General features: G+C 60.1%; 51 protein-coding genes, 1 tRNA gene and 1 riboswitch (1 of these 53 running past the window's edge). Of the genes, 21 read left to right on the forward strand and 31 right to left on the reverse strand.

The features are described from left to right. The first annotated feature begins 70 nt into the window (after positions 1–70). Together dnaA and CYA_RS00010 are read left to right on the forward strand one after the other, a co-directional pair. Positions 71–1,474, forward strand: a complete 1,404-nt coding sequence (dnaA, locus tag CYA_RS00005) for a chromosomal replication initiator protein DnaA (RefSeq protein WP_011428926.1) — start codon at positions 71–73, stop codon at positions 1,472–1,474. Between the two features lie 194 nt (positions 1,475–1,668). Further along, positions 1,669–2,334 carry a hypothetical protein gene (locus tag CYA_RS00010; protein ID WP_206336916.1) on the forward strand — a complete coding sequence of 222 codons (666 nt, stop codon included), beginning with the start codon at positions 1,669–1,671 and terminating at the stop codon, positions 2,332–2,334. On the opposite strand, the gene CYA_RS00015 is transcribed toward CYA_RS00010, so the two are convergent. The 3 genes from CYA_RS00015 to CYA_RS00025 all read right to left on the reverse strand — a co-directional run bounded on the left by CYA_RS00015 (position 2,331) and on the right by CYA_RS00025 (position 6,143). Further along, positions 2,331–3,152 (reverse strand): class I SAM-dependent methyltransferase, encoded by an 822-nt coding sequence (locus tag CYA_RS00015; RefSeq protein WP_011428928.1) that lies wholly within the window; start codon positions 3,150–3,152, stop codon positions 2,331–2,333. The genes CYA_RS00010 and CYA_RS00015 overlap by 4 nt on opposite strands. 103 nt (positions 3,153–3,255) lie before the next feature. Further along, on the reverse strand, positions 3,256–5,142 hold the full coding sequence (gene ftsH, locus CYA_RS00020; RefSeq protein ID WP_011428929.1) for an ATP-dependent zinc metalloprotease FtsH: 1,887 nt from the start codon (positions 5,140–5,142) through the stop codon (positions 3,256–3,258). Positions 5,143–5,267: 125 nt separating this feature from the next. Next, positions 5,268–6,143, reverse strand: coding sequence for an SDR family NAD(P)-dependent oxidoreductase (locus tag CYA_RS00025; protein WP_011428930.1), 876 nt, complete (start codon positions 6,141–6,143; stop codon positions 5,268–5,270). Positions 6,144–6,515: 372 nt separating this feature from the next. Here CYA_RS00025 and CYA_RS00030 point away from each other — a divergent pair, with 372 nt between their 5' ends. After that, complete coding sequence (locus CYA_RS00030) at positions 6,516–7,019, forward strand: hypothetical protein (protein WP_228375381.1); 504 nt, start codon at positions 6,516–6,518, stop codon at positions 7,017–7,019. 37 nt (positions 7,020–7,056) lie between these two features. Here the strand turns inward: CYA_RS00030 and CYA_RS00035 are convergent, their stop codons facing one another. Beyond that, positions 7,057–9,606 (reverse strand): DNA gyrase/topoisomerase IV subunit A, encoded by a 2,550-nt coding sequence (locus CYA_RS00035; RefSeq protein ID WP_011428933.1) that lies wholly within the window; start codon positions 9,604–9,606, stop codon positions 7,057–7,059. A gap of 199 nt (positions 9,607–9,805) precedes the next feature. Here CYA_RS00035 and CYA_RS00040 point away from each other — a divergent pair, with 199 nt between their 5' ends. Continuing rightward, positions 9,806–11,209 carry a phosphoglucomutase/phosphomannomutase family protein gene (locus CYA_RS00040; protein WP_011428934.1) on the forward strand — a complete coding sequence of 468 codons (1,404 nt, stop codon included), beginning with the start codon at positions 9,806–9,808 and terminating at the stop codon, positions 11,207–11,209. A 58-nt stretch (positions 11,210–11,267) separates the two neighbouring features. Here CYA_RS00040 and CYA_RS00045 read toward each other — a convergent pair whose 3' ends face one another. The 7 genes from CYA_RS00045 to CYA_RS13630 form a co-directional block, all read right to left on the reverse strand. Then, positions 11,268–11,660: a VOC family protein gene (locus tag CYA_RS00045; RefSeq protein ID WP_011428935.1), complete on the reverse strand. Its 393-nt coding sequence runs from the start codon at positions 11,658–11,660 to the stop codon at positions 11,268–11,270. Between the two features lie 149 nt (positions 11,661–11,809). Next, positions 11,810–13,177: a phosphomethylpyrimidine synthase ThiC gene (gene thiC / locus CYA_RS00050; RefSeq protein ID WP_011428936.1), complete on the reverse strand. Its 1,368-nt coding sequence runs from the start codon at positions 13,175–13,177 to the stop codon at positions 11,810–11,812. A gap of 5 nt (positions 13,178–13,182) precedes the next feature. Continuing rightward, positions 13,183–13,283: riboswitch (TPP riboswitch) on the reverse strand. A 202-nt stretch (positions 13,284–13,485) separates the two neighbouring features. Continuing rightward, the gene (locus CYA_RS00055) at positions 13,486–14,253 is read right to left on the reverse strand and encodes a hypothetical protein (RefSeq protein WP_041438007.1); all 768 of its coding nucleotides are present in this window, start codon (positions 14,251–14,253) and stop codon (positions 13,486–13,488) included. Beyond that, positions 14,217–14,957, reverse strand: a complete 741-nt coding sequence (locus tag CYA_RS00060) for a DUF1995 family protein (protein WP_011428938.1) — start codon at positions 14,955–14,957, stop codon at positions 14,217–14,219. Before CYA_RS00060 ends, CYA_RS00055 begins: the two co-directional genes overlap by 37 nt. A gap of 40 nt (positions 14,958–14,997) precedes the next feature. Continuing rightward, on the reverse strand, positions 14,998–15,462 hold the full coding sequence (locus CYA_RS00065) for a GUN4 domain-containing protein (protein WP_011428939.1): 465 nt from the start codon (positions 15,460–15,462) through the stop codon (positions 14,998–15,000). A 50-nt stretch (positions 15,463–15,512) separates the two neighbouring features. Beyond that, positions 15,513–16,040, reverse strand: coding sequence for a hypothetical protein (locus tag CYA_RS00070; protein WP_011428940.1), 528 nt, complete (start codon positions 16,038–16,040; stop codon positions 15,513–15,515). A 160-nt stretch (positions 16,041–16,200) separates the two neighbouring features. Beyond that, positions 16,201–16,965 carry a GvpL/GvpF family gas vesicle protein gene (locus CYA_RS13630; protein WP_011428941.1) on the reverse strand — a complete coding sequence of 255 codons (765 nt, stop codon included), beginning with the start codon at positions 16,963–16,965 and terminating at the stop codon, positions 16,201–16,203. A gap of 200 nt (positions 16,966–17,165) precedes the next feature. Between CYA_RS13630 and CYA_RS00080 the strand changes: the two genes are divergently transcribed. Continuing rightward, positions 17,166–17,786, forward strand: a complete 621-nt coding sequence (locus CYA_RS00080) for a DUF3318 domain-containing protein (protein ID WP_011428942.1) — start codon at positions 17,166–17,168, stop codon at positions 17,784–17,786. On the opposite strand, the gene surE is transcribed toward CYA_RS00080, so the two are convergent. Further along, positions 17,769–18,500, reverse strand: coding sequence for a 5'/3'-nucleotidase SurE (gene surE, locus CYA_RS00085; RefSeq protein ID WP_011428943.1), 732 nt, complete (start codon positions 18,498–18,500; stop codon positions 17,769–17,771). The two genes, CYA_RS00080 and surE, sit on opposite strands and share 18 nt — an antisense overlap. Before the next feature lie 188 nt (positions 18,501–18,688). On the opposite strand from surE, the gene gap reads away from it, so the two are divergent. Beyond that, positions 18,689–19,720, forward strand: coding sequence for a type I glyceraldehyde-3-phosphate dehydrogenase (gap, locus tag CYA_RS00090; protein ID WP_011428944.1), 1,032 nt, complete (start codon positions 18,689–18,691; stop codon positions 19,718–19,720). On the opposite strand, the gene folK is transcribed toward gap, so the two are convergent. From folK to CYA_RS00125, 7 genes are all read right to left on the reverse strand, one after another. Further along, entirely contained in the window at positions 19,706–20,212 is a 507-nt protein-coding gene (gene folK / locus CYA_RS00095) for a 2-amino-4-hydroxy-6-hydroxymethyldihydropteridine diphosphokinase (protein ID WP_011428945.1), read from the reverse strand. The two genes, gap and folK, sit on opposite strands and share 15 nt — an antisense overlap. Positions 20,213–20,218: 6 nt before the next feature. Further along, positions 20,219–20,590 (reverse strand): dihydroneopterin aldolase, encoded by a 372-nt coding sequence (gene folB, locus CYA_RS00100; protein ID WP_011428946.1) that lies wholly within the window; start codon positions 20,588–20,590, stop codon positions 20,219–20,221. Continuing rightward, a complete protein-coding gene (gene folP / locus CYA_RS00105) occupies positions 20,577–21,446 on the reverse strand; it encodes a dihydropteroate synthase (protein WP_011428947.1) in 870 nt (289 codons plus the stop codon). The genes folB and folP overlap by 14 nt, the downstream gene beginning before the upstream one ends. 637 nt (positions 21,447–22,083) lie before the next feature. Then, complete coding sequence (gene ychF / locus CYA_RS00110; protein WP_011428949.1) at positions 22,084–23,175, reverse strand: redox-regulated ATPase YchF; 1,092 nt, start codon at positions 23,173–23,175, stop codon at positions 22,084–22,086. Between the two features lie 153 nt (positions 23,176–23,328). After that, positions 23,329–24,723 carry a 23S rRNA (uracil(1939)-C(5))-methyltransferase RlmD gene (rlmD, locus tag CYA_RS00115; RefSeq protein WP_011428950.1) on the reverse strand — a complete coding sequence of 465 codons (1,395 nt, stop codon included), beginning with the start codon at positions 24,721–24,723 and terminating at the stop codon, positions 23,329–23,331. A gap of 187 nt (positions 24,724–24,910) precedes the next feature. Beyond that, positions 24,911–26,209: an O-antigen ligase family protein gene (locus tag CYA_RS00120; protein ID WP_071813484.1), complete on the reverse strand. Its 1,299-nt coding sequence runs from the start codon at positions 26,207–26,209 to the stop codon at positions 24,911–24,913. Further along, the gene (locus tag CYA_RS00125) at positions 26,202–26,567 is read right to left on the reverse strand and encodes a 2Fe-2S iron-sulfur cluster-binding protein (protein WP_011428952.1); all 366 of its coding nucleotides are present in this window, start codon (positions 26,565–26,567) and stop codon (positions 26,202–26,204) included. The genes CYA_RS00120 and CYA_RS00125 overlap by 8 nt, the downstream gene beginning before the upstream one ends. Before the next feature lie 125 nt (positions 26,568–26,692). On the opposite strand from CYA_RS00125, the gene CYA_RS00130 reads away from it, so the two are divergent. Next, a complete protein-coding gene (locus CYA_RS00130; protein ID WP_011428953.1) occupies positions 26,693–27,145 on the forward strand; it encodes a phosphomannose isomerase type II C-terminal cupin domain in 453 nt (150 codons plus the stop codon). A 7-nt stretch (positions 27,146–27,152) separates the two neighbouring features. Here CYA_RS00130 and CYA_RS00135 read toward each other — a convergent pair whose 3' ends face one another. Next, positions 27,153–29,534, reverse strand: a complete 2,382-nt coding sequence (locus CYA_RS00135; protein WP_011428954.1) for a M48 family metalloprotease — start codon at positions 29,532–29,534, stop codon at positions 27,153–27,155. Between the two features lie 180 nt (positions 29,535–29,714). Next, a complete protein-coding gene (locus CYA_RS00140; protein WP_011428955.1) occupies positions 29,715–30,161 on the reverse strand; it encodes a Fur family transcriptional regulator in 447 nt (148 codons plus the stop codon). 326 nt (positions 30,162–30,487) lie between these two features. Here CYA_RS00140 and CYA_RS00145 point away from each other — a divergent pair, with 326 nt between their 5' ends. Together CYA_RS00145 and CYA_RS00150 are read left to right on the forward strand one after the other, a co-directional pair. Continuing rightward, a complete protein-coding gene (locus tag CYA_RS00145) occupies positions 30,488–30,868 on the forward strand; it encodes a hypothetical protein (RefSeq protein ID WP_011428956.1) in 381 nt (126 codons plus the stop codon). Between the two features lie 46 nt (positions 30,869–30,914). Further along, positions 30,915–32,189: a D-alanyl-D-alanine carboxypeptidase gene (locus CYA_RS00150; RefSeq protein WP_011428957.1), complete on the forward strand. Its 1,275-nt coding sequence runs from the start codon at positions 30,915–30,917 to the stop codon at positions 32,187–32,189. A 196-nt stretch (positions 32,190–32,385) separates the two neighbouring features. Here the strand turns inward: CYA_RS00150 and CYA_RS00155 are convergent. Next, a tRNA-Ile gene (locus CYA_RS00155) sits at positions 32,386–32,458 on the reverse strand. A gap of 183 nt (positions 32,459–32,641) precedes the next feature. Here CYA_RS00155 and CYA_RS15660 point away from each other — a divergent pair. The 4 genes from CYA_RS15660 to CYA_RS14340 all read left to right on the forward strand — a co-directional run bounded on the left by CYA_RS15660 (position 32,642) and on the right by CYA_RS14340 (position 35,488). Continuing rightward, complete coding sequence (locus CYA_RS15660) at positions 32,642–33,220, forward strand: TMEM165/GDT1 family protein (protein ID WP_346426257.1); 579 nt, start codon at positions 32,642–32,644, stop codon at positions 33,218–33,220. Positions 33,221–33,589: 369 nt separating this feature from the next. Next, positions 33,590–34,060 (forward strand): photosystem I reaction center protein subunit XI, encoded by a 471-nt coding sequence (locus CYA_RS00165; protein ID WP_011428959.1) that lies wholly within the window; start codon positions 33,590–33,592, stop codon positions 34,058–34,060. 49 nt (positions 34,061–34,109) lie between these two features. Further along, positions 34,110–34,223 carry a photosystem I reaction center subunit VIII gene (locus CYA_RS00170; protein ID WP_011428960.1) on the forward strand — a complete coding sequence of 38 codons (114 nt, stop codon included), beginning with the start codon at positions 34,110–34,112 and terminating at the stop codon, positions 34,221–34,223. Between the two features lie 333 nt (positions 34,224–34,556). Then, positions 34,557–35,488 (forward strand): IS630 family transposase gene (locus tag CYA_RS14340; RefSeq protein ID WP_148203167.1). Its coding sequence is split into 2 segments (ribosomal slippage): positions 34,557–34,893 and positions 34,893–35,488, totalling 933 coding nucleotides; the frame shifts between segments, so codons are not numbered across the junction. A 92-nt stretch (positions 35,489–35,580) separates the two neighbouring features. Here CYA_RS14340 and CYA_RS00185 read toward each other — a convergent pair. Beyond that, positions 35,581–37,047, reverse strand: coding sequence for a hypothetical protein (locus CYA_RS00185; RefSeq protein WP_011428963.1), 1,467 nt, complete (start codon positions 37,045–37,047; stop codon positions 35,581–35,583). 382 nt (positions 37,048–37,429) lie between these two features. Here CYA_RS00185 and CYA_RS00190 point away from each other — a divergent pair, with 382 nt between their 5' ends. Beyond that, positions 37,430–38,884: a BCD family MFS transporter gene (locus tag CYA_RS00190; RefSeq protein WP_011428964.1), complete on the forward strand. Its 1,455-nt coding sequence runs from the start codon at positions 37,430–37,432 to the stop codon at positions 38,882–38,884. Here CYA_RS00190 and CYA_RS00195 read toward each other — a convergent pair. Then, complete coding sequence (locus tag CYA_RS00195) at positions 38,881–39,234, reverse strand: DUF6464 family protein (RefSeq protein WP_071813485.1); 354 nt, start codon at positions 39,232–39,234, stop codon at positions 38,881–38,883. The genes CYA_RS00190 and CYA_RS00195 overlap by 4 nt on opposite strands. Before the next feature lie 349 nt (positions 39,235–39,583). On the opposite strand from CYA_RS00195, the gene CYA_RS00200 reads away from it, so the two are divergent. From CYA_RS00200 to CYA_RS00215, 4 genes are all read left to right on the forward strand, one after another. After that, positions 39,584–41,692, forward strand: coding sequence for a WD40 repeat domain-containing serine/threonine-protein kinase (locus CYA_RS00200; protein ID WP_011428966.1), 2,109 nt, complete (start codon positions 39,584–39,586; stop codon positions 41,690–41,692). A gap of 49 nt (positions 41,693–41,741) precedes the next feature. After that, positions 41,742–43,040, forward strand: a complete 1,299-nt coding sequence (locus CYA_RS00205; protein ID WP_011428967.1) for an NAD(P)/FAD-dependent oxidoreductase — start codon at positions 41,742–41,744, stop codon at positions 43,038–43,040. Between the two features lie 45 nt (positions 43,041–43,085). Next, positions 43,086–43,799: a hypothetical protein gene (locus CYA_RS00210; RefSeq protein WP_148203168.1), complete on the forward strand. Its 714-nt coding sequence runs from the start codon at positions 43,086–43,088 to the stop codon at positions 43,797–43,799. 125 nt (positions 43,800–43,924) lie between these two features. Then, the gene (locus tag CYA_RS00215; protein WP_011428969.1) at positions 43,925–44,719 is read left to right on the forward strand and encodes a glycerophosphoryl diester phosphodiesterase membrane domain-containing protein; all 795 of its coding nucleotides are present in this window, start codon (positions 43,925–43,927) and stop codon (positions 44,717–44,719) included. A 58-nt stretch (positions 44,720–44,777) separates the two neighbouring features. On the opposite strand, the gene mnmA is transcribed toward CYA_RS00215, so the two are convergent. Together mnmA and CYA_RS00225 are read right to left on the reverse strand one after the other, a co-directional pair. Beyond that, positions 44,778–45,890 carry a tRNA 2-thiouridine(34) synthase MnmA gene (gene mnmA, locus CYA_RS00220; RefSeq protein ID WP_011428970.1) on the reverse strand — a complete coding sequence of 371 codons (1,113 nt, stop codon included), beginning with the start codon at positions 45,888–45,890 and terminating at the stop codon, positions 44,778–44,780. A 98-nt stretch (positions 45,891–45,988) separates the two neighbouring features. After that, on the reverse strand, positions 45,989–46,726 hold the full coding sequence (locus CYA_RS00225) for a HEAT repeat domain-containing protein (protein ID WP_049749694.1): 738 nt from the start codon (positions 46,724–46,726) through the stop codon (positions 45,989–45,991). Positions 46,727–46,881: 155 nt separating this feature from the next. Here CYA_RS00225 and CYA_RS00230 point away from each other — a divergent pair, with 155 nt between their 5' ends. Further along, on the forward strand, positions 46,882–47,829 hold the full coding sequence (locus CYA_RS00230; RefSeq protein WP_228375382.1) for a hypothetical protein: 948 nt from the start codon (positions 46,882–46,884) through the stop codon (positions 47,827–47,829). A 183-nt stretch (positions 47,830–48,012) separates the two neighbouring features. On the opposite strand, the gene CYA_RS00235 is transcribed toward CYA_RS00230, so the two are convergent. Continuing rightward, positions 48,013–48,570, reverse strand: coding sequence for a hypothetical protein (locus CYA_RS00235; protein ID WP_011428973.1), 558 nt, complete (start codon positions 48,568–48,570; stop codon positions 48,013–48,015). Positions 48,571–48,907: 337 nt separating this feature from the next. Here CYA_RS00235 and CYA_RS00240 point away from each other — a divergent pair, with 337 nt between their 5' ends. Beyond that, the gene (locus CYA_RS00240) at positions 48,908–49,837 is read left to right on the forward strand and encodes a hypothetical protein (protein WP_011428974.1); all 930 of its coding nucleotides are present in this window, start codon (positions 48,908–48,910) and stop codon (positions 49,835–49,837) included. A gap of 54 nt (positions 49,838–49,891) precedes the next feature. Here the strand turns inward: CYA_RS00240 and CYA_RS00245 are convergent, their stop codons facing one another. The 4 genes from CYA_RS00245 to selD form a co-directional block, all read right to left on the reverse strand. Then, positions 49,892–51,004: an ABC transporter permease gene (locus CYA_RS00245; protein WP_011428975.1), complete on the reverse strand. Its 1,113-nt coding sequence runs from the start codon at positions 51,002–51,004 to the stop codon at positions 49,892–49,894. 165 nt (positions 51,005–51,169) lie between these two features. After that, entirely contained in the window at positions 51,170–51,670 is a 501-nt protein-coding gene (locus CYA_RS00250; protein WP_011428977.1) for a hypothetical protein, read from the reverse strand. A gap of 29 nt (positions 51,671–51,699) precedes the next feature. Continuing rightward, complete coding sequence (locus tag CYA_RS13890) at positions 51,700–52,647, reverse strand: IS630-like element ISSoc15 family transposase (RefSeq protein ID WP_011428978.1); 948 nt, start codon at positions 52,645–52,647, stop codon at positions 51,700–51,702. A gap of 154 nt (positions 52,648–52,801) precedes the next feature. After that, a complete protein-coding gene (gene selD / locus CYA_RS00265; protein ID WP_011428979.1) occupies positions 52,802–53,860 on the reverse strand; it encodes a selenide, water dikinase SelD in 1,059 nt (352 codons plus the stop codon). Positions 53,861–53,978: 118 nt separating this feature from the next. Between selD and CYA_RS00270 the strand changes: the two genes are divergently transcribed. Next, positions 53,979–56,630, forward strand: the 5' portion of a protein-coding gene (locus CYA_RS00270) for a DNA polymerase III subunit alpha (protein WP_011428980.1). Its footprint extends 834 nt past the window's final position; only the first 2,652 of its 3,486 coding nucleotides appear in the window; the start codon lies at positions 53,979–53,981; the stop codon falls past the right edge of the window.

Consider the following 56,630-nt stretch of genomic DNA (forward strand, 5'->3'; position numbering starts at 1 on the left):
GAGAGCAGAGGCACCGGGTTGGCGCCCCTGTCTTTGCTGGGCTTTGGCTGTGTCGCTTTGGGTGTGTGGTGTGGACATCTCCCTAGATCGACTCTGGGACGAAGCTTTGGGGCATCTACAGGTGCAGCTCAGCCGTCCAACTTTTGAGGCTTGGATCAAGACGGCGCGAGCTGAATCCTTGGTGGACAACCGCCTCACCATCTCCACTCCTAGCGAATGGGCGCGGGGCTGGCTGCAAAAGCACTACGCCTCCACCATCACCGAGGTGGTGCAGCGGGTGGCCGGAATCCCTTTGCAAGTGGAGTTTTCCGTCGCTCCCCAGGCTTTGGTCGAGGAAGAAGCTCCTTCAACGGCTGTGGCCTCAACCTCCCGCAAGGCCGGCAGTTTTCCTGCTTCCGCCCCCTTGGGGCTGGAGGTGAGCGGCAGCCTGCCCATGCGAGCCCCGGATCTCAACCCCAAGTATTCCTTCTCGCGGTTTGTGGTCGGCCCCAACAACCGCATGGCCCATGCAGCGGCTCTGGCCGTGGCCGACAAGCCTGGGCGGGCCTACAATCCCTTGTTTCTCTGCGGCGGGGTAGGGCTGGGCAAAACCCACCTGATGCAGGCCATCGGCCACTACCAACTGGAGGCGAATCCGCGGGCCAAGGTCTTTTACGTGTCCACCGAGCGCTTTACCAACGATTTAATCGATGCCATCCGGCGAGACAGCATGCAGTCTTTCCGGGAGCACTATCGAGATGTGGATATTTTATTGGTGGACGACATTCAATTTATCGAAGGCAAAGAGTACACCCAAGAGGAGTTTTTCCACACCTTCAATACGTTGCACGAGTCGGGCAAACAAATCGTGCTAGCTGCCGACCGCTCCCCTCACCTCATCCCTCGGCTGCAGGAGCGGCTCTGTTCTCGGTTTTCGATGGGCTTGATTGCGGAAATTCAGCCGCCGGACATCGAGACCCGCATGGCCATTCTCAAGAAAAAAGCCGAGTACGAGGGGATGATCCTACCGCCTGAGGTGATCGAATACATTGCTACCACCTACACCAGCAACATTCGCGAGCTGGAGGGCGCCCTCATCCGTGCCGTTGCCTACGTCTCCATTTCTGGCCTGCCGATGAGTGTGGAGACGATTCAGCCCATTCTCAACCCCCCCAGCGAGCCCAAGGAGATCACGCCCGACATGATTATTGACGTGGTCTGTGAAGAATTCGGCGTCGACCGAGAAAGCTTATTGGGATCCTCTCGCAAGCGGGACATCAGCCAGGCGCGGCAAATTGCCATGTTTTTGATGCGTCACCATACCAATCTTAGCTTGCCCAAAATTGGCGATTACTTTGGCGGGAAAGATCACACCACCGTTCTCTATAGCTGTGAAAAAGTTAGCCAGTTGCAGCGGGAAAATCTGCAATTTGAGCGGCAACTGCAAAACCTGGCCCAGCGGCTGCGAGTCATGGCCAACAGCCGAAACCGCTAGTCTTTGCCTTGCCATTGTTGAACCGTCCTTGGGGTGTCATCCTACGCTGCTGAGAGCCGCGGCGCCCGCGAGCTGGCGTGAAAGCTCCTATTGGAAGCAGCTACAGTTAAGGACGGGAGGGGCGGGGGTTGCAGGTGGTAGGGCAATCTGGCAAAGGACTTTGCTTGGGTATGCTGCTCCTTGGGGCTGGGCTGATGCCAGCATGGCCGGCCTGGGCCCATTCGACCCAAGCGGGCCGCAAGGAAGCAGATCCGCGGCCAACCGCGCTCTCAGGCGTTTTAGATCTGGGGCTGGATAGCCAAATTGTGGAGGATAGCCCCGTGTTGCGCCGCTGGCTGCAAAGTCCGCCCAATCTCCTGGAAGAAATCCGCAATACTCCCGTCTTGCCCACCCGTTTGCAGGCGGGTTTCGAGTCGGCTTCTGAGTGGCGAATCAGCCTGCAGGACTTGCGCCTGGGAGATCGCCTCACCCTCAGCGGCGACTATCGCCAATCTTCTGAGAACCCAGAAATCCGCCAGTACGGGTCAGAGGTGCGCTACTTTCTCGCCCCTATGGGCTCCCGCTTGAACCTGGCCCCCCAACTGGGCTATCGAGCCTTGGAAGAAAAAAACCGCCGCCTCAGCGGGGTGAGCTATGGGGCCTTTGTTGTTTTGGCCCTGGCTCCCGGAGCCGCCGACTTGACTGGCAGCTACACTTGGGTGGCCCCGCAGGAGCCGGAAGAAGGACAGGCCACCCTAGCGGAGATCACCGCCGCCTACGCCATTAGCCCTTCCCTTCGTCTTGCTGCCCGCTACAGCCTGCGCCACTCCACCTTGGCGCGGGAATCCAGCTTTGGCGTTGGCCTGGAGTGGATCCCCTAGAGGCGCACTGCCTGCACAAAAACCACCCAGCCGAAGCTGAGATAGCGCTCCAAGCGCAACCCCACCTGGGCAAAGTGCCAGCGCAACTGGTCTGCGGAGAAAAAGCGAAGGCCGGTCGCCTCCAGCAACTGCTGCACCCTCTGCCCCCATCCCTGCACCTGCTGGCTGTGCATCGAGACAAACACCCCTCCCGGTTTCAAAACACGGGCCACTTCCCGCAGACAGGGATCCAACGGCACCTCGTTCAGGGTGGCGCCGCTGATCACCGCCCCAAAGGCTCCAGAGGCCAGGGGAAGCTGCTCCGCCCGGGCTCGCACCAGGCTGTAGCGCTGCCAGTGGGGCTGGGCCTGCTGGGCCGCCTCCGCCAGCACTCCCGTCGCGTTGTCTAGGCCGATCACCGTCCGCTGCGGATCCCTGGCCAAGAGGAGGCGGCTCCAGTACCCCCCTGCCGTGCCCAAATCCAAGACGGGATCTGCCTCCCCCACCAGTTCCGCCAGCAATTGGCCTTCCCGCTCGCTGCCGAAACGCTCCCCCGACAACAGCGACAGCGCCCAAGGCCGCCAGAGGCGATCGTAGCCCCAGGCAAACCCGGGCAGATGGGCAATGGCCTGAGCGGGAGTGAGCGGCAAGTCCCGCGCGGCGGCCAAAAAATCCACCGCTCCAAAGGCGGTGATGGGGTAGATCTGGCCGCAACGGGGACAGTAAACCCGATCCGCCGCGGCTCCCGGCTCACGTCCCGGTGGCAGGTTCAGCCCTTCCTGACCACAGCTCAGGCAGCGGTAGAGGTGAACCGGCAAGGCAGAGAGAGAAGAGAGCATGACACAACCTGACGACAGCCGCAAAACAAAAGGGCAGTTGCCGGGCGCCGGCCCCAACAACCACCCTCCCAGGTTAATCAATCCCGCAGCGAGAGGGGATCCCTCAAGCCGTCTTCGGGCTGGGCAAGCCGATCTTCTCGGGGATGGGCACGTATTCTGCCACAATGGCCCGAAACTCGTCCCCATCTAGGGTTTCCCGTTCCACCAGGGTGTCGGCCAGGCGATCCAGCAGCGCCCGGTGCTCCAGCAGGATTTGCTTCGCTCTTTGGTAGCAGCTCTCCAGGATTTGCCGCACCTGCCGGTCGATCTTGGCGGCCACATCTTCGGAGTACTCGACGCGGTTCATCCAGCCGCCGCCCAAAAAGATTTCGTTGTTGGGCGGATCCCACATCAGGGGCCCCAGCTCGGACATGCCAAAGCGGGTCACCATTTGCCGCACCAGGTTGGTGTTTTGCTGCAGGTCGTTGCTGGCCCCCGTCGTCACTTCCGAGTAGCCAAAGACGATCTCCTCCGCCGCCCGACCGCCAAAACCGACCACCACCCGATCCAACAGCCAGGCGCGGCTGTACATGCCGGAGTCGATCTGCTCCTCGTTGGGCAGTTGCTGGGCAAAGCCGCCGGCACCTCCGGAACGGGGGATGATCGTTACCTTGTTCAAGGGATCCGCATGGGGCAAGAGGGTCATCAACAGAGCATGGCCGCACTCGTGGTAGGCGATGAGGCGCTTGCTTTTGCCGTCTAATAGCGGCGGCTTGGTCAGGCCAATGGTGATGCGGTCGATGGCGTCGTCGATGTCCTGGTTGGTGATGGCTTTGTGCTGACGGCGGGCCGCCAGGATGGCCGCCTCGTTGAGCAGGTTGGCCAGATCGGCGCCGGCAAAGCCAGGGGTGCGGCGGGCAATGGCCTCCAGGCTGACCTCTTCTGCCAGCTTCTTGTTGCGGGCATGCACGCGCAAGATCTCGTAGCGCCCCTTGAAGCTGGGCCGATCCACGGTGATCTGGCGGTCGAAGCGTCCAGGCCGTAGGAGCGCCGCATCCAGCACATCCGGGCGGTTGGTTGCGGCAATAACAATTACCCCTGAGTTGCCCTCAAACCCATCCATTTCCGTAAGCAACTGGTTCAGGGTTTGCTCGCGCTCGTCGTTGCCGCCGCCAATGCCCGCTCCCCGCTGCCGGCCCACCGCGTCGATCTCGTCGATGAAGACGATGCAGGGAGCATTCTCCTTGGCCTTCTTAAAGAGATCCCGCACCCGCGAGGCCCCCACGCCGACGAACATCTCCACGAACTCGGAGCCAGAGAGGCTGAAAAAAGGCACTCCCGCCTCGCCAGCAATGGCTTTGGCCAAGAGGGTCTTACCCGTCCCCGGCGGCCCCACCAACAGCACGCCTTTGGGGATCTTGGCCCCTACGGCAGTGAAGCGCTCCGGCTTCTTCAGGAAGGTAACCACCTCTTGCAGCTCTTCTTTGGCCTCCTCGATCCCGGCTACATCGTCAAACTTGACGCCGGTTTTGGCTTCCATCTGGAAGCGGGCCCGCGACTTGCCGAAGTTCATCGCCTGTCCAGGACCGCCTGCTCCTCCGCCAGCGCGGCGCAGGAACAAGAACAACCCCCCCAGCAGCAGCACCGGGATGACCAGGTTGCCCAAGATCGCCCAGAAGGCGCTGCCATCGCGGGTGGGCACTACAGCCACCTCGATCCCCTGCTCGGTGAGGCGATCCACCAGTTGCGGCACGGTGTTGGGCAGCAGGTTGACCCGGTAGCGGGTGGAATGCTGCGTTTGTGGGTCAACAGCCGTCACTTCGGCTACCAGGTTGTTATCGAGGAGGCGCACATCGGTAACGCGACCCTCCTCGACATAGCGCAAGAAGCGGTCATAGGTGAGGGCAGAGGCCAGAGCGGCGTGGGCAGGAGCTAGGCCGGATCCCTGCCAGAGACAAAAGCCCAGCATGAGGGCAATTAGCCAGCGCTGGGGAGATAGAGGTTTGTTCATGGGGAAGGGGAACACCTGGTTATTAAAAGTCCTTCAACAAACTTAACCTGTCGCTCCCCCAAGATACAACCCTGCCGCACGAAATGCCCGGAATTGCGCTGGGAAGGGATCCCTGCAATCGGCGACTAGGCCGATTTGGGGGATCCCAGGGCATCCAGGCCGTAGACGCGCCGCCACATTTGGTCGGCCAGAGCGGCGGGCAGCAACCGCATCAGCCCCAGCGCCAGCTTGCCGCCCGTAAAAGCGGTGTAGCGGTCGGAAGGGTGGGGATCCGTCATGGCTCTCAGGATCGGCTCCACCACCTTCTCCACCGGCCAGGCCATTTTGTGGAACGAGCTGGCCAGCTCGGCAGCCTTGTCCAAGATCGCTTTGTAGGGGCCGTTGGGATTGACAACAGCAGCAAAGGTCTCTTCGGCCACGCGGCCAAACTCGGTGGCCACCGGCCCTGGCTCGATCACGATAACCTTGATGCCAAAAGGGGCCACTTCCACCCGCAGGGCGTCGCTGAGGGCCTCCACGGCGAACTTGGTGGCGCTGTAAACCCCACTGAAAGGCATCGACATCTGGCCGGCCACGGAGCTGAGGTTGAGGATGCGGCCGCTGCCCCGCTCCCGCATTTGGGGCAAGAGGGCGCGGGTGAGGGCGTGCAGACCAAACACATTCACCTCGAACTGCCGCCGCATCGCCGCCACATCCACCTCTTCCACCGGTCCCATTTGGCCGTAGCCGGCGTTGTTCACCAGGATGTCCACCCGGCCAAAGCGATCCAGGGCCTTTTGGGCCAGCGCCTCCACCTGGGCTGTATCGGCCATGTCGGTGGGCACCACCAGCGCTTCTGTCCCCTGCTTCTCCACCAAGTCCTTGACGTTTTGTAGCAGCTCCTCCCGGCGGGCCGCCAGCACCAAGCGGGCCCCGCGTTTGGCCGCTTCCAGGGCGACGGCCTTGCCAATGCCGGCAGAAGCGCCGGTAATCAGCACCACCTGATTGGCTAGTGAAAGCATGGCTTTCCTCTCTGCAAACTTTCTTCATCCTAGAGGGACTTCCGGGATCCCTGGAAAGAGGCAGCCTCGCTCCTTGGGCTGCGGTGCTGGGCCGCTGTTTCTAACTCAAGGGGTGCTCTGCCAGATGGATGGATCCCTGCGGCCCAGAAGCTGCTCAGACGGTTTTTCGCGCCCAAATTGCAGGGGGGGTTGGGAAAAGCGGTATGATCGATGGACAACTTGCTGGGACAAACTCCCTCGCTCGAGTGTACGCCTAGTCTAATGTCCTTGCCACAGGTACGAGGTGCAGTGACCGTAAGATATTTCCGCAGGCGGGCTAGCCGAGGCCGATCTTCCTTGCCGGAGGAGCGCTGGGCTCTCGCCGAGGCCTGCTTGGATCGATTGCTCAGAGTGGCGGAAGCCAACCTAAGGGCCAATTCCGAGCTGCGCCAACAGCAGCAGGAGCAGCAACGCCAACTGGAGGCCGAGCGGCGCCACAGCGAAGCCCTGCGCGATGCCACCGCCGATTTGCGCACCAGCGTCATGGAGTTGCGAGAGGGGCAAGCCCTTTGGCAAAACCAGGTGGACGAGCTGCGTACCTGTTTGCGAGAGTTGCTCAAGGAACAGAGCGAGCTGGTGCAGATCATCGCCCAGCAGCAGCACATCCTGAAGGACTGTAAGGAAGTCATCCGCGCCATTTTGGAGCAAATGCGGGATGACCACCGGGACTTCCGCTCCGCCATCGGCATTTTGCTGGAGGAACTGCACCAAACTGTGCGCTGCCTGGTTCTTAAGTCAGGTGGCACTCTCCCTAAGCCTGTCCGCCATCCCGAAGCGCCGGATCCCGGCTCCCAGCCGCCTGATTCTGCCTCGCCTGGGGATGGCTCTCTGTCCTAGCGATCCAGACTTCTGCTTTCCCCCAAAAGCTCCAGAGCTATCCAATCCCGCCCTCCGGCAGCCACTGCGGCCAAAACAGGCGCAACTCCCTAACCTGCTCCCCCTTGACCAACAGGGATCCGCCGCCGGACCGGCCTTGCAGGGGAATTTCCTCAGGAGAGAAGGAGTGTACCCGCTCGGACTCCGCGATCACATCCACTTGCAGATGGGGGTGCGCCGCCAGATCGGGGGGAAAACCCACCAAGCCCACCAAGCCATCCCCTTTGTTGGAGAAGTGAAAGGCCGACACGCCCACTTTACCCTGCTCCAGGATGGGGATCTCGCCCAGGGGTAGCCGCTTCAAATACCCCGACCGGCTGGCCAAAACTAAGATCCCTTGCGGGGGCAGCAGCGCCATACCGACGATCTGTTCTGTGCGCCCCAAACGTAGAGCTGGGGATCCCATAGCTGCCCGACCCATCAAGGGGATCTGTTCGGCGTCCAGCCGCAGCACCCGCCCGCCGGAGGTGGCCAGGACAACGCTGTAGCCTTGGTGGCCGGGATGCCAAAGGGCCGCCCAGCCCAGCTCGTCTCCTTCTTTGAGCTTCAAGACGGCGGCTCCCCGTTGGCTGAGGCCCACCAGCTCCGCCAAGGCCACCCGCTTGATCCGCCCCTGCCGGCTGAGCACCACCAAGCTGGCCTCGCCGGGAGAGTGCTCCGCACCGCTGACGCGAACGGGATCCAACGGGAAGGCGGCAACAATCGGCTCGGGGTTGGGGAGAAGGGTGACCAGAGGCACCCCCCGCGAGGAGCCGGTGCTGAGGGGGATCCCTTCGATGGGCACGGTGAAAGCCCTGCCGCTGGCGGTGAGCACCAAGATTGCCTGCTCTGGGGTCACGCATTCCAGGCTGACCAGGGTATCTTCTCCCAATTCCCGCTGCGCCGGGTTGCTGCGGGAGCGAGGCCCAGGCAGAGGCAGGCGGCGCACGTAGCCTTTGCGGGTGAGTTGCAGCAGAAAGCGGCTGTCTTCGCCGGCTTCGCCGCCGGGGATCTGGGCCGCCTCCGCTTCCAGTTCCGAGGCCGAGAGAATCTGGGTGCGCCGGGGATCCGCAAAGGTTTTTTTCAAGTGTCGCAGCTCTTTTTTCAGGTAATTCAAGAGCTTGCGGCGATCTTGCAGCAGTCCCTGCAGCTCGGCGATGCGGGCCTGCAGCTCGGCTTGCTCTTGATAGAGGCGCTCCCGCTCCAAGGTTGTCAGGCGGCGCAGGGGCATGGCCAAGATCGTCTCCGCCTGCTGGGAGGTGCAGCCCAAGCGGGTTTGCAGCTGGGCTTTGGCCGTGGCGCTATCGGGCGCTTGCCGCAGCAGGTCGATTACCCCTTCCAGATCGGCCAGGGCCAGCACCATCCCCGCCACCTCTTCGGCTTTGCGCTGTACCTGCTGCAGTTCGGCGCGAAACATCCGCTTGAGAGTGGCCTCGCGAAATTGCAAAAAGTGCTGCAAAATCTGCTTCAAGCTGAGCTGCTGGGGTTTTCCCTCCACCAAGGCCAACAGGATCACCCCAAAGGTGCTCTGCAAGGGGGTGAGCTTGTACAACTGCTGCAAAACCGCCTGCGGGTTGGCCTCCCGCTTCAGCTCCACCACCACGCGCATGCCGCTGCGATCCGACTCATCCCGCAAATCTGCGATGCCGCTGAGACGGTCTTGGGCGACCAGCTCGGCCACCTTCTCGAGCCAGGCAGCCTTGTTCACCTGATAGGGAAACTCGCTGATGATCAGGGCGGGCCGGCGGTGGCGTCCTCTGCCCGGCTGGATCTCCTCAAAGCGGGCCACTCCCCGCAGGGTGATGGAGCCGCGGCCGGTGAGGTAGGCCTCGCGGATCCCCTGGCCATCGACAATTTGGCCGCCGGTGGGAAAGTCCGGCCCCGGGATCCAGCGCAACAGCTCCTCAGGGCTGAGATCGGGCTCGTCGATCAAAGCCAGCAGGCCGTCCACCACTTCCCCCAGGTTGTGGGGCGGGATGTTGGTGGCCATGCCCACGGCAATGCCAGCAGAGCCGTTGAGCAGCAAGATGGGCAGGCGGGCCGGCAGGACGGTGGGCTCCGCCTGGGAGCCGTCGAAATTGGGCATAAAGTCCACAATTGCTTCGGAGATCCCCTGCAGAAGGGCTGTGTGGCTCAGCTCCGCCAGCCGACACTCCGTGTAGCGCATGGCCGCCGGCGGGTCGTCGTCCACCGAGCCGAAGTTGCCGTGCCCCGCCACCAGGGGGTAGCGGCTGGAAAAGTCTTGTGCCATGCGCACCAGCGCGTCATAGACCGCCTGATCCCCGTGGGGGTGATATTTCCCCAGCACGTCCCCCACGACGCGCGCGCACTTGCGGTAGGGGCGATCCGGCGTCAGGCCCAGCTCGTGCATGGCGTAGAGGATGCGGCGATGCACCGGCTTGAGGCCATCCCGCACATCCGGCAAGGCCCGCCCCACGATCACGCTCATGGCATATTCCAGGTAGGAGCGCTGCATCTCCCCCTGCAAATCGGTTACGATTACTCGCCCTAGACGGGATCCCCCACCCGATCCAGATCCCAGTCCGTCGAGAGTCAGTTGCTGAGTCATGGCTCATTAGGAGCGGAACGCTTTCCAGGTTACTGTAGCCGTTTCTCTGGTTCTTGCGAGGTGGGATCCCATCTCATCCCATCTCACATCCCATCTCAATAGAGATAGAGAAGAAGCGAAGAAGTTGAGAGCAGACCGAACACCGAAACGCCTACCTCGTGCTATGACTTGAAGCGGCAGCATCCACCTCAACCCCCCCATGGTCGACACTCCCATCCGCTTTGGCACCGACGGCTGGCGAGCCGTGATTGCCGAGGGCTTTACTTTCCAAAACTTGGCCCTTGCCGCCCAGGCCAGCGCCCAAGTGTTGGCCCGCACCTATCCTGGGGCAGGGATCCTGATCGGCTACGACAACCGCTTTCTCTCAGAAAAATTTGCTGCCCACGCTGCCGAGGTGGTGGCGCGGCTGGGGATCCCGGTTTATCTCTCTGCCTGTGTGGCCCCGACACCGGCCTTTAGCTGGGCGGCCAAAGAGCGCGGCTGCCACGGCGCCTTGGTGATCACCGCCAGCCACAACCCGCCCCACTATTCCGGCCTCAAGGTCAAAGGCGGATTTGGCGGCTCCGTGCCGCCGGAGGTTACCGCCGCCATCGAGCAGGAGCTGCACCACCTGCAACCTCTCGCATCCAACCCAGCCCCCATCGAAACCTGGGATCCCTGGCCCGGCTACCTGGCTCAGCTCAGCCGCTTTGTGGATCTGGAGAAGCTCAAAGGATCCCCGGCCAAGATCTGGGTGGATGTCATGTTTGGCTCTGGCGCCGGGGGCCTCAGCCGCCTGTTGGGGGAGAAGGTGATCGAATTGCAGGCACGTCGGGATCCCTTGTTTGGCGGGTTCCCACCGGAGCCGCTGCCGCAAAACCTGCAGACCTCTGCCCAGATCATCGCAGCGGATCCCGCCCCGTTAAAGATGGGTCTGGTCTTCGATGGCGATGCCGACCGCATTGCTGCCCTCGATGGGCAAGGCCATTTTCTCAGCCCGCAGATCCTCATTCCCATCTTGATCGACCACTTGGCGGGGCGGCGCGGCCTGCGGGGCGAGATCGTCAAAACCATCAGCGGCTCGGAGCTATTCGTGAAGGTGGCCGAGCGCTATGGCCTGCCAGTTACGGAAACGCCGGTGGGCTTTAAGTACATCGCCGAGCGCATGCTGAGCACACCGGTGTTGCTGGGGGGAGAAGAATCGGGCGGCATCGGCTATCTGGGCCACATCCCCGAGCGGGATGCCCTCCTCTCTGCCCTGTACTTGATCGAAGCCGTCACCGAAACCGGGCAAGATCTGAGCGCCCTTTACCGAGCTTTGCAAGAACGGGAAGGGTTCACCTCAGTTTACCTACGCCGCGACCTGCACCTGGCGGATCAAGGTCAACAAACCCGGCTCTTCCAGCAGCTACAGACGGATCCCCCCCTTGAGATCCTGGGGCAAAAGGTAATCAAGCATTTCGATCGCGACGGCCACAAGTTTAGCCTTGCCGACGGCAGTTGGGTGATGATCCGGGGCAGCGGCACCGAACCTCTGCTGAGGCTCTACTCGGAAGCCAGAACCTCAGAAGAAGTGAACCGTCTTCTCGATTGGGCAGCTGGGCTGCTCAGCAAGATTGCTTAGGGCTACAGAAGGACGCCCACGGCCCCTAGCTTGCTTGTGCGCGATAGCAGTTCAGAGCTCAAGCACTTGCCTCGGCTGTCTTGGCCTTGGCTTGGTCAAAAGTGCCTGGCGGCTCGTACAGAAACTCAAACAGGTTGCCATCGGGATCCTTGCCATAGAAGGAGGCAGTGCCATCCCGATGGCTGTGAATGGCCCCTACCGGGATCCCTGCGGCTTGCAAGCGCCGATGCTGCTCCTCCAGCTCCTCCCTGCTGCTGAAGACAAAGCCAAAGTGGGGCCCTGCCGCCCGGTAGCCCGGCCCCAAGAGTGCCAGCCCATCGTCTCCGGCTTTCATATAGGCCCAGTCGGGATCCTTCCAGACGTTGACCATCCCCAACTTTTCGTAGAACTCTACTGCCTTAGAGATGTCTTCTACGCGGACGGCAACATGTCCAAGTTGCTTCAGTGCCATGCTCTTCTCTCTCCTCCACAGAGACAACCGCAAGGGTTTCTCTATAACCCAGCATAGCTTGCAGAGAGAGCCCCTCCCCACTCCCCCGAGAGCAGGGATGGAACCAAGGTCGATTCCAACTTCGTTCGAGGCCCAGGGCAAGCTAATGCCTAAGCTGTTGGCTGCTTGGCCAAGAATCGCTCCAGCTCGCTCAACGCTTCTGCGTCCATTTTGGTCTGCATGGGGCAGAACTTCGGTCCACACATCGAGCAAAACTCCGCCGTTTTGTAGATATCTGCCGGCAAGGTCTCGTCGTGATATTCTCGCGCCCGCTCTGGGTCTAAAGACAACTCAAATTGTCGGTTCCAATCAAAGTTGTAGCGGGCTCTGGACATCTCGTCATCTCGATCCCTGGCCCCAGGACGGTGGCGGGCAATATCGGCAGCGTGGGCGGCAATTTTGTAGGCAATGAGGCCGTTGCGCACATCCTCGGCATTGGGCAAGCCCAGGTGTTCTTTGGGAGTTACGTAGCAGAGCATCGCCGCCCCGTACCAGCCGGCCAAGGCCGCCCCAATGGCAGAGCTGATGTGGTCGTAGCCAGCGGCAATATCGGTTACCAGCGGCCCCAAAACGTAGAAAGGAGCCTCGTCGCATTCCTCCATTTGCTTGCGCACGTTAAACTCAATTTGATCCATCGGCACGTGCCCTGGCCCTTCCACCATCACCTGCACATCGTGCTCCCAGGCCATGCGGGTCAACTGCCCCAGGGTTTTCAACTCCGCCATCTGGGCCTCGTCAGAAGCATCGTGCAGACATCCGGGCCGCAAAGCATCGCCCAGGCTAAAAGAAACATCGTATTTCTTGAAGATCTCGATGATGTCGCGGAAGTGGGTGTAGAGCGGGTTTTGCTTGTGGTGGGCCAACATCCAACGGGCCAGGATCCCACCTCCGCGAGAGACAATTCCTGTGAGACGGTTGCGCACCAATGGCAGATATTCGATGAGGATCCCGGCATGGATGGTCATGTAGTCCACCCCTTGCTGGGCCTGCTTTTCGATGATGTGCAAGATATCTTCTGCCGAGAGTTTTTCGACATTGCCATGGACACTTTCTAGAGCTTGGTAGATGGGCACCGTGCCGATGGGCACCGGAGAAGCTTGGATAATAGCCGTGCGAATTTCGTCCAAGTCGCCGCCGCCGGTGGACAGATCCATAACGGTATCGGCGCCGTATTTAATGGCCAATTTCAGCTTTTCCAGCTCTTCGGCTAATCCAGAGGAGCTGGGGGAGGCGCCAATATTAGCATTGACTTTGCAGCGGGAGGCGATCCCGATGCACATGGGCTCTAGGTTGGTGTGATTGATATTGGCAGGGATGATCATGCGGCCCCGCGCCACTTCTGAGCGGATCAGCTCCGGCGGTAGGTTCTCTCGCCGAGCCACGTAGTCCATCTCTTCGGTAATCACGCCCTGCCGGGCAAAGTGCATTTGCGTAACATTTGCTTGCCCACGACGGCGGGCAACCCATTCGCTGCGCATGGTGTCAACTCCGGTACTCGCTTTCCTACGCTGGTATGACCCAGATCAGGTTCTGAGGATGTAATCTCAGCCTGGGGGCAGCCCCCAGACACTCCTAGCGTGTTGTGATTCTATCACCGAAATTGGAACTGGATTGGAACTTTGGGATCGATATCAGAGTAGTTTGAGACAATGCCCTGGCGCGTCGCGCCGCTGACCCTTCCAGTCTCTCCCCTCACCCCCAGTCCCTTTCCGATAGGAGCAGCGATACGAGCAGTCTGCCCTGGGGAAGGTGCTGCAGCTAGGGGGCAAAAATATCATCAGAAGCATTAGATGCTGGCGAACCCTTCAGGCAGTGGCTTTTTTCTTTCTAAAACGGGCTTATCTGCCTTCAATAACCACTGTGCCCTGGCCGAAAGCTTTTTGAAAAAGGGATCCGAGAGGATACTTTTTTCTTCTAGCTGTGGGATCCACACATGTTGCCTCTTGGGATCGCTTTGGATCTCGATTTTGCTCGAAGTGAGCAAGTGATCAGTTAATCTCGCCGAGATCTCTGACCAGTCGATTTCCTGCCCTAAGTAGAAGCTATGTTGCTCAAGAACGCAACCGATAATCTTGCTTAGGAGATCGTCCTCTACGGGTTTGAAAAAGCAGTTGTCGTGAATGTAGATTTGGTGGACAACTCTATTTCCAAGCCTCTCTTGGTCGACAACAAGAAAGTCTTTGCCTTCAAATCGGATTTCTAATTCATAGGCGACGGCATCAGTTAGCAAATATTCAGTAAAATGTTTGGAAAAATTTTCTCGGCAAAGTTTCTGAATAGGAGACTGTTCTAGGCATCTTACACGATCCGATAGTCCTTCTAAATCTGGAGAGCAGGCCAGCAATAAAACATTATCCTGATACTCTCCATAAATCTTTGAATACCAGATCGCGCCGACGTTTTTAAATGGCTCTAAAATGACTCGCAAAGACACACTTGCGCCGCTGAGAGATAGGTTGGGGTAGCTAAGCTGGGTGAGCCGTTGCCGCGACCACCAGTCTTGAAGCTGCAGGTCGATCATGGGATCCCGCCCAGCCAGCGCCGCCAGCTCCACCAGGGATCCCCTCTCTTGCTGGCCCTGAACAGCTCGGCCACTTCTTCGCCGCTGGGCCGAGCCCTAAAGGTTTTGAGGACGCTGTAGAGGCCGGGCTCTTCCTGCTGCCACACGCTCCAGGGATCCGGGTAGGCGCGAAACAGGGCTCCTTCTACCAGCGAGCGCAGGTAGTAGCTGGTCTCAAAGGTGCTCAGGAAGCGTTGCCGCAGCCGGCGCCCGGCCAACCCCACCCCCACTGCGGCGGCATCCTGAAGTTGCGGGTTGAGGAGAACGACGGGCTTGGGATCCCGGCCTTTGGCCGCCAGCCCAGAGGGATCGCCGCCGCTCACCAACTGGCAAACCCGCTCCACCTGATCCAGGCTGTAAACCGCCGGCATCACGAACAGGACACTTTGTTCTGGCGTAGGTTGGGTGCGGGCAGTCAGGCTCTGCAGTTGGATCCCGTCGGGGAGGGATCCCCATTCCCGCTGGGCCAGGGCCGCTCCGCCGGCATCGCTGAACAACACCAAAGCCGGTGGCGGCACCAACTCCAAAAATGGACGAGCCAAGACTTCCGGCTTGATGTCGGGGGCCAGGATCTCGATGAGCAAGCGGCGGTATCCCGCTTGCAGGGCCAGGCGTGTGGCCTGGATGGCCTGCTCGCAGGCTTGGGCCAGATCGCCGGGCAGGTGGGGAAATTGGGTCAGTTGCAGTTGCTCGGCCACAGTCCAATCCAACTTAGATTCAATAAGATTCAAAAGACGCTCAGCCGGATAGGTCTTCCCAAGCTCTGTGGGTAAGCAGCTCCTCCAGCACCCGCACCCCCCGCAGTTGGTTGGAAAGGGGCAGGTGGCCCTTGGGAGCGGACAGATCCCAGGTGAACTCGTCGGGATAGCGAGTCCAGTGGTAGCCTTGCTTCCAGCCAATCAGCGGCCAGAGGCGCTCCCAGTTGCGGTTGACCCCCAGCCAGAGTTGCCGCTGCACCGAGTAGCCGAAGCGATCCCCGGAGGCCGCCCGCCACAGGCCATCGATGGTGCGCAGATCCTCTGCCGGGATCCGGCTCACCTCGGAAAAGTACAGCCAGCCCCGCCGCGCCGCCCCCTCCCCCGCCGCCCGGCACAGCAGTTGCAGGCTCAGCCGATCCGCTTCCAGCCAAGCTCCCGCCGCTAACAACTCCTGCAAAGGCCGGTAGTCGATGTTCAGGGCTGAAATCAGAGGGACTGTCACCATTGCCGTTGCAAAGGGTTTCTTTCGAATTCTAGTCCCTGTCGGCCAGCCCCTCAGCTTTCGGGCGGGTACTGGGGCGGATTCCCAAAGAGGATGCGATAGCCAATATAGGCCACCCCCAACAACCCCGCCAGGATCCACAGAAAGGCCGAAAAGGGTAGGTAAGAGAAAAAGACAACATAGACCCGGCGGCTGAGCCAAGAGAGGATGAGATAGACCGCCGCCAAAATGCTGATCCCTTGCAAGGTGCGGAAAGCCGGCACCCGCGAGAGGGGCATGCGCTGCCGTGCCACCCAGATGGAGCTAAGGAAATAGTAGGGAGGCACCAGCAACAAGAACATATCCGCCTGCTTGACCACCGCCTGCCAGCCGGCCGTGTTGGTGGCATAGGCCAAGTAACCGGCCCAGAGGACAAGGCTTGCCGCTGCTAAGCCAATGTTCAAGCTGAGCAAAAAAGGCTCTTCCCACTGCCCTGGGATCCAGTGGCAGAGAACCCAAACCAACCAAGGAGCTGCAAAGAGCAGGATGGCAATCGTTAAGCCGTTGGCGTTGAGCTGGGTAAAAAATGTTTCCAGGGTCATGACGGCTGAGGGGACGGGAGGTCACTTTCAAAAATAGTAGTGTAGTCCCATCCCTCACCAGAATCCGTAAGTAATACCCTGAAAAATTACAGCCAAAACATTGCATCCTCGCTGGGTCAGGGTTTCCGGGCGCGCGAAACGGGATCCTTTTGCTAGGGCACTACTGAGTACATCTGGAGGGATCCCGCAGGGCACCCACAAAGTGATAGGGGGGCAGGGACTCGCTCCAGTCCAATTGCCAGTGGGGGTGTGCTGCTACCCAGGTTTGGGCGAGCTGGGCTGCCATTTCCCGTTCGGCAGGGGTGAGCAAGAAGTAAAGCCGCAGGACTTCTCCCGGCTGCGGATCCCCTCTTTGCACTGGCCAGGTAGAAGGCCAAAGCTGCTGCAGGGCCGCCAGCTCCTGTTCTTGCCGCTCTTGGGCCTGTCGTTGCTGGAGATAGGCTTGTTTGCGGGCCAACAGATAGGCTGTGCCGCTGGGAGCGGGTTGGGGATCCGGGGGGGGCTGGGGCGACAGTTTTCCTTTCAGGCAGTACTCGGCTCTTCCCCCGATGGCCGCGAGGGCCTGTTCGTACTCCGCCTGCTGGGCCAATAGGTGGGATCCCAGCTTTTCGGCTGAGAGAAAGCAGGTGCCAAAGCGCAGGGGCAGCAGCGGCATCTGGGCAAACAGCCGGCAGATCACCTGGTCGTGGCGCAGGGCAGAACGCAGCAGCACCTCATCCGAAGCCTGCAGCGACGCAGGATCCGGCATCGGCTCCACAGCAGCGGCAATTCGGCCTCCTGTGGGAGAAAACACCTGCAGCGGCCCGCGGATCCCTTGAGTTTGTTGAATGAAATGCCAAAGCGGCGCGTCTGGCATCGGCAAGAAGGCATAGGTGTAAAGGGGGCTGCCGGCGCTCTGTTCGCTGGGTTCCGGTAAAACTGGCATTGGCTCGGATCGAGGCGTAGACTTTTCCTCTCAGTCTAAGCAAACTTGCTGGCGCTTTTTGCCCTGGGGGGCTGCTACTGGCGACCTGAAGATGCGGTAGACTAACCTGGCAGGGTTTTTCAGGTCTGGGGTGTTCAGGGCCGCAAGGCTGCCGGGGGGTAGGTGGGATCCTCTCTCTCCGTGCCTCTACAGGTAAAACTATGACCAGCCGCTCAGACTTCAAACCCTTGGAAACCTTTCAAAAAGAAGAGATCGAACGCTTGCGGGATCTGCTTCCCGCTTCTCTCCGGGCCTTGATCCGCGTTGTCCCCCACTCGGGAGGTGAGGCCCTGTTGTTCTCCCGCCGCAAGGCCCCTTGGCAGCCGCAGGGCATCATTGCCATCGATTTTCGCCGCTGGCAAGGGATCCCGCAGCCGCAGCGGGATCTGCTGTTTTTGCGGGAGGTGGGCTGGTTCGACAACCGCAACTGGCTACAGCCGGGGTTTTACCAGTCGCTGGCCTTGCTTGGTGGCATCACCACCGTGGCAGAGCTCTCTTTGCAGCACCCGTTTTCTGCCCTGTTGGCGGGGGGCATCACGGCGCTCTCGGTGCGGCAGATCTGGCAAAACCTGAATCGGGAGAGCGCCCATTTCGATGCCGACGAGTTTGCCTTGCGCCGCGCCCAGTTCCGCGGCTACACCCGCCAAGAGGCAGCCCAACACCTAGCAGATGCCCTGGAGCAGGTTCTCAAGCTGGATCCCACCGATATCCTGACGGCACTGCGGCTGCAGCGGCTGAGAACCATCGCCCGCAACCTCACCCCCTCACCTGGGAGCTCCTGAGCACAGGTGCACCTGGGTGATGGCGATCCGACCGGAGAAGCAGATATCGGTATCGGTCTGGGGATCGCGGGCTCGCTCTGCGTAGCGCCCCTGGTAGCGAAACCACAGCGATGCCAAGCCTTCCCCCTCTGCTTCTACGGCGTAATCGAGTGGCAGCGGCTGCGTGCAGAGGGGGCAGTAAACTCGCTCCGGCAAAGGGGATCCCGGTGGCAGGTGGGGCAAGTTGACATTCCAGAAGGAGCCGGCTGGCAGGGGTTGTTCCATCAGCTCGGCCAGGATCTCCCGCGTCCACCGCTGGGCCTGCTCCCAATCGATGGGTTGGCTCCCTGCCCGATACTGGGAAATGGCGATCCCTCCGATCCCACGCAGCGCCGCCTCCCGCACCGCCGCCACCGTGCCGGACAAGTACACATCCGATCCCAGATTCCCTCCCTCGTTGATGCCAGAAAGCACCCAATCCACGGCAGGGGCGAGCTTAAACAGGGCCACCCGCACACAGTCGGCAGGGGATCCCTCGACGGCAAAGGTGCGCTCGCCGCGGGCCCAGGCGCGAAAGGGCCGCCCCGTCGTTACCTGGTGGCTACAGCCGGAAATCGGCTGGTGGGGGGCCACAATCCAGCAGTTTTCCTCGGCAACGAGAGCGCTGAGGGCCAGTCTGAGGTGTGCCAGCCCCGCCGCCTCGATGCCATCATCGTTGGTCAGCAATACCTTCATCTGAATTCCTCTACCGGCAATTCCTGGGTTAGCCTAAATCGCAAATCTCCGTTGGGATCCAAATCTGGAGATCTGAAGTGCAAAGGCAAGGCGGATCCCGTTCTTCTTCTAACCTATCCCTAAGGGGTTGGCGTCTCCTGCGCCGCAGCCCTCGACCCATGACCATGAACTGATACCGGAGGATTGCCATGACCACACGGGTAGCCATCAACGGATTTGGCCGCATTGGCCGGTCGTTTTTGCGGGCGCTGCTCTCCCAGCCGGGGCGAGGGCTGGAGGTGGTGGCGGTTAATGATCTCACCGAGCCGGAGAACTTGGCCTACTTGCTGCAATTTGACTCCGCCTACGGGCGCCTGCCCCAGACGGTGAGCGTTGTGGATGGCCACCTGCAAGTCGGCAGCCACAAGATCCGGGTTCTGGCAGAACGGGATCCGGCGCAACTGCCCTGGAAAGACCTCGGGGTTGACCTGGTGATAGAGTCCACCGGCCTGTTTACCAAGCGGGAGGGGGCGGCCAAACACCTAGAAGCCGGCGCCAAGAAAGTGATCATCTCCGCCCCTGCCAAAGGCGCCGACCTGACGGTGGTGATGAGGGTTAACGACGACCAGTACGACCCAGAGCGGCACCATATCGTCTCCAACGCCTCCTGCACCACCAACTGTCTGGCGCCGCTGGCCAAGGTCTTGCTGGATCGCTTCGGCATCGAGACGGGCTTTCTCACCACCTGCCACGCTTACACCGCCACCCAGGCCATTGTGGATCGCCCGGATCCCAAGGACTATCGCCGGGGCCGCTCGGCGGCGGTGTCGATTGTGCCTTCCACCACTGGGGCAGCTACGGCAGTTGCCGAGGTTTTGCCTGCCCTGAAAGGGAAGATGGACGGCCTGGCGCTGCGGGTGCCCACCCTAACCGGCTCGATTGTGGACTTTGTCGTGCGCACCGAGCAGCCTATCACCAAAGAGGCGGTCAACCAAGCCTTTGTGGAGGCAGCAGAAGGGCCGATGCGCGGTATCCTGGCCATTGCCCCGCCGCACATTGTCTCGGCCGATATCATCGGCGATCCCCATTCTTCGATTGTGGATCTGGAGTCGACGATGACGCTGGGGGATCGCACCGTGAAGGTGCTCTCCTGGTACGACAACGAGTACGGCTATGCCTCGCGGCTGGTGGATCTGGCGGCGAAAATGGCGGCTGCGCTAAAGAGCTCAATCCCAGCCTAGGTCAGTGCGCTCCAGCCAGGAGCTATCCAGGGCAGCCAGCGCCTCAGCTGCGGCTATGCCGGTTTCGGGGTGGCGCCAATGGGGAGCAATCTCGCACAGCGGGGCCAGGACAAAAGGGCGCTCCATCATGCGAGGGTGGGGCAGGGTTAGCTCAGGGCTCTTCAGGATCCGGTTGCCCATTGCCAGCAGATCCAAGTCCAGGGTCCTGGCCTCCCAGCGGATGCGCCGCACTCGCCCTGCCTCCTGCTCGATGGCCAGCAGCGCCCTCAGCAACTCCAGGGGCGATTGGTAAGGGGGAAAGGGATCCAACGCCACCACAGCATTGAGGTAGTCGGGCTGGCCGGGTGGCCCCCCTTGGGCGGGGCTGCGGTAGAGGCTGGAGCGAGCCACCACCTGGCCCAACCTGAGCAACTTCTGCCCAGCCGAGCGCAATTGCTGCAGCGGATCCCCTAGGTTGCTGCCCAGGGCAATGTAGGCTAGGTCGGGCTGCATCGAGGGTTAGCTATTGGAAGAACGGTGGCGGACAATCTCCACGTAGACATCGTCGAACAAACCGGGCAGGGGGGCTTGCGGCTTGTGCACCCGCACCGTCAGGGCTTCCACCTGGGGATAGCTTTGCCACAGCCGCTCAGCAATCCGGTCTGCCAACGTCTCAATCAACCGGTAGCGCTGCTGGGTCACCTCTTCCCGCACTGCCTCGTACACCTGGGCGTAGTCCACGGTGTGGGCCAAGTCATCCTCTTGGGGAACCAAGGCAAGCTGCAGCTCCACATCCACTACAAAGCGCGCCCCCAACAGGGCCTCCTCAGGACGATAGCCGTGGTGGGCATGGAAGCTAAGACCCCGCAGCACCAGCCTAGTTTGGCTCACAGTGCAGCCCTTCCCAAGCCGCTAGAGCGGAGACATGAGCAGGGACGTTGTGCGCCCGCACCAGGGTAGCGCCCCGGCTGGCGGCAAAGAGGTGCACGGCTACGCTGGCGCTATCCCGCTCTTTGGGCACAGCAATGCCGGAAAGCTGGCCAACAAAACTTTTGCGCGAGGCTCCCACCAGCACCGGGTAGCCATAGGCCACCAGCCGCGGCAGCGCTCTGAGGAGGGCAATGTTCTGCTCGGCGGTTTTGGCAAAGCCCAGGCCGGGATCCAAAACCACGCTGGGAACACCGGCTGCCAGGGCCCGTTCCGCTTGATCCTTGAGAAACCCAAAAACTTCTCCCTCCAGATCCTCGTAGTGGGTAAGCTGCTGCATGGTGCGGGGCTCTCCCCGCATGTGCATGATGATTGCCGGCACCCCCTTCTCGGCACACAGCTGCATCATCTGCGGATCGCGCAGGCCGGTGACGTCATTAATCATGTGCGCTCCAGCCGCCAGAGCTGCCGCTGCCACCTCCGTTCGGCGCGTATCGACGCTGATGAGAATGCCGGATCCTTCTAGAGCCCGAATTACAGGCAAAACCCGGTCGCACTCCACCTCTACCGGCACCGGCTCTGCCCCCGGACGGGTGGACTCGCCGCCGATATCCACAATCAAGGCCCCCGCCGCTGCCATGGCTCTGGCTGCCTGCACGGCAGCTTCCACGGATCCCCACTGGCCGCCGTCGCTGAAGCTATCGGGGGTTACATTGAGTACCCCCATCACCGCCACACCCCGCCAGGAAAGGCAGTACCCCTCCGGTGTTTGTTCTGCCCCAGGCAGGGGACGGCGAGAGAGCAAGCTGGTAACGCCCATAACTCCTGCAAGCTAATTCGCTGTCAGAGCAGCCGCCCCAGATAGGACCAGCGCGTGCCTAGCTGAATTCTAGAAGTAGGGAAGCGCAGGGGGCAGTAATCTATACAGATCCCTCGCTCCGTTTGTTTTGGGGTATTGCTAGGTGTCTCCCGTGAAGGGGAGGAGTGGCTGCGTGGCGCGGGCCGCGGTTGTGTATCTGCCTTGGTATGACCCTCAGTTGGTTGAGTGAGTGAGGGGAAACGTCACCTGAGGTCGGCAAAAAGCCATACCTAGGAGGGATCCCCTGCCAGCCTAAGGCCAAGGAGTAGCCTTAGCTCGCAGAGGAACCCCTCCCGCTTGAGCTAAAACATGATGTCGTCTTCCGAACGACCCCAGATGCACCAGATGATGGAGGCAAAAATTGCTAGGTAAACCCAGGCCATCGGCCCGTATTGCAGCAGATCCATCAATACATCCCTTAAAGTACTTGTTTATCTAGTCCAATTATTGTGATGTTTCGTTACAGCGTCAACAGTTTTCTCAGGAAAACGGTTGCGTCAAGCAGACCCCTTGGAAGCAGGGATCCCTGGCTAGATAAGTCGTTTTGCCTAGAGGCACTGCTGAGAAACCACGGCTTGGCTGAATAGGCTAGGGAGTCCTAGACATGGAAACGGAAGAGCATCACATCTCCTTCCTGAACCACGTAGTCTTTGCCCTCGCTGCGCACCAAGCCCTTTTCTCGGGCGGCACTCAGGGATCCCGCTGCCACTAGGTCCTCATATGCTATCGTTTCCGCCCGGATAAAGCCCCGCTCAAAATCCGAGTGAATGACCCCCGCTGCCTGAGGAGCAGTGGCACCGGCAGGGATTGTCCAGGCGCGGGTTTCTTTGGGGCCGGAAGTAAAGTAGGTGCGCAGGCCCAGCAGCTCGTAGGTGGCGCGGATCAAAGATTTCAGCCCCCCTTCTTTCACCCCCAGCGAGTCTAGATAAGCCTGTCGCTCTGCAGGCGGCAGCTCCACCAATTCCGCCTCCACCTGGGCTGAGACCACCACCACACGCGCCCCTTCTGCCTGGGCCACTTGCCGCACCTGCTCTACCCAGTCGTTGCCAGTGGCTAGCTCCGTTTCTGCCACGTTGGCGGCATAGATCACCTTCTTGCGGGTGAGCAGCCCTAGCCCTTTGATGGAGGCCTCCTCTTCTGGGCTGAGGGGCACCAGGCGGGCCGGCTTGCCCTCGTCCAAAGCGGCCTGCAGCTTCTCCAGGGCCTGCAGCTCTACTTGAGCCGTTTTGTCGGACTTGGCCTGTTTGCGCACCCGTTCTAAGCGCCGCTCGATCTGGGCCAGATCCGCCAGGGCCAGCTCCAGGTTAATCACGCCCATGTCTCGCACCGGATCCACGGAGCCGGCCACATGCACGATGTTCTCATCTTTGAAGCAGCGCACCACATGTACGATGGCGTCCACCTGGCGGATGTGGGAGAGAAATTGGTTGCCCAGCCCCTCGCCTTTGCTGGCGCCGGCCACCAGGCCAGCAATGTCAACAAACTCAATCTGGGCGGGGACGATTGCCGCCGAGCCGCTGATCTTGGCCAGCACCTGCAGGCGTTCATCCGGCACTGCCACCCGTCCTATGTTGGGCTCAATGGTGCAAAAAGGGAAGTTGGCCGCCTCGGCCTTGGCATTTTCGCAGAGGGCGTTAAATAGAGTCGATTTGCCCACATTGGGCAGGCCAACAATTCCAGCTCTGAGCATCGAGATCGCGGAAGAAAAACTAGGGTAATGGAAAGGGATCCGTTGCGAAACTTTAAGGTCGCTATTTTGACGTTAGCATTTGTCGCCTCTGGCTGCTGCGTTTACCAAGAGGGCGGCTCTGCGGCAAGCTGGGCAAGGTTTTTGGAGTTGCCCTCAGACCCGCTCCAAAAAGGCCACCCCCTCTACATGGCCTGTTTGGGGAAAGAAGTCGGCCGCTCGCCATTGGGTTAGGCGGTAGGATCCCTCGGCCATGAGAATTTGCAGGTCGCGCGCCAAGGTGGCAGGGTGACAGCTAATGTAGACAAGGCGCTGGGGTTGTCGCTGCTTTAGGATCTCGAGTACCTGCCGCTCGCAGCCGCGCCGCGGCGGATCCAACACCACAATATCGGCAGGAGGCAGAGTTGGCAAAACCGTTTCCACTGCGCCCTGGAAAAATTGGGCCGAGGGGATGCCGTTGAACTGGGCATTGTAGCGGGCCTGGGCCACCGCCGCCGGCAGGACTTCCACCCCTATCGCCCGTTTGGCCCGCCGGGCCAAGAGCAGGGTTAGGGTGCCGATGCCGCAGTAGGCGTCCAGGACGATCTCCTCGCCGCGCAGCTGGAGCTGATCCACTATCCAGGTAAAAAAGGCCTCCGCCTGCTCCGTGTTGACTTGAAAGAAGGAGGTGCTGTCAATCCAAAAGGAAAGACCGGCCAATTCTTCCCGCAGGGATCCCCGCCCGGCAATCACCTCCGTTTGCGGGCCAAAGATGGTGTTGGTGCGGGCCGGGTTGAGGTTGAGACAAACCCCCACCAGGTCGGGGTAGCACTGCATCCAGCGCTTGGCCCACCTTTCTAGGTGGGGCAGGTCGCGGCTGCAACTGACCAAGGTGAGGAGCACCTCGCGGGTGCGGCGACCAATGCGCAAGCCCAAGTGACGCAGATGGCCCTGGTGGCGGCTTTCGTCGTAGACGCTCCAGCCGGCCTCCTGCAGATCCCGCTTAATTTCCCGCAAGAACACATCCAGCCGCTCGTCCTGCACAGGGCACTGGTTGAGGTTCACCAGGCGGTGGCTGCCCGGTCGGTAGTAGCCCATGCGCAGCGGCTGGCCCTCTGCTTTGGCAATGGGGTAGGTGACCTTATTGCGGTAGCGCAGCGGCTGCGGGGATCCCAAAATCGGGACAGGCTCCGGCAGAGTAAGACCGCCAATTCGTTCCAGCGCATCCCTGAGGATCTGCTGCTTGGTAACCAATTGCTGAGCGTAGCTGACGTGCTGCCACTGACAGCCACCGCACTTGTCCGCCACAATGCAGGCCGGCCGCACCCGCTGCGGCGAGGGAGCTATGAGGGAGCGAATTCGCCCGACCAGATAGTTGCGCTTGATCTCAGTTATCTGAGCCACCACGCGATCCCCTGGCACCGCTTGGGCGACAAACACCACCCGACCCCGCCCGTGGCCAAGCGTATGGGCAATGCCATCGCCCTCAGGGGTTAGGTCGGTGATCTCCAGGGATAGGAGATCCCCCGGCTTGATGGGATCAGGGGCCAGAGAAGGGATTGGCTGCTCCATGGAAAAAGGTGGTTGACGTTCTCCCCAGCCCTATTCGCGCAAGCGGGACAGAGTCCTCAGGGCGGGGCCTGCGCCGCCAAAGTTTTGGTCAATCGAAATCGGGTGAGACCATCCAAAGCTAAACTCGATACGTAAGAAAATCCGGCAACCGAAACAGAGTAATCCCAGAAAACCCAAGGGAGGAACTCTATTGTGGCATTGACCGGGGTGCCTGGGGATCCGCCGGAACCCTCTTTGCCTGGCTGCAGCGGAGCTCGAGGCTGGCCCCCCAAGCTGCGCCCAAGAGCAAGGTGATCAACAGGTGAAGGCGGCCATCCAAGATCACCACATCCAAAAGCCCCGCAGCAAAAAACGCCGTCAAGGCCAGTAAAACTCCCAAGAGGATCTCGTCTTGGGAGCAACGCCAGGCTCGCCAGCCCCGCGCCAAGATCCAACCCCAAAGGGCCAAGTAGCCCAGCAGCAGAGGGATCCCGCCTTCTGCCGCCAGATGGAGGTACAAGTTGTGGCAGTGGCCCAGCAGCTCTGGCGGATCCTGGGCATTGTAGAGGGCAGGAAAGCTCTGCCAGCCCCAGCCGGTCAGGGGCCGCTCCCACACCATCTGCAGGGCAAAGCGCCAGGCATCGAGGCGGTTGGCCGTCGAGCTGAAATAGGGGGCCTGGGGGTCAAAGGTGTCTGCCAACCGGCTCCAGATCAAGGAAGGGACAACCGCCCGCCAGCCGGGCCAGTCCAAAGCAGCGGCCAAGCCGGCTAATCCCAAGCCGGCCAGGAAGGCGAGCCCCCACCAGCAGCGCCGCAGGGCCAGCCCAATCAGTAGCGCCAGCCCCCCTGCCCCCCAGCCGTTGCGGGAGGCTGTCAGCAGCAACAGCAGGGATCCTAACCCCAGCAGCGCCGCCAGCCCTGCTCTGGTGGGGTGAGATTGAGTTGCCCCCCACAGCCCCGCCGCCAAGCCCAGATGGATCACAAGATAAATGGCCAGGAGATTGGGGGAGGTGAAGGCTGCCGCCGGGCGCTCCCCACCGGCCACGCCCGTAATCCAGAGCGGCCCCAAGAAGAGATGCCCCTGCCACCCCCACAGCACTTCTCCCCAGCCCAAGAGCAGCATCAGGCCACTGCCCAGCACCAACACCTGCGCCAGGCAGCGGCGGCTGAGGGGATCCCTCAGCGCTGCAGCAAAGGCCGGCAGCATCAGGAGAAAAGGCCAGTAGTTGAACATCCCCGGCAAGCTCAGCCGCCAGTCCTCCCCCAGCAGCGCTGTCACCACCACCGCCAGGCTCAGCAGGCCCGCCAGCCAAAAGCCGGGATCCCGCCGGATTTGCTGCCAGTAGCGGCCATAGCTTTGCACCGTCCCCACCACCGCCAGCAACAGACTAGGGGCCAGGTTGACCGGGATCAGCGCCGCCGAGCCCAACAGCCAGCCCTGGAGCTGCCAAGGCCGGGGGGACGGCGGCAGGTCTTTAGAGGCAACTGAGGCAGAAAAATTACTCATCGTCGAGGGGGATCCCCGCTCGTACCCGCCCCTGGCCAAAGTAGCGGCCAAACTGCAGCTCGTACACCTCATCTTCATCTTGCGTTTCCACCCACAGCTCGGAGCGGGCATAGCCCACGCACAGCAGCCCGTAGCCCTGCTCCTTCAGCTCCCGCGAGATCCCCATTGCCTCCGGCTGGTAGAGGGATCCCTGCCGGATCCGCACCGCACAGGTGGTGCAGGCGCCGTTGCGACAGGCAAAGGGAAGCTGGATCCCTTGGGCTTCGGCAGCCTCCAGGATGTATTGGTCGGCAGGCACCTGGATGAAGTAGTGGGCGTCTTTCTGGCGGTCGTGGATGTGAACCGGGTAGGAATGCATGGAGAAGAAGGGCCTTTTCCCCCGATGAGGAGACTTCTCCATGATCCCACAAGATTTGAGTGGAGTTGGGCTACTGCCCAGCTCCATAGGATAAGCTGAAGGCAGGGCCCCCAGGAGAGCAGCCTATGCTAGAAACTCCCAATTCCCCCATGCCCTCAGTGGAAAAACTGCCAGCTACCTTCTCGGCTGAAGTTTTTAACAAGCTCATCGAGAGCAATACTGAAACTCGTCCCTGGGGCAGCTTTACGGTGCTGGACGAGGGCCCCGGCTACAAGATCAAGCGGATTGTGGTGCTGCCCAAGCATCGCCTCAGCCTGCAGATGCACTACCACCGCAGCGAACACTGGATCGTCGTGGCCGGCACCGCCAAAGTGACCTGCGGCAATGAAGAGCGGCTGATCACCACCAACCAGTCCACCTACGTGCCCCCCTGCACCAAGCACCGCCTGGAAAACCCCGGCGTCATCCCCCTGGTGATCATCGAAGTGCAAAACGGCCAGTACCTGGGCGAAGACGACATTATCCGCTTCAGCGACGACTACGCCCGCGCCGACAGCGGGCAGTCGACCTCATCCTGAGCCCGTCCTAGAAGGGGAAAACGGTCATCAGCAGCAAGGCGGCCATCAAGCCCAGCGCCACCTGCACCGCCTGTCCAAAGGCCGGATGGCTGGTCACCACTTCGCCATAGCGGCTCTGGAAGCGGGACAGATCCAGGTAGGGAGCTATCCCCCGCCGGAACCATCCCACCACCGTCCCTTCTTGACCCACCAGCCTGCCTGCCCGGCTGGCCCCAAACAGGAAGTTGCCCAGCGGCCCAAACCGAGAAACATAGCGCAAGAAAATCATCCCCGTCTCATCCTGGAACTTGAGATCGGAGCCGAAGCGATAGCCCGCATCCCCCCGCCCGATCACCCGCCCCTCTAGCTGCATCGGCAAGCCGCGCAAGGGGCTGGCGTAGGGGTTGCTCATGGCCTTCAACACCGTCAATGCCGGCGGGTTTTCCAAGCTGGGGTACATCACCGTCATCTTCAGCAGCAGGCCCAAGCTGGCTCCCGCCAGAACCAGGCCGGCAAACATGCCGTAAGACCCCGCCTGCAGAGCGGGGATCCCAAGCACCATCCCCAAGATCGCCCCCAGCCACTCGGCGTTTAACAAAACCACGTCCAGAAGAAAATTGCCGTAGAGCTGCTGGCGGTTGAGCTGCTTGCCCTGGGCCACCACGCTGGCCATGTCGAACTCCACCGGCAGATCCAGTTGTTCGGCATAGGTGCCCAGCGCCCGCACCCGCTTGCCGGTGAGGGGATGGGTGGAGTTCAGCTCCATCCACCCGGCCCAAGGGTTAAACAGATCCCACAAAAACACCCTGCCCACCTGGCTGGGATCCGCGGCCACCCGGTAGGCTGTCCCCGCCATCACCGCCGCCTTGGCATCGTAGATCCCCAAGGCCCGTGTGCCTTCCAGCAGGCGAGCGCTGCGCTGTCGGGTTTCCTCATCCTGTTGCCGCTCCCCTTCTTGCACAATGCCAAAGGCTATTTTCACCAGAGCCCGCGAGAGGGCATTGGGGTTGCCGGTGATTTCGGCGGCAAAGTGATCGGCAAAGTACTCCCGCACCCGCGACAGGTACAGCACCAAGTAGGAGCCGGCCACGTAGAAAAAGTAGGCGACCAGAGCCAAGGAACCTATGTTTTTGCCCCCTCTGCGGTCTCGGCGCGTGTCGCGCAGGTAGACGTAGAGGAGGTAGAGAATCTGCACCAACGTGGAAGCCAGGGTCATGACAGCAAAATCCCAGTGGATCACATGCCCCAGCTCGTGGGCATAGACCGTGGCCACCTCCTCATCTTCCAAGTAGGTGAACAACCCTTCGCTGACGACGATGCGGGCCGTATCCGGCAGGCTGCCATAGGTAAAAGCAGTAGGGTTTTGGTCGCGGATCAAGCCCAGCTTCGGCTGCTTCAGCTTGTACTGGCGACAGACGCGGGCGATCACCTCCGCGCTCTCTGGGCTGCGACGCCCAATTTCCGCCAAGCTCACCCACTGGGTGCTGTAGAGGCTGTGCTGGATCCAGTCCATCAACCAGGGAGACAAAAAGAAAATGAGGGCGTTGAAGGCCAGGGTGAGCAGAACGGCGGAAAGAAAAGAGCCAAAAGAGAACCCCCCTTCCAAGGTGCCGAAAACGGCCAGGGCCAACACAAACACCATGCCGAACAACAGGCTCAGGGTCACGCCGGCGGCCAGAGTGAGGTTGCCAGCAAAGCTGGCCAAAACCAGCGAGACCCCTGTCTGAGGAGCGCGGTACCGGCGTCGGGTCTGACCGGTTCTGAGATTGGAGGTGGCGGGATCCAAGTCGGCCAAGGCGCGGCTGGGGTTGAAGCAATAGCGGCTCAGCCAAACGCTCAACAGGCGCAGCTCGTGGGGATTGAGGCTTTTCAAGGGCTCTAGCCACAGGGCCGCATCCACCGACAGCATTGCCGTCGAGACAGCACCGGGGTTGCGGAACAAGGTGGGCAACAGGGGCAGCACTTCTTCCTTTTGCCCAGCGGTGAGGTTATGAAAACCCAAGACCGCCTGGCGCACCACGCTGGAGGGTTGAGGCAGGTCAGCGGTGAGCAACTGGCGGTCTTGGACAAAGCAATAGCGGCTGAGATCTGGACTGTCGGCGGGATCCCCCCTGCCCGTCGCCGCTTCCGGAGCCAGCCTCACCTGAGTTTTCCAGTTGGCCTGCTGTTGGCCGATGGGGCGGCTGTAGAGAGCCAAGCGCTTGACTTGGGGATAGCGGCTGGGAATTGCCTTCTGGAACCAGGCCGTCAGCCTCTCATGGTCGAGAGCAACGTGAGCAGGGTGGTTGATCATGATCACCAAAGCGTAATCCCCAGGACTGCTTTGGAGGGGCTGGGCCTTCACCTGAACTCTCAGACGCAGGTCTGCCAGAGCTTGCTCTAGCCACTGCGCCAATTCCTGCTCGTTCATGGCCGTCTCCCGGAGGGGGTAGGGTAAGCTGAGCTATTGCTTCAATTGCCAATGGCTTTCGACTTTACAGCGGCTATTCTGGCATTTTCTCTACCAAGGGATCCCCATCTCCCCCCAAACCCAGTACAGAACGCCCAGGGCAAGCATTTATCCAGGAGCTGAGCTGCAGAAATTGTTTGGCTACAAGATCGAGCGCTGTCCCTCCGGGCTGATGCCGATGATGGTGAGCTGGCAATCCAGCACTTTAAAGCCGTACTTTTCAGCCACCTTCTGGCTGATATTCAGGATGGCGTTGTTTTTGAACTCAATGACCTTGTTGGTCTTGATGCACACCAAATGGTGGTGGTGGTGGGGGGCCGGCTGGTTGATCTCGTAATGCTTGTGGCCTTCGGTCAGTTCCAGCTCGCGCAAAATGCCCATGCGCGCCATCAGCTTGACGGTGCGATAGATGGTGGAAAGGCTGATGTTGTGGCCTTCTTCCCGCAGCTTTTTGTGCAGCTCCTCGGCGCTCAGGTGAGTCCCCTCAGGCAAGTTTTGAAAGGTCTGGAGGATGATTTCCCGCTGCCGAGTGGCTCGCCAGCCTTTGGCATTTAGCTCCGCTTTGAAGGCTTCTTCCGTGTAGACCATGATGCCCCCCTCCGCTGTTGGGCAACGTCGCCGTAACAGTCAATAAGTTCTGTAATTGATAATAGCCTCATTTAAGATAGCGCCACTGACTTTCGGCTGCCAAAGGGATCCTGTTGCCTTCTTGAGAAGCAACGGCAGCGCCTGGGCCGGCAGAAGAAGGGGTGCGGGAAACCGGATCCCGCGTCTATTGGAAATGAGCTAGCCTACAGGGTATGCCCAGGTGGCCTTATAGTTCGAGTGAGTCTGGGCTAACATAACTCGGGAAAAGGCCCGCGGCATCCCGGCGGCGTTGCTAAGCGTAGTCAATACGGGAAGGGAAAACAAAGATGCGGTTTGAGCAGCCCAAAACCTATTCCATTTCTCTAACCGGCTGGGGCTTCTGGCTGGGATCCCTGGCCTTGGCAGCTTTGCTGACCCGTGTCGGGCTGGGGTGGCTGGTCGCCGGGTTGGTGGCTCTGTTGCTGTTCTTGCTCTCTCTGCCGGTGCTGGTGCTGCTGGCCTTTCGCTGGTGGGCGCGCCGCTGGATCGCCACGGATCGCTGCCCGGTGTGTGGGTCCGAGTCTCAGGCCATCGAGGGCAGCCGCTTCTTTTGCCCCAGTTGTGGCGAGCCGCTGTTTGTTGCCGATGGCCATTTTTATCGGCAAACGCCCCCCGGCACCATCGACGTGGAGCCGCTAGAAGAAAGCGGCTGGGAGTTGCCAAGCTGAGGGCTCCGCTCTGGGGGTGGGTTGGCGTTTTTAGAGGGCATTTTGGGTGAAAAGTGCTCCGCAACGCTATTGCCAACGACAGCGGCCGGGCTGGCGGCTGGTTGCGATCTGGGGGGGGACGCTCTCGGCGGCGTTCCTTCTGCTGAGCTCAGCTCAGGCGACGGCGCAGGGATCCCTGCAACCTCAGGTGGAGACCTACCTGGCCCAGTTGAGCGGCCGCGGCTTTGCTTCCACGGCCCAGGGGGTTTGGCTGCAGAGGGGCGACGAGGTTTTGGGGCAACATCAGGGATCCAAGGCTTTGCCGGCGGCCTCCCTGACCAAGGTGGCCACCACCCTGGCTGCTCTGCAGCAGTTTGGCCCGCACCACCGCTTTGTGACCACCTACTTGGCAACCGGTTCGCTGGGAACGGACGGAGTTTTGCAGGGCGATCTCTGGGTGCTGGGGGGGGAGGATCCCTTCTTTGTCTGGGAGGAAGCCTTCGCGGTGGGGAACGCCCTCAACGCCCAGGGGATCCGCCAGGTGCGCGGGGATCTGGTGGTGGTGGGCCGCTTCTACATGAACTTTTCCCGGGATGGGGCCCGTTCGGGATCCCTGCTGCGCCAGGGGCTGGAGGCCCGCCTCTGGCCCCCGGAAGCCCAGGCGCAATTCCAGACCTTGCCCCCCGGCACCCCCAGGCCGCAGGTGGAGATTTTGGGGTCGGTGCGAGTTGCCCAGCAGATCCCTTCGGAGGCCCAGGTCTTGCTCAGGCATGAGTCGCCTCCCCTCATTCACCTGCTCAAGCTGATGAACCTCTACAGCAACAATGCCATGGCCGAGATGCTGGCAGAGGCGGTGGGAGGAGCGGCCCAGGTTGCCCAAATAGCCCGCGCTGCAGCAGGGATCCCGGCAGAAGAGCTGCACCTGATCAACGGCTCGGGATTGGGGGTGGAAAACCGCATCTCCCCGCGGGCCAATGTAGCCATGTTGCGGGCAACCCAGGCGTTGCTGGAAGAGCGCGGCTTGTCGCTGGCGGATGCCTTTGCCGTCGTCGGCCAGGATGTGGGCGTGCTGGAGCGGCGGCTTCTGCCGGGGATCTTGATCGCCAAGTCGGGCACCCTGAGCGGCGTCAGCACCTTGGCGGGCGTGTTGCCAACTGAGCGGGGCGATATCTGGTTTGCCGTCATGAACGGCGGGGCCAACTTGGCCGACTTGCGCACCTGGCAGGGAGAGTTTCTCAGCCGGCTCCAGTCCCGCTGGGGATCCCCCGCCGCCTTGCCCGAGCGCTGGCTGCCTCGTCCCTTAGATACGAGATCCCGCAGGGAGTCGAGCCCTCGCCTTTGACGGTTTGCCTGGGAGGGGTCGCCTCAGCAGCAAAGCGCCTGGGGATGGCAAACCCTCGCAAGCCGGTTTCAATTCAGCCAGAAGCCGCAGGAGCCCCGCCCCCCAGTCCCCCCGTGTACGGGGGGATATAGGGGGGATTGAGGGGGCAGTCGGAGTCGGGTAGTTTACAGCCCTTCTCCGGAGAGGGTTGCGGCGATGGGGCGTACAGGAATCGAACCTGTGTAAGGCAAATTATGAGTTTGCTGCCTAAACCGCTCGGCCAACGCCCCTTCTTCTTCTACTTTTTACTCTAGCGCCCTTGTTCTTTCCAGAACCGGTGAAAAAGAGCCCCGCTACAGGATAAGCTGCATGTCGGTGGTTAGCGGACAGCAGAGACCATGGCATCAGCGCGTTCCTGGCAGAGGCAACTGGCTTTAGGCTTGGGGCTGACTGCCTTATCCTTGGTTCTCGGTTTGGTTTTTTGGGCCGTTGGGCAGCACTATCTCCCCTGGAACGAAGCCGCCTCTGTGGACTGGCAACCCACCGGCCAGAACCTGGCTCTGTCTCCTGCCCTGGAAGCGCAGACGGTGCCGTCCCCCCCTGAAGCGCCTTCCGCCGTCAACAACCCGCCAGAGGGATCCCCGCTACAGCTCTGGCTTGTTACCTTTTTAACCGTGTTTGTGGCGGAGATGGGCGATAAGACTCAGTTGGCCACCTTGCTCATAAGCGCCCAGTCCAAGTCTCCCTGGGCGATCTTTTTCGGCTCTGCCAGCGCCCTGGTGACCGCCAGTTTGCTCAGCGTAGCCTTAGGGGGATCCCTGGGGCAGGTGATCCCGGCAGCCTGGCTAGAATGGTTGGCTGGCCTCGGCTTCCTGGCAATCGGGAGCTATGTTCTCTGGCGAGAATGGCAAGGGAAGCGTGAGCCCTCTGGAGGAACCGAGGATGGCCTGCCAGGGAAAATTGACACTCCCACCCAGGGGATTCTTACGCAGCCCAAAATGGACTCGCAAAGGCGCTGTCAAGACGCCCCTAGACAGTCCTTTGAGGCATAACCTCAAAGTTCTGCTTACTTCGGACTTAAGTTCCTCCAGGTTAGTTATTGCCGCGCGGGTTTTGCACCGCAGTAGGTTGTTTTCCTGGAGAAGCTCTGTACTAACTATAACAAAGAAGCAACTAAAGTGGCTCAAGGGCTTTTCCGCCGCGTACTAAAGTACGGGGCTACCAAGCTATCCTTTTGTGTAGCGCGGCTCGCAGTTGCATTCTATCTTCTGGGGTGGCACGGCGTCGTTGAACCAAAGCGCGAGGGTCTGTATCTCTGTTAAGCAAGCATGAACTTTTTTAACGATCCGGATAGCGGCTGCTGAGAGGAGAACTGAGGCCCCGTAGAATGAATCCCAAAATTCCAGCCAGGATCTTCGGACATGGATTACATTCGCACCTTTAACGACGATCCCTGCGAGGGCCATCTTTCAACGCCCATCAGTGACTCTTCTCTCACCCGTCTGTTTATCAACAACCTCCCCATTAACCGGCCTGGCCTATCGCCGCTGTTGCGAGGGCTGGAGATTGGGTTGGCGCATGGCTATTTTTTGGTGGGGCCAGAAATCGTGGTGGGCCCGCTGCGCGACTATCCTGAGGCAGCCAATTTGGGCGGGCTGGTCACGGCGATGGCGATTGTGCTGCTGGGAACCGCCTGTATGTCCGCCTATGGCAGCGTTACCTTTGGAAACAAGCCGGAAACGCCGGGCGCCAATCCTCTATCTACGGCCCGTGGCTGGGGGGATCTGACAGCAGGATTTTTCTTGGGAGGTATGGGTGGCGTGTTTGCTGCCTACTTCTTGTTGGAGAACTTTGCCGGGATCGACGCCATCTTTCGAGGGTTGGTGAATTAAGGTTAATTGAGTTGTCAAACTTGTCAAGGCACTGGAGAGGAGCAAGATCATGACCGGTTCTTACGCTGCTGCTTATCTTCCTTGGATTTTCGTCCCCATTGTCGGTTGGCTGCTGCCGGCAGTAACCATGGCTGTGCTCTTTTTGTACATTGAGCGCGACTAACTGGTTCTCATCTCAATGGGTTTCGGAAGAGGGATCCCTAGCTAGACAAGGGATCCCTCCCTTTTTGGCACAGCGGCTGTTTCTGGACGCGCTGCCGTCTTGCCTGGGGCAGTACCCGACCAAGGTTGGGTCTTCTTGCTTTTGGGAAAGGGGAACTTCCAAAGGACTTTAGAGTGGAGCAGGATCCGGCGAGCTGATCCCATACCAACAAGGAAAAGGGCAGCTTGCGCAACCCCCTTTCAACTTTTAACGAGAAGAAGAAGTCGATGGCCAGCCTTACAGCCTTTTAATTTAAAATAGGGTACAGGTATTCAAGAGGAAGGAGAGAAAGGAATGCCGACTCATTCTTTGGATTTGCGGCAAAGAGTTGTAGCAGCCTATCAGGCAGGTAACACCTCCATCCGCCAGGTAGCTAAACGCTTCATGGTGACCAAAAGAACAGTACACCGCTGGGTGCGTCAGTACCAACAAACTCAAGATTTAGCCCCTAAGAAAGCAGGCACCAAGCGAGTGGGCATTTTGGAACAACATCGGCAGGAAGTGATCGCAATTATTACAGAACACCCAGACTTCTACCTGTGGCAGTATCAAGAACTGTTGCGCGAGCGCTTAGGAATCAATGTAAGCATCGTCACGATACATAATTTCTTGAAAAAGCAAGGAATGACTCTAAAAAAAAGACCTACCGCAGTGCAAAAGTCAAAGAAGAGGAGGTGCAAAGGGAACGACTAGCTTATAGTCAAGAAGTCAGGAATATTCCAGCGGAGGATTTGATTGCCATCGACCAGACGGGAGTCTGGGAGGGAATGGAGCGGGGAGTATCTCGGAGTTTACGTGGTCAACGGGCTTATCATTACCGTCAGAGATACAAGGGTGAAAAGTATACGGTTATTGGAGCTATTTCCTTGAGAGGTGTAGTTGGCTGTCGTGTCATCAAGGGTGGGATGAAGAAAGGAGACTTTTTGGAGTTTTTGAGAAGCGAGCTATGTCCGAAGCTAGATGCGAGGAAGGATTTAAATATCCACAAGAGTCGGGAAGTTGAGGAATTGATTAGGGGGACAGGAGCACGAATCCTATACCTGCCTGTGTATGCGCCGGAGTTGAATCCCATTGAGATGATGTGGTCGGTGTTGAAGCATTTTATTCGGCAGCTTTGCAGAATTGGGAAATATAGCATGGAGCAGATAGTGAAGACTTCTTTACTACTGATCAATCCATCCTCCTTCCGAAGTTGGTTTGCTAAGTGCTGCTATTGTACCCCTTGAGCCCTTAACAGGCTGTACCACCCTCAGGGGAGAACCTGAGTAAAGAGGTGGTTAAGAATCCCTCTCCATTAGGCCAGAGCCCGGAAAAGAGGCTAATCCCCCAACTCCGGATCCGGCCGCACCCGCACCTCCATTTGGCGCAACAGGCGCAGCGAGCTCTCCGGCCCGTCGATCATCTGCTGCTCGTTGATCCAGTAGGTGGCAATGCCCAGGTCTTCCAGAAATCGAATGTAGGGATCCGGCGGCGGCCCGTCGAAAACGGCGGCTTTCTGAACGGAGAAGCCCTGTTCGATCCAGGGGGTGAGGGCAAAGCGCTCGTAGTAAAATAATTGCCCCACCACCTCCTGGAGCGCCTCTGCGGCATCTTTGTGGTGCAGCAATTTCACCTCGGCCAAAAGCAGGTGTCCATCCGCCACCGCCAGAAAGTCAAACGTGTGCTGGTCTTCCCGCACCTCCAGCCCAGCCAGGCGGAACCAGCGGCGAAAGTGGTGCAAGATCTCGTTGTGGCGTTCGCTGCGCTCCAACTGACGGCGACGGCGGCGCTCTGCCATCAGCGGGTCTGTCCCGGCACAGGCAGGGATCCCGCTGCTGCGAAACTGGGGCGGCTCATCCGGATCCAAAACCACCTTGCCCCCAGCAGGGTGATGCAAGAGGGGGGGCATAGGAGGCAGGAGCTCGGCGGATCCCCACTCCACCTCCGGCTGCGCAGCCAGGGCGAGCAGATGGCGATTGAGAGGGTGCTCAGGGTGGGTGTCAAACAACAGCTTGAGTTGGGAGTGGCTGAACTGAAAATCCAGGCGAAACTGCTCCACCGAAAGGCTGCTGCGCCCCTTTTGCAGAGTCTCCTGGCCAAAGTAGAGCATCACCAGCAGAGGATAGATGGGCAGGGGGCGATGGGGCGGGATCAGCATGGCCCACATCGCGTCAGTCCAGTGGGGGAGCAAAATCTCCGCCTGTTTGCCCTTGCCCACCACCTGCAGCATTTTGGGGTGTCCCGCCTGCCAGCCACAGGGGTGGTCGTCGAAGCCACAGGTTTGCCGCCCCTGATCCACGCTCAAGGGGTAGCGCCCGTCGTAGAGGCGAAAAGGACAGAGATCCCGGTCTTCGGCCAGAAAACGCTCGTCCTGCCACAGATGGGCGGCCAAAGCATGACAACCAATGCCCTCCTGGCTGTTGCAAGCCTTAAGCCAGCGCCGTTCCGCCAATTTGCCGCCCACTTTGCTCGGCGCCAGGGGTTGGACAAGGCCGTTTTCCCCTTGGTTAAACAGGGGCCACACCAAGGGCTCCCCCGTCTCCGGCAGGGTGGGCAGCAGGGGGTGGACTTTGCTGTAAAACGGGTCGCAAATGCGCTGGGCCACCTGCTGCAGAGGCAGGCCATGAGGGGATCCCACCGCCGGCAGAAGAGATCCCGAGCCGGCCTGGGCGCGATGGTACTGGATGGCCAGGGCCACTTCTACTCCTATTGGACGCAGTTCCGGCGTCAACTGCCGGTAACGCTGCAGCAGCCGCGAGGCTTGCACAAACAGGTCGTAGCGCCGAACTGGGACTGCGTCAGCCATAGGGTTGCCGGAGAAATTCCTCGCCGACTTGAGCAAAAGCTGGCTATGGACGAGCTTCTCGGTCTCAAACAGGATCGAGATTGGGTTTGTTGTGTCTGCAAATGCTGACTTGCCGAGCGCAGCGGCAGGAAGGCCCGTTTCGCTTGGCACCAGGTCAGTTGTCAGTGTAGTAGAGAAACCCCGGCGCGGAAAGATTTTGCGACTTGCTCCCGCCAAAACCAGCGGCAACAGGCTAGCAGGGAACGATGCTCCGGCCCTAACTCGGTTACCGAGAGCCGGTGCGGCGGTTTCGCTTTCGGCAATCCCATACCTTTTCCGGGATCCCCGGCTGCCTGGGCTACCATAAAAAGCTGTAGGGCTTTTGCATGAAGCATCACAGGTCATGGCCAATATTCAGCGGGATCCTGAGGTCAACGGGTCGGCGGCCACCGCCCTTTCTTCACAGCCTCAGCCTTCGGCGCCCCCCTTGCCTTTGCTGGTTATGTTTCGCCTGGGCCTATTTCAGATGGGCTTGGGGATGATGTCGCTGCTGACGTTGGGGGTGCTCAACCGGGTCATGATCGACCCGGAGCTGCTGGCCATCCCGGCTACGGTGGTGGGGGGATCCCTGGCCATGCACCAGTTGGTGTCTCCAGCCCGCGTCTGGTTTGGGCAGCTTTCCGATGCCAAGCCTTTGTTGGGGACGCACCGCAGCGGCTATGTGCGCCTGGGATCGGTGTTGTTTGCCCTGTGCATCTTCTTGGCGGTGCAGGTGGTGTGGGGCTTGGGGCAGAGCTTTGCCAACAGCGGCTGGTCGCCGGCTACCTACGGCTGGATTGCTCTGGCTGCCTTGATGTTTGCTCTCTACGGGCTGTGTCTGAGCGCCTGCTCCACGCCCTTTGCGGCGCTGCTGGTGGATGTTTCCGATGAGCACAACCGCTCCCAGTTGGTGGGGATCGTCTGGTCGATGCTGATGGTGGGCATCGCCGGGGGGGCGATTGGCTCGGCGGTGCTGCTGCGCGGCCTGGATGCCGAGAACTTACAGAGCACGATCAACCGCCTTTTCATCATCATCCCTGCCGTGGTGATCCTGCTGGGGGTGATCGCCACCTGGGGGGTGGAAGAACGCTACTCTCGCTACGGATCCCGTTCCACCTTGGTGGGTCGGGAAGACCAGATCACCCTGGGCACGGCCATTAAGGTGCTCACCGCCAGCCGCCAAACCGTGATCTTCTTCGGCTTTTTGGCCCTGATGACCATGGGCCTGTTTATCCAGCAGCCGATTCTAGAGCCCTATGGCGGCGAGGTGTTCGGCATGACCGTATCCCAAAGTACCCAGCTCAACGCTTTCTGGAGCCTGGGCATTTTGGCGGGAATTGTGGTGACCGGATTTTTCATCGTGCCCAAGTTGGGCAAGCAGACCACCACCCGCCTGGGCTGCTTGCTGGTGGCCCTTTCTTTTGGCCTAACCATTGCCTCAGGGTTTACGGGCGAGCCGCGGCTGCTGCAACTGTGCATGATCCTGTTCGGCTTAGCTTCCGGGATCACCACCAACGGCGCCATCAGCTTGATGTTGGATTTGACAGCGGCTGAGACTGCCGGCACCTTTATTGGGGCTTGGGGCCTGGCCCAGGCGATGTCGCAGGCGCTTTCTACCCTCATTGGCGGCGCCTTGCTGGATTTGGGGCGGCTCCTCTTCCCCACTTCCTCGGTGCTGGCCTATGCCACCGTCTTTGGGGTGGAGGCGGCGGTGATGCTGCTGGCGGTGTACTTGCTGGGACGGGTGAGCGTGGCCGAGTTCCGGGAAAACACCAACCGCGCCCTGACCGAGGTGCTGGCGCTGGAGCTGGAAAGCTAACGCCCTTTGGCCGGCTCGTAGTGGCGACACCCCTGGCAGGGCCCGCTGGGGTTGACGGCGCAGCGCAACAGGGGCGAGCGGGCGTTGAAGCGGCAGGAGGGATCCCCCAGAAACTGGCCTGCTTCGGGAGGTGGGCTCACCGGGCGAATGAGGGCGCGGATGCCGCAGAGGTGATACTTGCCCTGCCGCAATTGGTAGGAATGACGCTTTTCCAAAATTAGGTAGTGCTGCTCGGCCAGTTGGATGTAGGTACCCGGATGGGGGCTGCTCTCCCAGGGGCATTCCTCCACCACCTCTCCCGAATCCGCATCGATCCACTGAATGGGCAAGGCCGGGTTGACAGAAGACATAAGGTGCCAGGGAGGCCAGCCTGGAGAACAGACCGGCAAACAATAGGATGGACGCGGTTTTGCCTGTACTCGCTCTATTTAGTGTAGAGGATTTTCCTTGGGCGGGCCGCCAATTGGGTGGGAGGGTTGAGTCCTAGGTTCTCGCGCCTGATCTAGATCTCCTTCTTCCGAAGGGAGGTCACCTCCATCTCTCCCGCCTCGAGTAGCCAGAAACCTCATCTCTTGCCGAGGGGGTTACCTTAGACCCTGTTTTCTCACTGTGGCATGATGGGTCAGAAGCAAAAATTGGTAGCCTGGCCGAGGATAGGCCACGGGTGAGCCACATCTGCCTGGAGCGACCGGAGTCCTTATGGTAGGGCAAACCTTGGCTGGCCGCTATCAGATCCTAGAAGAACTGGGATCCAGCGGGCAAACCTACCTGGCCCAAGATGGCCATTGCCCCGAACAGAGCTGGGTGGTGATCAGGCGTTGGCAACCTCGCTCTCCCAAGGGGGAAGAGCCCTCTGCTGCCCGGCAGCGATTTCAACAGGCAATGGCGCTGCGGGAACGCCTGGGATCCCATGACGCTATCCCGCGCCTGCTGGCCTATTTTGAGGAGGAAGGGGGCTTTTACTGGGTGGAAGAGTGGATCCAGGGGCAGACACTGGAACAGGCCCTGCGCCAGACCACGGAGCAAGGGCAGCTTTGGTCAGAGGTGGAGGTGCGGGCCTTTTTGCAAGATGTGTTGCAGACTCTAGCCTTTCTGCAGGGTGAGGGGGTGAGCCACGGCAATTTGCGGCCCTCTTGCTTGCTCTGCCGACAGTCCGATGGCCGTTGGATGGTATTGGGCTTGGGCCAAGCTATGGCCTCTGCCGGTTCTGGATTGGAGGCTTCCTCTGCTGGCGGCGACCTCGATGCCTTGGGCCTCCTCGCCTTGCAAGCCCTCTCAGGGATCCCGACCCACAAGCTGTTTCGCGATCCGTTGACGGGAGAGCTGCGCTGGCACGATCTGGCTCCTACCAGCGCTCCTTTCGCCGCTTTTTTGGATGGCCTGGTGGGTTGCGACCCGCGGCAGCGCTTTGCTTCGGCAGCGGCAGCTCTGGCTGCCTTGCAGGCTTTGTCTCTGGCAGAAGGTGTCTCTCCCGGCGCTGAGATCTTGCCCGACCCTGTTGCCGTCGATCCCTGGCAGGAGCCGACTACGCCGCCGCGCTCTCCCGTATCGTTGCGGGCGCGTTTCTGGATCCCACCGCTTTGGGCGGGGAGCAGCCTGGCGGCTTTGCTGGTTTTGTTCGGAGTTGCTGCCTGGCAACTGGCGGCCAACCTTAGCCGGTGGGGAGAGAAGGCAGTTGTGCCTAGGGACTCTGTCCCGCCCGCGGGAACAATGGCAAATTTGGGATCCGCTGGGCCCAACAGCTTCAGCTTCACAGAGCAGCCGCCCAATCCCTCCAAGACTGGAAGCCCTGCCCTCGACTTGGCAGATTGGGCCAAGTCCTTACGGCTCAAGGCCAAGCTGGAAGGTCCCGCCGCCATCACCGCCCTGGCCATCAGCCCGGATGGAAATCTCCTGGTTGCCGGGGGGGATGACGGCGTCATCCGCTTTTGGGATCCCCAGGCCGGCCAACTACTGCAGAGCTGGACAGGCCACGAAGGCTCGATTGAGACGCTGGCCATCAGCCCGGATGGCACCTTTTTGGTGAGTGGAGGGGCAGACAAGACGGTGCGGGTCTGGGATCTGGCTGCTCTAGGGGATCCCGCCCTGCGGTCGGGGGAGGGGGTGCCACGGCTGCAATTGCAAGGACACACCGACTTGATCAACAGCGTCGCCATCAGCCCCGATGGCCGTTGGATCGCCAGCGGCAGCGCCGACCGCACCATCCGCCTTTGGCAAGCCGAGGACGGCCAGTTGGTGCGCACCATCGACAGCGCCGCCTACCCGGTTACCCAAGGGGCAGGCATTACGGCAGTGGCCTTTGCTCCCTCTGGGTTGGCGGAAGAAGGGAGCTCGCCCTGGATCCTGGTGGCTGCCAATGGGAATCCCGCCGTCTATCTCTGGGATCCCAGGAGTGGAGCGTTGCTGAAAACCCTCGAAGCCGACTACCCCATCGAGCAGGTGCTCCTCAGCCCCGATGGCCGCCACTTGCTCGCCGCCAGCGCTTCCGGCATCTGGATCTGGAACGTGGGCACGGGATCCCGGGAGCGCACCCTGCCCCAGCCCTTATCCGGCTTGGCCACCCTTGCCCTCAGCCCCGATGGTCGCTTGCTGGCCAGCAGCACCGATCACCGCGCCCAGCAGATCAAACTCTGGGATCTGCGCAGCGGCAAAGAGTTGCGCACTCTGGGCGGCCAGACCTGGATGGTGAGCGCTCTGCTGTTCGGCCCCGATGGTCAGACCCTTCTCAGCGGCGGCGCCGATGGCGCCATTCGCATCTGGGGGCCAGAACATCCCGCCTCTGAAGCGGAGAAGGGGACTCAGCCTTGAGGAATCAAGCCAGGTAGAATACTCGACGGAGGAGGGATCCCGGCAGAGCATGGGCAGAGTAGTCATTATCGGGGCGGGGCTGGCCGGCTTGACCTGCGCCAAGGTGCTGGCCCAAGCGGGCCAAAGGGATGTTCTGGTCCTAGAGAAAAGCGACAGCCCCGGCGGGCGGGTGCGCACCGACGCGGTGGAAGACTTTCGTTTGGATCGCGGCTTTCAGGTGCTGTTTACGGCCTATCCCCAGGTGCGGCGGCATCTGGATCTGAGCCAGCTCGATCCCCGCCCCTACCGTCCGGGAGCCATGTTGGCCCAACCCGGTCGCTGCTGGCTGTTGGGAGATCCCCTGCGGGATCTGTCCAGTATCTTTCCTTCCCTGCTCAACCCCTTGGCCAGCTTTGGCGACAAGCTCAAGGTGCTGCAGTTGCGGGCAGAGCTGGCGCGGCGCACCCCGGAGCAGGTTTTCCAAGAAGGACTGGGGGGATCCGATTGTTCGGTGCGGGAGTTTCTGGAAAGGTACGGGTTCTCCGCCAAGATCTGCCAGCACTTTTTCTACCCCTTTTTCCGCGGCATTCTTTTGGATCCGGAGCTGGCCAGCAGCGCCCGCCTCTTGGCCTTCTATTTCAAGATGATGGCCGAGGGAGCCATCGTCACCCCGGCCTTGGGTATGGGAGAACTGGCCCGCCAACTGGCCGGCCACCTTGCCCCAGAGCAGATCCGCTACCAAACCCCGGTGGAGCGCATCCTGGTCCAAGAGGGAAAAGTGCGCGGGATCCGCACCGCCGACGGCGAGGAGATCCCTGCCGAGTGGGTGGTCTGCGCCACCGATGCTCCTCAAGCGCGGGCCTGGCAAGCGGAGCTCTGCCCCCACGCCGCTGTACCCATCCCCACCCAGGGACGAGCGGTGACCTGCCTTTACTTCTGCGCCCCCTTTTCCCTAACTCGCGGCCCTTATCTGTACCTCAACGCCGGCGGCCAAGGCTGGATCAACCACTGGGTGCAGCTCACCCACCTCAGCCCGGCGCTGGCTCCTGCTGGCCAGCACCTCTATTCGGTGACGGTGCTGGGAAATCCCCCTCTGGGCGATGAAGAGCTGGCCCAAGCCTGCCGGGCCGAGCTGCAGGTCTATTTTCCCAAAGCCCCCTTGAAACAGTTGCGCCTGCTGCGGGTGTATCGCATCCCTTTTGCCCAGTTTGTGCAGCCGCCTGGCTTCCAGCAGCATTTGGTTCCCACCCATAGCGGCCTGCCAGGCCTTCTCTGGGCTGGAGAGTACACTCACCAGAGCAGCATCGAGGGATCCCTGCGCAGCGGCGAACAGGCAGCGGCGTGGATTCTCCAAAAATCGGCCTTGTAGACTTTCTTAACTCTACTCCCGGAACCAAAGCTGGGATCCCGTGGTATGAAGGGGGTGGACTTAATCGCCCACAGGGATCCCTCCGCCATGCAAAACGCCACCCTTAGCCCAATCCCGCTCCTGCGGCGGTCGTTTGAGTTGGTAGGTCCCATCTACTGGCCGCTGCTGATCCTGGCCTCTCCAGGCTTTATCCTGGCCATCGTCACGGAGCTGACCCCACTTCTCGGGGACATCCTCCGACCGGCCTATGGCATTGTTGCACCGATCCTAGGCGGAGCAGCCTTGTGGCTAGTGGATCAGCACCTGAAGCGGCAAGCTCCCCTGCTGGGCAACAGCCTCAACCGAGCGGTCTCGAAGGCAGTGCCTCTAGTTCTGAGCACCCTCTTAGCAGCACTCCTCTCTTGCCTTGCCTCCATCTTTCTGATCATTCCAGGCATTTATGTAGGGGTTAAGCTGGCCCTCACACCTTGTGCCATTGCTCTAGAAAATCAAGGAACTACAGGAGGGCTGCGCTACAGTTGGAATCTCGTCAAAGGTCGTTGGTGGGGCGTGTTTTGGGCCCTTCTGGTCCTGGGCTTGATTCTTGGTTTTGCGGGTGTATTGATAGTTGGATTTGTCATAGTTGTGGCTGATGTTGGCGACTTTGGGGTGAGAATGGTTGCGGCTGCTGCTGCCACAGCCGTTATGCCCATCTTCTGGGTCTATGTGGTTCTCCTGTTCCGATCCCTGCAACGATTGAAGGGGCAAGCAGCCTCCTAGTTTCCGCTTTTGCCCCCATTGGGGATAGCAAAAAGGGTGCTCCCCGTGCCTAGCTTTGAGATGAGAAGGGATCCCTTTTTGGGATTTCGGCTCAACCCAAGATGTCCTAGGTGAGATCCCGTGGTATGAAGGGGGTGGACTGGGCTGCCCACGAGGATCCCTCTGCCATGCAAAGCGCCACCCTTAGCCCGATTCTGCTCTTGCGGCGGTCGTTTGAGTTGGTAGGTCCCATCTACTGGCCGCTGCTGATCCTGACCTCTTCTAGCCATATCGCGTTCTTCGTTGTAGGTCTGACCTCACCTTCCCTCGGGATGATCCTCTCCTTGCTCCTCCTGGCCTATGTCCTAGTCGGCGCGCCCATCTTGACAGGAGCAGCCTTTTGGCTGGTGGATCAGCACTTGAAGCAGCGAACTCCCTTGCTGGGCAATAGCTTGGATCAGGCTTTCTCTAAGGCAGTGCCTCTGATATTCGGCAGCCTCCTGGTGAATCTGATTTCCTCACTAGGGATGCAGCTGTTTGTGTTTCCCGGCATCTATTGCCGGGTAAGGCTAGCTTTCACCCTCTGCGCAATTGCCCTGGAGGACAAGGGTGCCACAGAAGGGTTGGGCTACAGTTGGAACCTGGTCAGGGGCCGTTGGTGGGGGGTGTTTTGGGCATTCCTGGTCGTGGTTTTGATCTTCGGCATCTCAATCCTGCTTTTGCCTTTTGTTGTGGCGATCTTGGGAGCTACCCTAGCTGCAGTTGTAACTGGGGGTAATACCGACATCATAGGACTTGCGCTTCTGGTTTGGGCGCCTGTGGTAGCTCTCTTAGCAGTTGTGGTCGGGTTTGCCGCTTTCACGGCAGTCACGCCTATCTTCAATGTCTACACGGTGCTCCTGTTCCGATCCCTGCAGCAGCTGCAAGCGCAAGCAGCGTAGTTTGGCTTGCCCTCACCCCCAATCCTTCCCCCCTGGCGAGAGGGAAGTTGCAGTTGGCCTAGGGAGAAGGGCGCTCCAGGATCCCTCCCCCCAGCAGGAGATCCCCGTGGTACCAGACGGCGGCTTGGCCAGGAGTGACCCCAAACTGCGGCTCGGCAAACTGCAGCTTTACCCGCTCCGGCGATTCCGGGATCAAGGTGGCCGGCACGGCGGGGGTACGGTAGCGCACCTGCACTTCTACCGCTAAGGGCTCGTCCGGCGCAGGGGTCGAGACCCAGTTCACCTGCCGCACCCAGGCCTCGGCTTGGGTGGCTTCTTCCCGTTCCCCCACCACCACGCGGTTCATGGCCGCATCGATGCGCACTACATAGAGCGGGCGGGAAGAGGCAATGCCCAGCCCCTTGCGCTGGCCAACAGTGTAGTGGTGAATGCCCTGATGGGATCCCAGCACGCGCCCCTGGGTATCGACAATTTCCCCCGGCCTTTGACCCAGGTGCTGATCCAAAAAGTTGCGCATCGAGCCGTAGGTCTCGATCAAGCACAGATCCTGGCTTTCGGGCTTATTTGCCGTAACCAAGCCGTAGCGCGCGGCAATCTGGCGGGTTTGGGCCTTGGTGTAGTTGCCCAAGGGGAAGAGGCTGTGGGCCAGGTGCTCTTGGCTGAGGTCGTAGAGAAAATAAGACTGATCCTTCTGCCGATCCACCGCCCGCAGCAGTTGATATCGCCCCAGCTCGCTGTTGAAACGTACCCGCGCGTAGTGGCCGGTGGCAATCTGAGAGATGCCCAGGGTCTCGCGGGCATAGGTTAGCAAGGGACCAAACTTCACCAGCTTGTTGCATTGCGAGCAGGGCAGCGGTGTGATCCCGTCCGCATAGCCGGCCACCAGGTAATCGACAATGTTGGCTTGGAACAGCTCGCGGCTATCCACAATATGGTGGGGGATCCCCAATTGCTCACAGATGGCGGCGGCGTCCACCAGGCCGTCGGTGCAGCACTGGCCTTTCCCCCGCATCAGCCAGAGAGTCACCCCCTCCACGGCATAGCCCTGTTCGTGGAGAATGGCCGCCACCGTGGAGCTGTCTACCCCCCCAGAGAGAGCCGCCACAATGCGAGGCCGAGAGGGGGAGCCGGCTATTTCTGGAGCAACGAGAGGATAGGGGCTGGTAGCCATCGCAGAGCAGAGGATCAGGAAAACCAAAGGCCGGCAAATCCTCGACGGAGCCCTCCGAGAACCCCGTCCCTACATCAGGCCGAACCCAGATCTTCAGCTTAGCTTGCTTCTGAATCGGCTGGCCGGGATCCCGGTTCCGGGAAGCCCCTTTGGCGCAGCCGCCGCAGCGAATCCAAAGCCGCCGCGGCAACGCTATCGTGGGGATCTTTGGCCAGATAGTTGAGGGCGGAAACGCTCTTGGGCGAAGGCAGATTTCCCAAGGCCTGGGCCAGCCGCTGCCGCACCAGCCAATCTTCCGACTGGGCAAACCGCAGGATGTGATCCAACGCCCGCAAATCCCCCAGTTCTCCCAGAGCAGCAATGGCCGCCTGCTGCAGCAGCTCTTCCGGCCCCTCCAACGCCCGCAGCAATACGTCGTAGGCTCGGGGATCCTTCAGGTTGCCCAGGGCCACGGCGGCGCTGAAGCGCACCAGCCACTCCACATCTTCATAAAAAGCACGCACCAGCGCCTCAAAAGCCCGCGGATCTTCCAAGTAGCCCAGGGCGCCTGCCGCATCGGCGCGAATGCCGTAGTCCGGGTCTTGGGTGAGAATCTCCAGCAGCTTGGGCAAACAGGCGTCCGTCTGCTTGATCCCCAAGGCAAACACGGCAAAAGAGCGCACCTGCAGGTTTTCGTCGTCGATGACCTGCAAAATCAGCGGCACCGCCTCTTCTGCCGGCACATCCCGCAATTGCGCCAAGGCCACCATGCGATCCGCAGGGCGCGGGCTGCGCAGCCGCTCGGCAATCTCCTCCAGACGAGCGGGGTTGACAGGATCCAAAGCAGAGACAGTCATGGCGTTAACAAATTTTTACAGTCTCTCTTCATTATGGCAAATTGGGCTGCGCTCAGATAGGGGCCGGCTTTGCCTACGCCGGTCGGGATCTCTATTGACAGGGGCTGAGGCTTTGATTGGAAATCCTAGCATTGTTGTCGAAAAAAGCAGCTCGATTGAGCCCCATCCCCAAGATTTTGGCTATTTTGGTGATGCGAGGCTCTCTCCCGGTGGTCTCTATGCTGAAATCTCTACCTGCTCGCCAACTGTTCTCACTTGGGATCCTCTTGTTGTCGGCAGGGGGCCTGGTCTGCTTGTCCCCTCGTTTGTCTTCTGCGTTGGCCAACGAACAAGCGGTTCCCGAAGCGGAGCTGGCGCTGCAGCCCCTCTTGCCCCCGGGATCCCGCATCCTCCGCTCCCGTCGGCTGAGCGACACAGAAGCCGAGATCTGGGTGGAGTCGCGCGGCGGCAGCAGCCCTGTAGTTATGCGGCTCAACGCCTCAGGCCGTTGGGAACAGGATATGAACGCTACTCTGGCCCGCGGAGCCAGCCAGATGCAGGCTCTTGCCCGGCAACAAACGGCGAGCCTGCCTCCAGGTTTTGGCCAGACTGCCCCCGACCAACCTCCGCCCCCGCTTGTGCCCTCCCTCTTGCAAACCACTCAAGCCGCCTCCAGCCTGATCCCACCGGTGGATCGGGAGCAGGAAACCCAGCGGGCCTTGAGTGGGGCGGGACGGGCGGATCCCTTTGTGCCCCAAAACGTGCGTGCCCCTGAGCCAACCCTTAACCTGCCACCTCTACCTCCGCCGCCGGAGCTGCCGCCGCCCGGCAATGGTGGCGAAGTGCCCGTAGCAGTGACCACGCCGCTCCCGACCCCCACTCGTGACCCGGCGGCCTTTGCCCGCAGCGTGCAGGTTTCTGGGATGATCCAGATTGGTGGCGAATCCTTTGCTTTGGTTTCCGGCCCAGGCGTCATTCCTTCTGTGGTGCAGGCCGGGCAAAACTACCAAACTGCCAGGGTGGCCGGAGTGTCGGTGCCGGAGCGACGGGTTGTGCTCTCGGAAGGAGGCGAGACCGTCGTGAAGACAATGCAAGACACCACTGTGATCGTGGGTGCGCCCTAGCCGTGGCTATTCCAGACCACAACGAGACACCAGAGAGACTGGCGGTTTGATGCAGTCTCCTGTCTTTGGGCAAGGGATTTTTCCAAGGTCAAGTCTAACTCCCCTCTCCCTCTGGGAGAGGGGCTGGGGGTGAGGGGGGACTCCCTCTGGGAGAGGGGCCGGGAGCGAGGGAGTCTGGAAAAGTCAAAAACGGGGCTCGCTGTTGAGGCGGGACGGCTGCTGTTTTAAATAGCGCAAGAACTCCCGCAGTTCGGCCTCATTTAGTTGGTGGCGCGACTTTTTTTGGAAGCGACGCTCCAAGAACTCTTGTCCTTCCTTGCGGCCCCAGCCAATACGCTGCATCTCGACATCTGTTTGAGCAATGATGTCGGATAAATCATCTCCATAGGCCCCTGGCTCGCTCAGATTGGGCAACTCTGGGGAAGTCGGCTTCGCCGGGATCCCTATCGACTCAGGAGCTTGAGGGGCAGCAGAAGAGTGGGTGCGCCCATTGGCCAAGTCAGGAGTGGGCAGGTAGGGCATCCTGGCGGCAGCAGAATCCACCCCCAAGCTCAGGGAAGTTGTGGAATGACCGAATCCTGCGTGGTTTAAAGCGCGCTTCAGCGCAGCATCTTCTGCTTCTTCTACTGTGTTGGAGCCGGCAATACCACTGCCCAGAACCGTGTTGTTGACCACCACCTGGGCTTTGACGATGTAGATCCCTTCTTCCACCCGCAACAGATCGGTGAGCAAACTGCCCATAGGGTACCGCTCTCGAAAGTCTTGGATCATGTTGGCGTCAGAACCTGTTGCTGCTGAAGCTCTGACTACAAGTTAGCCCGAAAGTTAACTTGGCATCCAGATCTCAATCCAATCCCACCCTCAATATCGACATTGAATTGATATAAAGCGAGAGATCTCAACAAGAGGGAGCTGTCCGAGCAGATAACATCCCGGCTGGTGAGGGTATGCTATGGCCAAGGAATCCAGTTATATTAAGCAAGCGTCAACCCACGTGGCTGGCTTGGAAAACATGAATTATCAGCAGCTCAGCCTTGACTCTTAGCTCTATTGTCGGCGCCAAGACAGATGGGGGACTATGGCTAGCGATACCATCGGGGTCAGCTCAGCGAGTTTGGGACGGGCAGCCATTCGAGAGCGCAACTACGGCACTGCTTTGCAGTTGCTCCGGCGGGCTTATCGTGCGGATCCCAGCCCAGAGAATGCCCGTTGGCTGGCCACCGCCTATGAAGAAGCGGGGTACCTGCAATTGGCCGCTCTGTACCGAGAATTGGCCCAAGAGCGCAGGGAGACTCCCAAAGCGATTCAATTTCAGGCCCCCAAACCTCCCAGCACCCTTGAGGAGCTGAAGCAGCCATCTCCTGAACCGCCGGATCGCAAGACCATTCCCTTGCCGCAGCCGATCCCACACCCAACCCCACCGGCATCCTCTTCGGATCAGCCGGTTTGGGTTTACAAGCCCACCCCCATTGACCCCAAAAGCATCAGCCGGCAAACGCCCCTTCGACCTCAGGCCGCGGAGCCTGCCCCTTCCCCTCAACAATCGGCGGAGAGGAGTAACTATTTGCCGGTTCAACACGCGCCGGATTTGAAAAACCCGCAGCAGGGATCCCCCTTCCTGCGGCGGCTGAACCAACTGCATCGCCAGTTTAAGGATCGGCCCACGGCGGAGCTGGCTTTGCAACTGGCGGAAGCCTACGACGAGCAAAAGAACTTCAAAGAGGCCCAGCGCTACTACCGAGAAGTGTTGGATCTGGACGATTCCTGGCTGTTGCGACCGATGGTGCAAGAGCGCCTGGAAGAGCTGCGGCAACTGCAGGAGCAGGGCTCTTTGGCGGATCCCTCGGCCCAAAGTTTGCTCAAGCTGGCCGAGAAGTTGGAGCAGGAGGGGGAAATCGCCCGGGCCGAGCAAGTCTACCGCCAGATCCTGAAGATGGATACCACCCTGGACGTCCATGCCAAGGCTCGCAAGGGGCTCAACCGGCTCTATCCCGACGGGAAACGGTGAACGGCAGGCCGCCCCATTGCCTCTACAGCCGGCAAACCAGGAAGCAACTTCTCCTCAGCGAGGATCAGGATCCCGCGGGTCGAGGGCATCTCGCAGGCCATCTCCCAGCAAGTTAAAAGACAGGGAGGTGAGCACCACCATCAGGGTGGGGGCCAGCACCAGCCAGGGCTGCAGAATGATTACCGAAGCGTTGGTGGCCAGCGACAGCATGTTCCCCCACGAGGCATCCGGCTGTTGGATCCCCAGGCCGATCAAGCTCAGCACCGACTCTGCCACGATATAGCCGGGCACCGCCAAGGTTGCCGAGATCACCACGTAGGTGGTGGTCTGGGGCAGGATATGGCGCACCAGCAGATACAGGGATCCGGCCCCGGCCACCCGCGCCGCCTGCACAAAGTCTCGCTCCCGCAAGGACAGCACCTGCCCCCGAATCACCCTGGCCAAGCCCGCCCAACCCACCAAAGAGAGGATGGCCACAATCACCAAAAAGCGCTCGGCATTGCTGAAGGGCACACCGGTCAGCGGGTTCACCTGCAACACCGCCGCCAACGACACCAGCAAATACAGCGTCGGGATCGACATCAACACCTCAGTCAGCCGCATCAGCAGCGTATCCACCCAGCCGCCGAAGTAGCCGGATATGGCCCCCACCAGCAGACCGATGGGAAAAGAGATGCCGATGCCCACCAGGCCAACGAACAGGCTGACGCGCCCACCGTAGACCAGACGGCTGAAGTAGTCGCGACCTTGATCGTCCGTGCCCAGCAGGTGTAGCCGCGCTACGGGCAGCCCTTCCTCCGTCCGCAGAGGGACAGTGCCGAATAGGTGTCGATCCCAGGGGATCAAACCCAACCAACGGTAAGGGGTGCCGGCCACAAACAGGCGGATCCCGGCGGGACGGCTGGTATCCACCAAAAGCGGACGTTCGCCCGTTTCCAGATCCACCGGCCCCTGGCGAGTTGGATAAACGTGGGGTCCCAGCCAAGCCCCCGACTCGTCCCAAAAGTGAATGGCGGTGGGGGGCAGAAGGGATCCCCCCGGCTGCGATTCCAGCGGGCTGTAGGGGGCGACAAACTCGGCAAAAATGGCGCAAGTATAGAAAACGAGGAGGATGTAGGCTCCTGCTTGAGCCCAGCGATTTTGGCGAAGCCGTTTCCACCACTGCATGAGGCCAGGATCCCGGTTGGGCGAGCTTTCAGGGTAGCGATACCGCGCTTATTTTCCAATCAAATCCAGAGAGCCAGAAGGCCTGATTTCTGTAGTCTAGGTCTCTTACTCCGATCCCGAACAGCCCCAACTCAGACTCCCCTCTCCCTTCTTCCCCAAGACGGCTCAGCCGGCCAGGGAATAGCTGGGGCTGTAGAGGGGCATCATTTCCATCCGAGCTGCGGCGATTGTCTGCGGCAGCACCCCGACCAGCCGCGCCAAAATGTCATCCGGCAACTGGCTGACCAAATCGGCAGAGAAAAATTCCTCCAAACTAAAAAGCAGCACCCGCGCCCGCTGGGCCGGCAGAGGATTATCGGTGATCTGCTGCAGCCAGCGCATCCAGTGCAGCCGCTTGGCATAGGCATTTTGCCGCTCTTGATAGCCCTGGGGATGCAACAGAGCCACATCCCCAATGGGGAGCACGCCGCTCGAATCCACATCCAAGGGCCCCCCGACCGCAGCCCCCGGCCCGGCAAACTCGGCATGAAACGTCTTGCAGATGATCAGGGCGTTGGGCCGCTGTGGATCCACCATCAGCAATTGGCCACTGCTGAGGCTGCGAATCAGTTGACCTGGCTCAACCCACTGAACCAGGCTATGGCTGTTGGGAGAGGGCTCGTTCATACCCCTTTAAGATACAGCCTGTTAAGGGCTCAAGGGGTACAATAGCAGCACTTAGCAAACCAACTTCGGAAGGAGGATGGATTGATCAGTAGTAAAGAAGTCTTCACTATCTGCTCCATGCTATACTTCCCAATTCTGCAAAGCTGCCGAATAAAATGCTTCAATACCGACCACATCATCTCAATGGGATTCAACTCCGGCGCATACACAGGCAGGTATAGGATTCGTGCTCCTGTCCCCCTAATCAATTCCTCAACTTCCCGACTCTTGTGGATATTCAAATTGTCCATAATCACAACCTTCCTCGCATCTAGCTTCGGACATAACTCGCTTCTCAAAAACTCCAAAAAATCTCCTTTCTTCATCCCACCCTTGATGACACGACAGCCAACTACACCTCTCAAGGAAATAGCTCCAATAACCGTATACTTTTCACCCTTGTATCTCTGACGATAATGATAAGCCCTTTGACCGCGTAAACTCCGAGATACTCTCCGCTCCATTCCTTCCCAGACTCCCGTCTGGTCGATGGCAATCAAATCCTCCGCTGGAATATTCCTGACTTCTTGACTATAAGCTAGTCGTTCCCTTTTCACCTCCTCTTCTTTGACTTTTGCACTGCGGTAGGTCTTTTTTTTTAGAGTCATTCCTTGCTTTTTCAAGAAATTATGTATCGTGACGATGCTTACATTGATTCCTAAGCGCTCGCGCAACAGTTCTTGATACTGCCACAGGTAGAAGTCTGGGTGTTCTGTAATAATTGCCATCACTTCCTGCCGATGTTGTTCCAAAATGCCCACTCGCTTGGTGCCTGCTTTCTTAGGGGCTAAATCTTGAGTTTGTTGGTACTGACGCACCCAGCGGTGTACTGTTCTTTTGGTCACCATGAAGCGTTTAGCTACCTGGCGGATGGAGGTGTTACCTGCCTGATAGGCTGCTACAACTCTTTGCCGCAAATCCAAAGAATGAGTCGGCATTCCTTTCTCTCCTTCCTCTTGAATACCTGTACCCTATTTTAAATTAAAAGGCTGTATCTCAGCTCCCCTTACCCTTACATGAGATCTTCAACTTTCGCAGCTCTGCTTGACCGAATCTTCATATTGGCAGGAGAGGGCCGAATATAGGCTTCACTCAAGCTACCGGCATCTCGCCGACAACCCGGATGGCGATCCCTTCGCCGGCCTGGCAGCGGCCAATGCGACGGGCGTAAGAGTAGCCGGCGCTGTGGAGCTCTTGCAAAAGCTCTGCGGTGTAGGCGGGATCCACCGCCACCAGCAAGCCGCCGCTGGTTTGCGGATCCGACAAGAGCAACTGCTGCCACTCCGGCAGAGAGTTGGCCTCTACTCCCTCATAGCCCTGCCAGTTGCGCCGGGCTGCGCCGGGGAAGATCCCAGCTTCAGCTAAGGAGAGCGCTTCGGTCAAAAACGGAATGGCAGCCAAATCCAGCTCGGCGCTCACCCCCGAGCCCCGGCAGACTTCCAGCAGATGTCCCAAAAGGCCAAACCCCGTTACATCGGTTAGGGCGCGAACCTGGGCTCGCTGCGCCAGTTGCGGGCCGATGCGGTTGAGCTGAGTCATCACCTGCAAAACTTCCGCGTAGCCTGCCGCGCTGAGCTGGCCCTTTTTCAGGGCGGTGGTCATCACCCCGATCCCCAGCGGCTTGGTGAGGATGAGATCGTCGCCGGGCCGGGCGGTGGCGTTGCGGCGGATGTGCTGCGGGTGGGCCAGCCCTGCCGCCACCAGGCCGAAGATGGGCTCGGGCGAATCGATGGAGTGCCCCCCGGCCAAAGGGATCCCGGCTTCCTGACAGACCTTGATTCCCCCGGCCATGATCTCCCGAATGGCCGACAGGGGCAACCTGTCGACCGGCATGCCCAAAATGGCCAGGGCGAGAATGGGCGTGCCCCCCATCGCGTAAACATCGGAAAGGGCGTTGGCGGCGGCGATGCGGCCAAAATCCACCGGATCGTCCACAATGGGCATGAAAAAGTCGGTGGTCAGGATCAGGGTCTGCTCGTCGTTGAGTTGGTAGACGGCGGCATCGTCGCTGGTCTCGGATCCCACCAGCAGCGCCGGATCCGACCAGAAAAGGGGCAGCTCTTTGAGAATCTGCTGCAGCAGCGCCGGGGCGATTTTACAGCCGCAGCCGCCGCCGTGGGAGTACTGGGTGAGGCGAAGGGGAGTGTCCATTTAGGCAAAAGGAGAAAACACAAGCTTGATTGATCTCACTGTAGCCACACCTGCAGGCAGCCGGGAAATGGGCACACCGAGTTAAGGTAAGAAAGATCCTTCTATCTGTAGCCTTGCCATGGCCTTTGTTCCCTTGCACTTGCACAGCGAGTACAGCCTCTTGGATGGCGCCAGCCAATTGCCGCTTCTGATTGAGCAGGTGGTGGCGATGGGTTTGCCGGGGCTGGCCCTGACGGATCACGGCGTTATGTACGGGGCCATCGAGCTGGTGAAACTGTGTAAAAGCAAAGGGATCAAGCCGATCATCGGCAATGAGATGTATGTTATCAACGGCGATATTCGAGACAAAAGCCGCAAGTACCCCAAGTATCACCAAGTGGTTTTGGCCAAAAATACCCAGGGCTACAAAAACTTGGTCAAGCTGACCACCATTTCCCATCTCCAAGGCGTTCAAGGCAAGGGGATCTTCGCTCGGCCCTGTATCAACAAAGAGTATTTGGCGCAATACAAAGAGGGGTTGATCGTTACCAGCGGCTGCCTGGCCGGGGAGGTGCCCCAGGCCATTTTGCAGGGGCGGCCAGAAATTGCCCGCCAAGTTGCCGCCTGGTATCAGGAACAGTTTGGAGATGATTACTACATCGAGATTCAGGATCACGGCTATCGAGAAGACCGCTTTGTCAATGTGCAATTGGTGCGCATTGCTCGCGAATTAGGGATCCCGATCATCCTCACCAACGATAGCCACTTCATCTCCTGTTGGGATGTGGAGGCTCATGATGCTTTGCTCTGCATCCAAACAGGCAAATCCCTCACCGAAAAAAACCGCCTTCGCTACAGCGGCACAGAGTACTTGAAAAGCCCGGAGGAGATGCGCCGCCTCTGCCGCGATCACCTGGAGCAGGAGGTGATCGACGAAGCCATTGCCAACACTCTCAAGGTGCTGGAAAAGATCGAGGGCTATGACCTATTTGGGGAAACGCGCATGCCCGACTATCCGGTTCCGCCGGGCCATTCTGCCGATAGCTATCTCACCGAATTGGCCTGGCAGGGCCTGGCGAAACGCTGCGGCGTCGCCTATCCAGATCAGATTCCGGAAAACTATCAGGAGCGCCTGCGCTTTGAGCTGAATATCATCCAACAAAAGGGCTTCTCCAGCTATTTCCTGGTGGTCTGGGACTACGTTCGCTATGCTCGCGAACACGGGATCCCGGTGGGCCCGGGCCGCGGTTCGGCAGCCGGATCCCTGGTGGCCTATGCTTTGCAGATTACCAACATCGATCCCGTCAAATATGGGTTGCTCTTCGAGCGCTTTCTCAACCCAGAACGGCAATCGATGCCGGATATCGATACCGATTTCTGTATCGAGCGGCGGGGAGAGCTGATCGACTATGTAACCCGCAAATACGGCCAGGAGCGAGTGGCCCAGATCATCACCTTCAACCGCATGACTTCTAAGGCCATTCTCAAAGATGTCGGTCGGGTGCTGGATATTCCCTATGCCGAAGCCGACAAAATGGCAAAGCTGATCCCGGTCTCGCGGGGCAAACCGGCAAAATTGGAGGAGATGATCGGCGAGAACACGCCGGCTCCAGAGTTCAAAGAAAAATACGAGAAAGACCCAACCACTCACCGCTGGATCGAGCTGGCCCGCCTGTTGGAAGGCACCAACAAAACCTTTGGGGTTCACGCTGCCGGCGTGGTCATCTCCAAAGATCCTCTAGATGAGATCGTGCCCTTGCAATACAACAACGAAGGCCAAATTATTACTCAGTACTCGATGGAAGATATCGAGTCTCTGGGCCTGTTGAAGATGGACTTTTTGGGGCTGCGCAACCTGACGATGATCCAGCGGGCCGTGGAGCTGATTCGAGAGCACAGAGGGGTCACTATCGACCTGGATAACCTGCCATTGGACGACGAGAAAACTTACCAACTTTTGGAAAAAGGAGAGCTGGAAGGGATCTTCCAACTGGAGTCTTCCGGCATGAAGCAGGTGGTGCGAGAGCTCAAGCCTTCCAACTTGGAAGATATTTCCTCGGTCTTAGCTCTTTACCGGCCAGGGCCATTGGATACGGGCATGATCCCGGACTTTATCGATCGCAAGCATGGCCGCAAGCCGGTAACCTACGCCCACGATCTCCTCAAGCCAATCCTTCAAGATACCTATGGCGCCATTCTCTACCAAGAACAGATCATGCGCATTGCCCAGGACATGGCCGGCTATACCCTGGGCCAGGCTGATCTATTGCGGCGGGCGATGGGAAAAAAGAAAGTTTCCGAGATGGAGAAACACCGGGAGCAATTCGTCCGAGGGGCAGTAGAGCGAGGTGTGGCCAAGGAAGTGGCTACGGAGCTATTTGACCAAATGGTTGCTTTTGCCGAGTATTGCTTCAACAAATCCCACTCTACGGCCTATGGACTGATTACTTTCCAGACAGCCTATCTCAAGGCCAATTATCCAACAGAATACATGGCGGCGCTGCTTTCTTCTGTGGGAGGGGATCAAGACAAGGTCCAGCGCTACATCACCTATTGCCTGTCGATCGGGATCCAAATTGAGCCGCCGGATATCAACCGTTCTGGCCTGGACTTTACCCCTCAGGGATCCAGCATTTTGTTTGGTCTAGGAGCAGTGAAGAATGTGGGCGAGGGGGCGATTCAAAACATTCTGGCTGCCCGCCAGGCCGGAGGCCCCTTCACCTCTTTGGCCGATTTTTGCCAGCGGGTGGATCTGCACGTGGTCAACCGCCGCGCCATCGAGTCGTTGATC

It is taken from the genome of Synechococcus sp. JA-3-3Ab (genome assembly GCF_000013205.1).
Classification (GTDB): domain Bacteria; phylum Cyanobacteriota; class Cyanobacteriia; order Thermostichales; family Thermostichaceae; genus Thermostichus.

Coding starts and splice junctions, on each gene's coding strand:
- folK (WP_011428945.1), bottom strand. CDS start 20,212: ATGCAGCCCGACCTAGCCTACATTGCCCTGGGCAGCAACCTAGGGGAT.
- CYA_RS00195 (WP_071813485.1), bottom strand. CDS start 39,234: ATGTCTTCTGTCAACCCGGCCTTGCCCATTCAGTGGATCGATGCGGAT.
- CYA_RS13630 (WP_011428941.1), bottom strand. CDS start 16,965: ATGCCAGTTTTACCGGAACCCAGCGAACAGAGCGCCGGCAGCCCCCTT.
- CYA_RS00120 (WP_071813484.1), bottom strand. CDS start 26,209: ATGAGTAATTTTTCTGCCTCAGTTGCCTCTAAAGACCTGCCGCCGTCC.
- CYA_RS00250 (WP_011428977.1), bottom strand. CDS start 51,670: ATGAACGAGCCCTCTCCCAACAGCCATAGCCTGGTTCAGTGGGTTGAG.
- CYA_RS00200 (WP_011428966.1), top strand. CDS start 39,584: ATGGTAGGGCAAACCTTGGCTGGCCGCTATCAGATCCTAGAAGAACTG.
- selD (WP_011428979.1), bottom strand. CDS start 53,860: ATGGACACTCCCCTTCGCCTCACCCAGTACTCCCACGGCGGCGGCTGC.
- CYA_RS00235 (WP_011428973.1), bottom strand. CDS start 48,570: ATGGGCAGTTTGCTCACCGATCTGTTGCGGGTGGAAGAAGGGATCTAC.
- gap (WP_011428944.1), top strand. CDS start 18,689: ATGACCACACGGGTAGCCATCAACGGATTTGGCCGCATTGGCCGGTCG.
- CYA_RS00040 (WP_011428934.1), top strand. CDS start 9,806: ATGGTCGACACTCCCATCCGCTTTGGCACCGACGGCTGGCGAGCCGTG.
- CYA_RS00080 (WP_011428942.1), top strand. CDS start 17,166: ATGACCAGCCGCTCAGACTTCAAACCCTTGGAAACCTTTCAAAAAGAA.
- CYA_RS00225 (WP_049749694.1), bottom strand. CDS start 46,726: ATGACTGTCTCTGCTTTGGATCCTGTCAACCCCGCTCGTCTGGAGGAG.
- CYA_RS00205 (WP_011428967.1), top strand. CDS start 41,742: ATGGGCAGAGTAGTCATTATCGGGGCGGGGCTGGCCGGCTTGACCTGC.
- CYA_RS00245 (WP_011428975.1), bottom strand. CDS start 51,004: ATGCAGTGGTGGAAACGGCTTCGCCAAAATCGCTGGGCTCAAGCAGGA.
- ftsH (WP_011428929.1), bottom strand. CDS start 5,142: ATGAACAAACCTCTATCTCCCCAGCGCTGGCTAATTGCCCTCATGCTG.
- CYA_RS00145 (WP_011428956.1), top strand. CDS start 30,488: ATGCGGTTTGAGCAGCCCAAAACCTATTCCATTTCTCTAACCGGCTGG.
- CYA_RS00165 (WP_011428959.1), top strand. CDS start 33,590: ATGGATTACATTCGCACCTTTAACGACGATCCCTGCGAGGGCCATCTT.
- CYA_RS00185 (WP_011428963.1), bottom strand. CDS start 37,047: ATGGCTGACGCAGTCCCAGTTCGGCGCTACGACCTGTTTGTGCAAGCC.
- CYA_RS13890 (WP_011428978.1), bottom strand. CDS start 52,647: ATGCCGACTCATTCTTTGGATTTGCGGCAAAGAGTTGTAGCAGCCTAT.
- CYA_RS00170 (WP_011428960.1), top strand. CDS start 34,110: ATGACCGGTTCTTACGCTGCTGCTTATCTTCCTTGGATTTTCGTCCCC.
- CYA_RS00035 (WP_011428933.1), bottom strand. CDS start 9,606: ATGACTCAGCAACTGACTCTCGACGGACTGGGATCTGGATCGGGTGGG.
- CYA_RS00125 (WP_011428952.1), bottom strand. CDS start 26,567: ATGCATTCCTACCCGGTTCACATCCACGACCGCCAGAAAGACGCCCAC.
- CYA_RS00240 (WP_011428974.1), top strand. CDS start 48,908: ATGGCTAGCGATACCATCGGGGTCAGCTCAGCGAGTTTGGGACGGGCA.
- CYA_RS00135 (WP_011428954.1), bottom strand. CDS start 29,534: ATGAACGAGCAGGAATTGGCGCAGTGGCTAGAGCAAGCTCTGGCAGAC.
- folP (WP_011428947.1), bottom strand. CDS start 21,446: ATGGGCGTTACCAGCTTGCTCTCTCGCCGTCCCCTGCCTGGGGCAGAA.
- CYA_RS00010 (WP_206336916.1), top strand. CDS start 1,669: ATGCCAGCATGGCCGGCCTGGGCCCATTCGACCCAAGCGGGCCGCAAG.
- CYA_RS00140 (WP_011428955.1), bottom strand. CDS start 30,161: ATGGTCTACACGGAAGAAGCCTTCAAAGCGGAGCTAAATGCCAAAGGC.
- mnmA (WP_011428970.1), bottom strand. CDS start 45,890: ATGGCTACCAGCCCCTATCCTCTCGTTGCTCCAGAAATAGCCGGCTCC.
- CYA_RS00070 (WP_011428940.1), bottom strand. CDS start 16,040: ATGACCCTGGAAACATTTTTTACCCAGCTCAACGCCAACGGCTTAACG.
- CYA_RS00025 (WP_011428930.1), bottom strand. CDS start 6,143: ATGCTTTCACTAGCCAATCAGGTGGTGCTGATTACCGGCGCTTCTGCC.
- CYA_RS00130 (WP_011428953.1), top strand. CDS start 26,693: ATGCTAGAAACTCCCAATTCCCCCATGCCCTCAGTGGAAAAACTGCCA.
- ychF (WP_011428949.1), bottom strand. CDS start 23,175: ATGCTCAGAGCTGGAATTGTTGGCCTGCCCAATGTGGGCAAATCGACT.
- CYA_RS00210 (WP_148203168.1), top strand. CDS start 43,086: ATGAAGGGGGTGGACTTAATCGCCCACAGGGATCCCTCCGCCATGCAA.
- CYA_RS00190 (WP_011428964.1), top strand. CDS start 37,430: ATGGCCAATATTCAGCGGGATCCTGAGGTCAACGGGTCGGCGGCCACC.
- CYA_RS00015 (WP_011428928.1), bottom strand. CDS start 3,152: ATGCTCTCTTCTCTCTCTGCCTTGCCGGTTCACCTCTACCGCTGCCTG.
- thiC (WP_011428936.1), bottom strand. CDS start 13,177: ATGCGCAGCGAATGGGTTGCCCGCCGTCGTGGGCAAGCAAATGTTACG.
- surE (WP_011428943.1), bottom strand. CDS start 18,500: ATGAAGGTATTGCTGACCAACGATGATGGCATCGAGGCGGCGGGGCTG.
- rlmD (WP_011428950.1), bottom strand. CDS start 24,723: ATGGAGCAGCCAATCCCTTCTCTGGCCCCTGATCCCATCAAGCCGGGG.
- CYA_RS00215 (WP_011428969.1), top strand. CDS start 43,925: ATGAAGGGGGTGGACTGGGCTGCCCACGAGGATCCCTCTGCCATGCAA.
- CYA_RS00065 (WP_011428939.1), bottom strand. CDS start 15,462: ATGGTGACAGTCCCTCTGATTTCAGCCCTGAACATCGACTACCGGCCT.
- CYA_RS00045 (WP_011428935.1), bottom strand. CDS start 11,660: ATGGCACTGAAGCAACTTGGACATGTTGCCGTCCGCGTAGAAGACATC.